50 protein-coding genes (1 of these 50 cut by a window edge) are annotated in these 57,007 nt (G+C 65.5%); 18 read left to right on the forward strand and 32 right to left on the reverse strand.

The window, feature by feature from the left end; genetic code table 11:
• Positions 1–225 precede the first annotated feature (225 nt).
• Both coq7 and FVD38_RS20900 read right to left on the reverse strand, forming a co-directional pair.
• On the reverse strand, positions 226–870 hold the full coding sequence (coq7, locus tag FVD38_RS20895) for a 2-polyprenyl-3-methyl-6-methoxy-1,4-benzoquinone monooxygenase (RefSeq protein WP_147936623.1): 645 nt from the start codon (positions 868–870) through the stop codon (positions 226–228).
• 34 nt (positions 871–904) lie between these two features.
• Entirely contained in the window at positions 905–1,369 is a 465-nt protein-coding gene (locus tag FVD38_RS20900) for a hypothetical protein (protein ID WP_147936573.1), read from the reverse strand.
• Positions 1,370–1,602: 233 nt separating this feature from the next.
• On the opposite strand from FVD38_RS20900, the gene FVD38_RS20905 reads away from it, so the two are divergent.
• From FVD38_RS20905 to FVD38_RS20915, 3 genes are read left to right on the forward strand one after another with little or no spacing between them, the layout of a single operon-like run.
• Positions 1,603–2,496 carry an ABC transporter ATP-binding protein gene (locus FVD38_RS20905; protein WP_147936574.1) on the forward strand — a complete coding sequence of 298 codons (894 nt, stop codon included), beginning with the start codon at positions 1,603–1,605 and terminating at the stop codon, positions 2,494–2,496.
• 2 nt (positions 2,497–2,498) lie between these two features.
• Positions 2,499–6,086: a hypothetical protein gene (locus FVD38_RS20910; protein ID WP_147936575.1), complete on the forward strand. Its 3,588-nt coding sequence runs from the start codon at positions 2,499–2,501 to the stop codon at positions 6,084–6,086.
• 42 nt (positions 6,087–6,128) lie between these two features.
• On the forward strand, positions 6,129–6,335 hold the full coding sequence (locus FVD38_RS20915) for an addiction module protein (protein WP_147936576.1): 207 nt from the start codon (positions 6,129–6,131) through the stop codon (positions 6,333–6,335).
• A 94-nt stretch (positions 6,336–6,429) separates the two neighbouring features.
• Here the strand turns inward: FVD38_RS20915 and FVD38_RS20920 are convergent, their stop codons facing one another.
• From FVD38_RS20920 to FVD38_RS20935, 4 genes are all read right to left on the reverse strand, one after another.
• Complete coding sequence (locus FVD38_RS20920; protein ID WP_147936577.1) at positions 6,430–9,081, reverse strand: DNA topoisomerase III; 2,652 nt, start codon at positions 9,079–9,081, stop codon at positions 6,430–6,432.
• A gap of 278 nt (positions 9,082–9,359) precedes the next feature.
• Positions 9,360–9,818, reverse strand: a complete 459-nt coding sequence (locus tag FVD38_RS20925) for a Smg family protein (protein ID WP_123070803.1) — start codon at positions 9,816–9,818, stop codon at positions 9,360–9,362.
• 213 nt (positions 9,819–10,031) lie between these two features.
• Positions 10,032–11,177 (reverse strand): DNA-processing protein DprA, encoded by a 1,146-nt coding sequence (dprA, locus tag FVD38_RS20930; protein WP_147936578.1) that lies wholly within the window; start codon positions 11,175–11,177, stop codon positions 10,032–10,034.
• Between the two features lie 8 nt (positions 11,178–11,185).
• Entirely contained in the window at positions 11,186–12,307 is a 1,122-nt protein-coding gene (locus FVD38_RS20935) for a LysM peptidoglycan-binding domain-containing protein (protein ID WP_147936579.1), read from the reverse strand.
• A gap of 307 nt (positions 12,308–12,614) precedes the next feature.
• Between FVD38_RS20935 and def the strand changes: the two genes are divergently transcribed.
• Both def and fmt read left to right on the forward strand, forming a co-directional pair.
• Positions 12,615–13,154, forward strand: a complete 540-nt coding sequence (gene def / locus FVD38_RS20940; protein WP_147936580.1) for a peptide deformylase — start codon at positions 12,615–12,617, stop codon at positions 13,152–13,154.
• Positions 13,155–13,159: 5 nt separating this feature from the next.
• Positions 13,160–14,107, forward strand: a complete 948-nt coding sequence (fmt, locus tag FVD38_RS20945) for a methionyl-tRNA formyltransferase (RefSeq protein WP_147936581.1) — start codon at positions 13,160–13,162, stop codon at positions 14,105–14,107.
• A 128-nt stretch (positions 14,108–14,235) separates the two neighbouring features.
• Here fmt and FVD38_RS20950 read toward each other — a convergent pair whose 3' ends face one another.
• Positions 14,236–14,466, reverse strand: a complete 231-nt coding sequence (locus FVD38_RS20950) for a BrnA antitoxin family protein (protein ID WP_229415017.1) — start codon at positions 14,464–14,466, stop codon at positions 14,236–14,238.
• Between the two features lie 239 nt (positions 14,467–14,705).
• Here FVD38_RS20950 and metH point away from each other — a divergent pair, with 239 nt between their 5' ends.
• A complete protein-coding gene (gene metH, locus FVD38_RS20955; protein ID WP_187271664.1) occupies positions 14,706–18,473 on the forward strand; it encodes a methionine synthase in 3,768 nt (1,255 codons plus the stop codon).
• Positions 18,474–18,577: 104 nt separating this feature from the next.
• Here the strand turns inward: metH and FVD38_RS20960 are convergent, their stop codons facing one another.
• The 8 genes from FVD38_RS20960 to rsmB form a co-directional block, all read right to left on the reverse strand.
• Positions 18,578–19,855 carry an EAL and HDOD domain-containing protein gene (locus FVD38_RS20960; RefSeq protein WP_147936582.1) on the reverse strand — a complete coding sequence of 426 codons (1,278 nt, stop codon included), beginning with the start codon at positions 19,853–19,855 and terminating at the stop codon, positions 18,578–18,580.
• Between the two features lie 132 nt (positions 19,856–19,987).
• Positions 19,988–20,752 carry a class II glutamine amidotransferase gene (locus FVD38_RS20965; RefSeq protein WP_123070791.1) on the reverse strand — a complete coding sequence of 255 codons (765 nt, stop codon included), beginning with the start codon at positions 20,750–20,752 and terminating at the stop codon, positions 19,988–19,990.
• A gap of 107 nt (positions 20,753–20,859) precedes the next feature.
• Entirely contained in the window at positions 20,860–21,117 is a 258-nt protein-coding gene (locus FVD38_RS20970; protein WP_005667861.1) for a BTH_I0359 family protein, read from the reverse strand.
• A gap of 117 nt (positions 21,118–21,234) precedes the next feature.
• The gene (locus FVD38_RS20975) at positions 21,235–21,651 is read right to left on the reverse strand and encodes a P-loop NTPase family protein (RefSeq protein WP_147936583.1); all 417 of its coding nucleotides are present in this window, start codon (positions 21,649–21,651) and stop codon (positions 21,235–21,237) included.
• Complete coding sequence (locus tag FVD38_RS20980; RefSeq protein ID WP_147936584.1) at positions 21,648–22,403, reverse strand: response regulator; 756 nt, start codon at positions 22,401–22,403, stop codon at positions 21,648–21,650. Before FVD38_RS20980 ends, FVD38_RS20975 begins: the two co-directional genes overlap by 4 nt.
• A gap of 60 nt (positions 22,404–22,463) precedes the next feature.
• Positions 22,464–24,773, reverse strand: a complete 2,310-nt coding sequence (locus FVD38_RS20985) for a sensor histidine kinase (RefSeq protein WP_147936585.1) — start codon at positions 24,771–24,773, stop codon at positions 22,464–22,466.
• Entirely contained in the window at positions 24,763–25,338 is a 576-nt protein-coding gene (locus FVD38_RS20990) for a DUF4390 domain-containing protein (RefSeq protein WP_123070795.1), read from the reverse strand. Before FVD38_RS20990 ends, FVD38_RS20985 begins: the two co-directional genes overlap by 11 nt.
• A 43-nt stretch (positions 25,339–25,381) precedes the next feature.
• On the reverse strand, positions 25,382–26,989 hold the full coding sequence (gene rsmB, locus FVD38_RS20995; protein ID WP_229493864.1) for a 16S rRNA (cytosine(967)-C(5))-methyltransferase RsmB: 1,608 nt from the start codon (positions 26,987–26,989) through the stop codon (positions 25,382–25,384).
• Positions 26,990–27,194: 205 nt separating this feature from the next.
• Between rsmB and argS the strand changes: the two genes are divergently transcribed.
• The 7 genes from argS (at position 27,195) to FVD38_RS21030 (ending at position 33,650) form a co-directional block, all read left to right on the forward strand.
• A complete protein-coding gene (gene argS / locus FVD38_RS21000) occupies positions 27,195–28,907 on the forward strand; it encodes an arginine--tRNA ligase (RefSeq protein ID WP_147936586.1) in 1,713 nt (570 codons plus the stop codon).
• A gap of 44 nt (positions 28,908–28,951) precedes the next feature.
• A complete protein-coding gene (locus FVD38_RS21005; RefSeq protein ID WP_147936587.1) occupies positions 28,952–29,620 on the forward strand; it encodes an SPOR domain-containing protein in 669 nt (222 codons plus the stop codon).
• A gap of 7 nt (positions 29,621–29,627) precedes the next feature.
• Positions 29,628–30,410 carry an SDR family oxidoreductase gene (locus tag FVD38_RS21010; RefSeq protein ID WP_147936588.1) on the forward strand — a complete coding sequence of 261 codons (783 nt, stop codon included), beginning with the start codon at positions 29,628–29,630 and terminating at the stop codon, positions 30,408–30,410.
• Entirely contained in the window at positions 30,407–31,171 is a 765-nt protein-coding gene (locus FVD38_RS21015; RefSeq protein WP_147936589.1) for a biotin--[acetyl-CoA-carboxylase] ligase, read from the forward strand. The genes FVD38_RS21010 and FVD38_RS21015 overlap by 4 nt, the downstream gene beginning before the upstream one ends.
• Complete coding sequence (locus FVD38_RS21020) at positions 31,168–31,911, forward strand: type III pantothenate kinase (RefSeq protein WP_147936590.1); 744 nt, start codon at positions 31,168–31,170, stop codon at positions 31,909–31,911. Before FVD38_RS21015 ends, FVD38_RS21020 begins: the two co-directional genes overlap by 4 nt.
• Complete coding sequence (locus FVD38_RS21025; RefSeq protein ID WP_147936591.1) at positions 31,905–32,639, forward strand: SPOR domain-containing protein; 735 nt, start codon at positions 31,905–31,907, stop codon at positions 32,637–32,639. Before FVD38_RS21020 ends, FVD38_RS21025 begins: the two co-directional genes overlap by 7 nt.
• A gap of 219 nt (positions 32,640–32,858) precedes the next feature.
• Entirely contained in the window at positions 32,859–33,650 is a 792-nt protein-coding gene (locus FVD38_RS21030) for a PEP-CTERM sorting domain-containing protein (protein WP_147936592.1), read from the forward strand.
• Between the two features lie 87 nt (positions 33,651–33,737).
• On the opposite strand, the gene FVD38_RS21035 is transcribed toward FVD38_RS21030, so the two are convergent.
• The 6 genes from FVD38_RS21035 to FVD38_RS21060 all read right to left on the reverse strand — a co-directional run bounded on the left by FVD38_RS21035 (position 33,738) and on the right by FVD38_RS21060 (position 40,631).
• Positions 33,738–34,766, reverse strand: coding sequence for a septal ring lytic transglycosylase RlpA family protein (locus tag FVD38_RS21035; protein ID WP_147936593.1), 1,029 nt, complete (start codon positions 34,764–34,766; stop codon positions 33,738–33,740).
• Positions 34,767–34,785: 19 nt separating this feature from the next.
• A complete protein-coding gene (rodA, locus tag FVD38_RS21040) occupies positions 34,786–35,904 on the reverse strand; it encodes a rod shape-determining protein RodA (RefSeq protein WP_147936594.1) in 1,119 nt (372 codons plus the stop codon).
• Between the two features lie 3 nt (positions 35,905–35,907).
• Complete coding sequence (gene mrdA, locus FVD38_RS21045) at positions 35,908–37,854, reverse strand: penicillin-binding protein 2 (RefSeq protein WP_147936595.1); 1,947 nt, start codon at positions 37,852–37,854, stop codon at positions 35,908–35,910.
• A 16-nt stretch (positions 37,855–37,870) separates the two neighbouring features.
• Positions 37,871–38,389, reverse strand: coding sequence for a rod shape-determining protein MreD (mreD, locus tag FVD38_RS21050; protein WP_123070366.1), 519 nt, complete (start codon positions 38,387–38,389; stop codon positions 37,871–37,873).
• Between the two features lie 6 nt (positions 38,390–38,395).
• Entirely contained in the window at positions 38,396–39,487 is a 1,092-nt protein-coding gene (mreC, locus tag FVD38_RS21055; protein WP_147936596.1) for a rod shape-determining protein MreC, read from the reverse strand.
• Between the two features lie 100 nt (positions 39,488–39,587).
• Positions 39,588–40,631, reverse strand: coding sequence for a rod shape-determining protein (locus FVD38_RS21060; protein ID WP_005667820.1), 1,044 nt, complete (start codon positions 40,629–40,631; stop codon positions 39,588–39,590).
• Positions 40,632–40,946: 315 nt separating this feature from the next.
• Between FVD38_RS21060 and gatC the strand changes: the two genes are divergently transcribed.
• The 3 genes from gatC to gatB are packed head-to-tail and all read left to right on the forward strand — an operon-like array spanning position 40,947 to position 44,254.
• Positions 40,947–41,246, forward strand: coding sequence for an Asp-tRNA(Asn)/Glu-tRNA(Gln) amidotransferase subunit GatC (gene gatC, locus FVD38_RS21065; RefSeq protein WP_147936597.1), 300 nt, complete (start codon positions 40,947–40,949; stop codon positions 41,244–41,246).
• A 39-nt stretch (positions 41,247–41,285) separates the two neighbouring features.
• Positions 41,286–42,761, forward strand: coding sequence for an Asp-tRNA(Asn)/Glu-tRNA(Gln) amidotransferase subunit GatA (gene gatA, locus FVD38_RS21070; RefSeq protein WP_147936598.1), 1,476 nt, complete (start codon positions 41,286–41,288; stop codon positions 42,759–42,761).
• A 32-nt stretch (positions 42,762–42,793) separates the two neighbouring features.
• Positions 42,794–44,254 carry an Asp-tRNA(Asn)/Glu-tRNA(Gln) amidotransferase subunit GatB gene (gatB, locus tag FVD38_RS21075; protein WP_147936599.1) on the forward strand — a complete coding sequence of 487 codons (1,461 nt, stop codon included), beginning with the start codon at positions 42,794–42,796 and terminating at the stop codon, positions 44,252–44,254.
• Between the two features lie 387 nt (positions 44,255–44,641).
• Here gatB and pyrE read toward each other — a convergent pair whose 3' ends face one another.
• Both pyrE and FVD38_RS21085 read right to left on the reverse strand, forming a co-directional pair.
• Positions 44,642–45,316: an orotate phosphoribosyltransferase gene (pyrE, locus tag FVD38_RS21080; protein WP_123070754.1), complete on the reverse strand. Its 675-nt coding sequence runs from the start codon at positions 45,314–45,316 to the stop codon at positions 44,642–44,644.
• A gap of 33 nt (positions 45,317–45,349) precedes the next feature.
• Positions 45,350–47,302, reverse strand: coding sequence for a hybrid sensor histidine kinase/response regulator (locus FVD38_RS21085; protein WP_147936600.1), 1,953 nt, complete (start codon positions 47,300–47,302; stop codon positions 45,350–45,352).
• 216 nt (positions 47,303–47,518) lie between these two features.
• Here FVD38_RS21085 and FVD38_RS21090 point away from each other — a divergent pair, with 216 nt between their 5' ends.
• Positions 47,519–48,289 (forward strand): exodeoxyribonuclease III, encoded by a 771-nt coding sequence (locus FVD38_RS21090; protein ID WP_123070756.1) that lies wholly within the window; start codon positions 47,519–47,521, stop codon positions 48,287–48,289.
• On the opposite strand, the gene FVD38_RS21095 is transcribed toward FVD38_RS21090, so the two are convergent.
• From FVD38_RS21095 to gshB, 8 genes are all read right to left on the reverse strand, one after another.
• The gene (locus FVD38_RS21095) at positions 48,290–49,228 is read right to left on the reverse strand and encodes an RluA family pseudouridine synthase (protein WP_147936601.1); all 939 of its coding nucleotides are present in this window, start codon (positions 49,226–49,228) and stop codon (positions 48,290–48,292) included.
• A 7-nt stretch (positions 49,229–49,235) separates the two neighbouring features.
• Entirely contained in the window at positions 49,236–50,120 is an 885-nt protein-coding gene (locus FVD38_RS21100; RefSeq protein WP_147936602.1) for a M48 family metallopeptidase, read from the reverse strand.
• Between the two features lie 138 nt (positions 50,121–50,258).
• Positions 50,259–50,876: a methionine biosynthesis protein MetW gene (metW, locus tag FVD38_RS21105; RefSeq protein ID WP_147936603.1), complete on the reverse strand. Its 618-nt coding sequence runs from the start codon at positions 50,874–50,876 to the stop codon at positions 50,259–50,261.
• Complete coding sequence (metX, locus tag FVD38_RS21110; protein WP_147936604.1) at positions 50,873–52,009, reverse strand: homoserine O-succinyltransferase MetX; 1,137 nt, start codon at positions 52,007–52,009, stop codon at positions 50,873–50,875. Before metX ends, metW begins: the two co-directional genes overlap by 4 nt.
• A gap of 73 nt (positions 52,010–52,082) precedes the next feature.
• On the reverse strand, positions 52,083–53,852 hold the full coding sequence (ptsP, locus tag FVD38_RS21115; RefSeq protein ID WP_147936605.1) for a phosphoenolpyruvate--protein phosphotransferase: 1,770 nt from the start codon (positions 53,850–53,852) through the stop codon (positions 52,083–52,085).
• Between the two features lie 38 nt (positions 53,853–53,890).
• Entirely contained in the window at positions 53,891–54,160 is a 270-nt protein-coding gene (locus FVD38_RS21120; RefSeq protein ID WP_005667800.1) for an HPr family phosphocarrier protein, read from the reverse strand.
• A gap of 75 nt (positions 54,161–54,235) precedes the next feature.
• A complete protein-coding gene (locus FVD38_RS21125) occupies positions 54,236–54,637 on the reverse strand; it encodes a PTS sugar transporter subunit IIA (RefSeq protein ID WP_147936606.1) in 402 nt (133 codons plus the stop codon).
• A 4-nt stretch (positions 54,638–54,641) separates the two neighbouring features.
• On the reverse strand, positions 54,642–55,586 hold the full coding sequence (gene gshB / locus FVD38_RS21130) for a glutathione synthase (RefSeq protein WP_123070762.1): 945 nt from the start codon (positions 55,584–55,586) through the stop codon (positions 54,642–54,644).
• 170 nt (positions 55,587–55,756) lie between these two features.
• On the opposite strand from gshB, the gene FVD38_RS21135 reads away from it, so the two are divergent.
• A complete protein-coding gene (locus tag FVD38_RS21135; protein WP_147936607.1) occupies positions 55,757–56,470 on the forward strand; it encodes a class I SAM-dependent methyltransferase in 714 nt (237 codons plus the stop codon).
• A gap of 48 nt (positions 56,471–56,518) precedes the next feature.
• On the opposite strand, the gene gshA is transcribed toward FVD38_RS21135, so the two are convergent.
• Positions 56,519–57,007 carry the final stretch of a glutamate--cysteine ligase gene (gshA, locus tag FVD38_RS21140; protein WP_147936608.1) on the reverse strand. 813 nt of this gene lie beyond the right edge of the window, so only the last 489 of its 1,302 coding nucleotides appear in the window; its start codon lies beyond the right edge, outside the window — the gene reads right to left on this strand; the stop codon is at positions 56,519–56,521.

The following is a 57,007-nucleotide window of genomic DNA, read 5'->3' on the forward strand; positions in this document are numbered from 1 at the left end:
AGGCCCCATCACGATGCGGCACGGACTCGAACGCTTCGGAAGCATAACGCAAGGCTGGAAGCTTGCACAGATGTGGGCTTAGCCTAGCGCGAAGGCGGGAACCCAAGGCTTGAGCGCTGCCACTGACGTTTGAGGTGGACGGTCGGTTGAATACTTGGATTCCCGCCAAGGCGCCCGGCGAGGGCGGGAATGACGTTACAAGTTGCGTGACGTATGGCCGGCGGATCAGATCCGGTAAGCAGTCGTCGTCATGACTTTCGCCATCGCCCGCATCGCCACCTTGACCGGCAAGGGCAGCGAGGCCGCGCCCGCGGCCTGCGCCGCATCGGCGTGCGCGATCTCGTCGATGCGCATCTGGTCGACGATGGCGCGCGACTTGGTGTCCTGCGCCGGCAGCAGTTCCAGATGGCTGTTCAGGTGCGCCTCGACCTGGCGCTCGGTCTCGACCACGAAGCCCAGGCTGATTGGGTCGCCGATCCGGGCCGCCACGCTGCCCATCACGTAGGCGCCCGCATACCACAGGGGATTCAATACGCTCGGTTGCGATCCGAGCTCGCTCAGGCGCTGCGCGCACCAGGCCAGGTGGTCTTCTTCCTCGCGCGCGGCATGCTCGAACTGGACGCGCACCTCTTGCGTATGGGCGAAGTTGGCCTGCGAATCGTAGAGCGCCTGCGCGCAGACCTCGCCCACGTGGTTCACCCGCATCAGGCCCGCGCTGTGGCGGCGCTCGGCGTCGCTCAACTCGCCGTCGATGGCGTGCGCGCCCGGGTTCGGGCGCGACATCGCCGCCACGCCGCCGACGACGCGCAAGGCCTTGTCGACGCCGACGATCAGGTGGTCCAGGGGGCTGATGAAACGGTTCGCAATCATGGTGTGCTCGATGTTCTGGTCGCTGAAGCCCTCATTATAAATCTTCGGCATGCGGTCCAGAGCCCGCCTCTGCCTTTGGCGCCTCCTGCTCCTTCTTTTTACGCGCGATCCACCCGGCCAGCGGGCCCTCGGGCTCCAGTCCCGAGATATTCTTGGCCACGCCCAGGTTCAGCTCCATCAGGAACGGCACCGACACCAGCGGCACGCCCGGGCAATGGCGCTTGAAGGCGTCCAGGAAGCGCGCCGACTCCACCGTCGACATCACCTTCGCGCCGCTCATGAACTGCAGCACGCTGGTGATGGTGTGACCCTTGCCCAGCGTGTGATAGATGAAGCGGTTGAACTCGCGGTCGACCGTCTTGAAGTCGATCGCCTCCTTGGTCATCAGGCCGGCCAGGTAGACCAGGCCCAGCGCGACGCGGAACCAGTCGGTGGATTCGGCCCGGCTGCGCCCTTCGCGCATCAGGATCAAGAGCTTTTCTTGGGTGATGGAGTCCATGCTTCCATTATCCATGCTTTGCCCCAGCTTGCGCCGCACACCGTCCTCCATTGCAAGAAATTTATCAAAAGAAAACCATCGTGCGTCCTGTCACCGGATAATGCGGTCTGGGTCCCTGTTTGGACCGTGTGTCGCACCGGGTCCGCCACGGTCGTGCCGATTGAATACAATGCCAGTGTGAAAAAGTGTTTGGTCCTGCGTAAAGACGCGCGGGGCAGTAGCCAGGAGTCGTCATGCAACTGAAAATCCGCAATTTGTCCAAGACCTACGCCAACGGCGTGGTCGCGCTGGACCGTGTCACGCTCAACATCCCGGCCGGGATGTTCGGGCTGCTCGGCCCGAACGGCGCGGGCAAATCGACGCTGATGCGGATCCTGGCGACCCTGCAGGAATGCGATTCCGGTTCGGTATTTTTGGACGATATCGACGTGCTCGACGAAAAGGATGCGGTGCGCCGCATGCTGGGCTACCTGCCGCAGGATTTCGGCGTCTACCCGAAAGTGACCGCTTACGAACTGCTGGACCATTTCGCGCAACTCAAAGGCCTGTCGCACAAGGCGCGCCGGCGCGAGGTGGTCGACGGCCTGCTGCAGCAAACGAATCTGTGGGAAGTGCGCGACCAGCGCCTGGGCACCTTCTCGGGCGGCATGCGCCAGCGCTTCGGCATCGCCCAGGCCCTGCTGGGCGACCCGCGCCTGATCATCGTCGACGAACCCACCGCCGGCCTCGATCCACAGGAACGGGTGCGCTTCCACAACCTGCTGTCGGACATCGGTGAAGAACGAACCGTGCTGCTGTCGACCCACATCGTGTCCGATGTGGCCGACCTGTGCGCCAATATGGCGATCATCAACAAAGGCCAGGTGCTGCTGTGCGGCGAGCCGCAAGAGCTGATCTATGGGATCGAAGACTTCATCTGGGCCCGTTTCGTCACCAAGGCCGAGCTGCCCGCTTTCCAGTCGCGCTACAGCGTGATCTCGACCCGCCTGCTCAGCGGCCGCACCCTGATCCATGTGTATTCCGAGGACGATCCGGGCGATGGCTTCGAGCCGGCGCGCGCCAGCCTGGAAGACGTGTATTTCGCCACCATCGCCGGCCGCCACAACCCGGCCGCGGGGAACTGCTGACCGTGCGCGCCCTGTTCGTCATCGCCCGCTTCGAAGCAGGCCAGCGCCTGCGGCGGCTCTCGACCTGGGTTTATTTTGCCGTCTTCGTGGCGCTCGGGATGCTGTGGATGGCCGCTTCGGGCGGCGCGTTCCGCGACCTGATCGTCTCCTTCGGCACCCGCGTCCTGGTCGACGCGCCGCGCCAGATCGCGATCGCGACGGCGCTGCTGGGCAGCCTGGGCACGGTGGTCGCGGCGGCGGTGATGGGGCGCGCGGTGCAGCAGGACTTCGAGCACGAGATGCACCACTTCTTCTTCAGCGCGCCGCTCAGCAAGGCCGACTACGTGTTCGGCCGCTTCCTCGGCGCGTTCGCGACCCTGGCGGTGATCTTTTCCGGCATCCTGGTCGGGCTGTGGCTCGGCACCTTCATTCCCGGCATCGCGCCCGACCGCCTGGGCGGATCGACGGCGTCGGCCTGGATCAAACCCTACCTGTTCACGCTGCTGCCCAACCTGTTCATCTTTGGCGCGATCTTCTTCGTGCTCGCCGCCCTCACCCGGCGCATGTTGCCGGTCTACGTGGCCGCCGTGGTCATGACCATCGGCTATACCGTCGCGCCGTCGCTGGCGCGCGACCTCGACTTCAAGACCCTGGCCGCGCTGATCGACCCGTTCGGCACCACCTCCCTGTTCCTGCTGACCGAGTACTGGCCGCTGGCCGAGCGCAACCTCAATCCGATCGACCTGCAGGACGTGTACCTGGTCAACCGCCTGCTGTGGTGCGGCTTCGCGCTGCTGGCGCTGTTGCTCGGCTACTGGCGCTTCCACTTCATCGGCGAGGCCGACGGGCAGGCGCACGCGCGCGGGCGCGGCCAGGCCCAGCCCGACCTGCCGGTCGAACTGTCGCAGGCGGCGCGCGACACCACCGCGCAACCCGATTTCGCGACGCGCAGCATGGCGCTGCTGCTGTTCAAGTCGGCGCGCGGCGAACTGCGCGAGATGACCCGCAACGTCTACTTCGCGGCGCTGGCCATCGCCGGCGTGCTGGCCCTGGTCGCCGGCGGGATCGACCTCGACGCCCTCTACGGCATCGCCACCTATCCGGCGACCTATATGGTGCTGGAGCTGATCCGCGCGGTGTTCGGCCTGTTCGTGCTGGCCACCACGATCTTCTACGCCGGTGAACTGGTCTGGCGCGAACGCGAGACGCGCGTGGCCCAGATGTTCGACGCGCTGCCGGTGCCGAGCTGGCTGCCGCTGGCCGGCAAGACCCTGGCCCTGGTCGGCCTGCAGGCGCTGCTGCTGTTGCTGGCCATGGCCACCGGCATGCTGCTCCAGCTGTTCAAGGGCTACTTCCAGCTTGAGCCGGGGCTTTACCTGCACGCCCTGTTCACCATCCTGCTGCCGAACTACGCGCTGGTCGCGGTGCTGGCGATCGCGGTGCAGGTCATCGTCAACCACAAATACCTGGCCAACTTCCTGATGATCGCGTGGCTCGCGGCGGCACTCCTGCTGAGCGGCACCGGCCAGAACCATCCGCTGCTGCTGTACGGGGTCTGGCCCGAGCTGACCTATTCACCGATGAACGGCTTCGGCCACCAGTTGCTGCGCGAGCGCCTGTATCTGCTGTACTGGAGCGGCGCGGCGCTGATGCTGCTGGCGCTGGCGCGCGCGCTGTGGCCGCGCGGCGTCGACGACGCCTGGCGCGAGCGCCTGCGCCTGGCGCGCCGCAACCTGACGCCAAAGGTGTTGACCTGCTTCGGCCTTGGGTTGGCCGTGTTCGCGGGCGCCGGCGGTTTCCTGGCTTGGGAACTCTCGAGCGGCGGCTACCTGACCACCTGGCGCAACGAGCTGCTGCGCGCCGAATACGAGAAGCGCTACCACGGCTTCGCCCGGCTGCCGCAGCCGCGCATCGTCGACGTCAGGCTCGACGCCGATATCGATCCCGCGCAACGCGCCCTGCACGTCAAGGGCAGCTACCGGCTCGAGAACCGCAGCGGCGCGCCGATCCGCGACCTGGTGCTGTACCAGCAGCGTGGCGCGCAGCTGAAAGCAAGCTTCGGCCAGCCGGCCACCAGCGTGACGAGCGAACCCGATCTGGGTTTCTACCACTATCGCCTGGCCACCGCGCTGGCCCCGGGCGCGCGCCTGGACTTCGATTTCGAACTCGACTACGCGCCGCGCGGCCTGCTGGGCCTGGGCAGCGACACGCCGGTGGCCGCCAACGGCACCTACTTCACCAACGAGGCCATGCCGCGTATCGGCTATCAATCCTCGGTCGAACTGGGTGACGCGCGCGACCGGCGCCGCCACGGACTGGCCGCGCGCGCGCCCATGCCGGCGCGCGACGACCCGGCCGGCCGCACCAGGCACCGCACCGGCGTCGACGCCGACTGGATCGGCTTCGACGCCACCGTCAGCACGAGCGCGGATCAGATCGCGATCGCGCCCGGCACTCTGGTGCGCGAATGGAACGAAGGCGGACGGCGCCACTTCCGCTACAAGATGGACCGTCCGATGCTCAACGCCTATGCCTTCCAGTCGGCGCGCTACGAAGTGCGCCACGACCGCTGGCAGGACGTGACGATCGACGTCTATTACCAGCCGGGGCACGACGTCAACGTCGAGCGCCTGACCCGCGGCGCCCAGGCCGGCCTGGACTACGGCGCGCGCCATTTCGGCCGCTATCCGCTGCGCGAGCTGCGCATCGCCGAATACCCGCGCACCGTCCGCAATACCCAGGCTTTCCCGGGCCTGATCCCGCTCTCGGAAAGCGCCGCCTTCATCGCGCGCGTCGATCCCGGCTCGCCCAAGGACCTCGATTACCCGTTCTACGTCAGCGCCCGCGAGACCGCGCGCCAGTGGTGGGGCCAGCAACTGGTCGGCGCCGATACGCGTGGCGCCACCGTGCTGACCGAGAGCCTGGCCGAGTACACGGCGCTGATGGTCATGCGGCGTGCCTACGGCGCGGACAAGATGCGGCGCTTCCTGCGCCATGACCAGGAAGCCTACCTGGTGGGCCGCGCCCAGGAGCAGGAAAAGGAACTGCCGCTGGCGCACAACGAAAACCAGCGCTACATCCACCAGCGCAAGGGCGGCCTGGCGCTGTACCTGTTGCAGGACATGCTGGGCGAGGACGTGGTCAACGGCGTGCTGCGCGGCCTGCTGCGGCAATACGCCTATCGCGGCGCGCCCTATCCGACCGCCTCCAGCCTGGTCGAGGGCTTGCGCGCGGTGACGCCGAAGGACAAGGCCTACCTGATCGACGACCTGTTCGAATCGATCGTGTTCTACGAGAACCGCGCCGCCAGCGCCGTCGCCCGCCGCCGCCCGGACGGCAAGGTCGAGGTCACGATCGATGCCCACGCCGGCAAGCTCTCGATGACGGACGGGGGCGAGGAACGGCCGATGCCGCTGAACGACTATATCGAGTTCGGCGTGGACGATCGCAATGGCAACCCTCTGGTACGCGAACGGCGGCTGGTGACCCAGGCCACGCAGCAGCTGACCCTGGTGGTCGATGGCGTACCCGGCCGCGCCGGCATTGATCCTGACAACAAATTGATCGATCGCAAACCGAATGACAATATGCTGCCAGTCGACAATCAATAGTTCTCGCGCTATGATCGATGCAAAATTATAGGAGAGAGCATCATGTCCAACGCCGTCGCCGAAATCGCCGAACGACTCAAGCTGCTGAGCCCGGCCGAGAAACAGGAAGTCATGCAGCTATTGCTACAGGATATCGACGGCCCCGACCAGGACGCCGATGAAGCATGGCGTAACGAAGTGGTGCGGCGCGTGAAAGCGATCCGCAACGGCGAGGCGGCGATCCTCGCGTTGAAGGAGTGGCAAGAATAAACATCGCGCATAGCTGATGCTGGAATAAAAAAACCGCGGCAAGCCGCGGTTTTTTACGTCCGGACGGGGCGGGCTAAGCCCGCCACCGATCCGCTTACTTTTTCGCGGCGGCCGCGGTCGCCTTCTTGGCTGGCGCTTTCTTGGCCGCTGCCTTCTTTGCCGCCGGCTTGGCGGCCGGCTTGCGCGCCGCCTTCACCGGCGCTGCCGCGCCATCGGCGCCCGTGGCAGCATCAGCCGCGTCAGCAGCGGCTGCCTTGCCCTTGGCGGCCGCGCCAGGCTTGGCCTTGCGCTCCTCGAACTCGAAGCTGATCTTGTTGTCCTTGCCGCGCACCAGGAAGGCCTTGAATGCACGCCGGGTACGCTGGGACACGAAGCCCGGCAACAGGTCGGTCTTGCCGTCGTTGAGCAGCTTGGCCATCTGTTCCGGCAAGATTTCCTGCTGCAGGATGATGCGTCCGCTGCGGAAATCGCAAGTCTTCGGCTTGGCCACGCTATGCTCGCAAACATAGGCCAGCGGCATTTCATACACCCCGCCGTTGCACTTCGGGCAAGGGCCGACCGGAGTCTGGCCGCTGAAGTCCACGCCCTCGCCTTCTTCGCCTTCGTCGTCCTGGCCAAAGTCGAACTCAAGCTTGAAGTTCTTGATCTCTTCGTCGCGCACGATACGCAGGATGGCGGCGAACGGGCGGCCCATCTTGGAGCGGAAGCCCTGCAGCGGACCGATGGTGCGGTTCTTCAGCAGTTCTTCGACTTCCTCGATCTCGAACTGGCGGCTGCCCGGCGTCTTGCTCATCGAGAATTCGCACTTGGTGCAGGCGAAGCGGCGGTAGTTTTCCTTGACCACGCCGCTGCAATTCGGGCATGGATTGACCAGGGTCGCGTACTCGCCGGGAATCGTGTCGTTGTCGTATTCCTTGGCGCGCTTGACGATGATCTGGGTCATCTGGGCGATTTCACGCATGAACTCTTCGCGTGAGATCTTGCCCTTCTCCATTTGCGACAGCTTGAATTCCCATTCGCCGGTCAGCTCGGGCGCCGTGAGTTCGTTCACGCCCAGGCCGCGCAGCAAGGTCATCAGCTGGAACGCTTTCGCGGTCGGCATCAGCTCGCGGCCTTCGCGCAGCAGGTATTTCTCGGTCAGCAAGCCCTCGATGATGGCCGCGCGCGTGGCCGGCGTGCCCAGGCCCTTGCCGGCCATCGCATCGCGCAGCTCGTCGGAATCGACCAGCTTGCCCGCGCCTTCCATCGCCGACAGCAAGGTCGCTTCGTTGTAGCGCGCCGGCGGCTTGGTGACCAGGCCGTTGGCCGTGATCTTGTCGGTCAGTACCTTCTCATCCTTGGCCACCGGCACCAGGTTGGCGCCGTCCTTGTCGTCGCCCAGGTCTTTACCATACACGGCCATCCAGCCGGGGTTGGTCATGACCTTGCCCTCGGTCTTGAACTGGTGGCCCGAGACTTCGGTGTAGCGGGTCGTGACCAGGAACTCGGCGGCCGGGTAGAACACGGCCAGGAAGCGGCGCGTGACCAGGTCGTACAGCTTCTGTTCAGGTTCCGAAAGGTTCTTGGGCACGACGCCGGTCGGGATGATGGCGAAGTGATCCGAGATCTTGGTGTTGTCGAAGATGCGCTTGTTCGGCTTGACCCAGCCGTTCTTGCTGATCTGCTTGGCGAACTGGTTGTAGTTATTGGTCTCGGCCAGCGAACCCAGCGTCTCCTTGACGGTCGCGATGTAATCTTCCGGCAGGTGGCGCGAATCGGTACGCGGGTAAGTCAGCACCTTGTGCTTTTCGTACAGCGCCTGTGCCAGGCCCAGCGTGTTCTTGGCCGAGAAGCCGAAGCGGCCGTTGGCCTCGCGCTGCAGCGACGTCAGGTCGAACAGGCCCGGCGCCATCGAGGTCGTCGGCTTGCTTTCTTCGGTGACGTTGCCCTGCTTGCCGCGGCAGGCGGCCGCGATCGAATCGGCGGCGGCGCGGCTCCACAGGCGCTCGGCGCGCTTCTCGGGATCGTTCTCGTCCTTCTTGAACTTCTGGTCGAGCCAGCGGCCTTCGTAGACGCCCGCGGCGCACACGAACTCGGCGCGCACTTCCCAGTAGTCGCGCGGCACGAACTTCTTGATCTTCTCTTCGCGCTCGACCACGATCGACAGGGTCGGGGTCTGCACCCGGCCCACGGTCGTCAGGTAGAAGCCGCCCTCTTTCGAGTTGAAGGCGGTCATGGCGCGGGTGCCGTTGATGCCGATCAACCAATCGGCTTCGGAGCGGCAGCGCGCGGCGTCGGCCAGCGGCAGCATTTCTTCGTCGGTGCGCAGGTTGTTGAAGCCTTCGCGGATCGCGTTGGCCGTCATCGACTGCAGCCACAGGCGCTTGACCGGTTGCTTGGCTTTCGCGTTCTGGGCGATCAGGCGGAAGATGAGTTCTCCTTCGCGGCCCGCGTCACATGCGTTGATGAGGGTGGTGACGTCCTTGCGCTTGATCAGCTTATTGAGCACCTTGAGACGCGACTCGGTCTTGGCGATCGGGTTCAGCGCAAAATAAGGCGGGATCATCGGCAGGTGGGTGAAGCTCCACTTGCCGCGCTTGACGTCGTGTTCTTCGGGCACCGCGATCTCGAGCAGGTGGCCGACGGCTGACGAGAGGACGTATTCGTCCGATTCGAAGTACTCATCGTGCTTGGTGAAGCCGCCCAGCGTCTTCGCGATATCGTTCGCGACCGACGGTTTCTCGGCGATGATGAGGGATTTGGTCATAGTGATTCTCGTCGTGCTATCTATATAGTGTGGGCTTGCGCATCATACATGCTCGCAGCCGGGCCGGTGAAATTCCGGCCATAGTGTCTGATTGGTAACTGTCAAGATGAAGCGGCCAATGATAAGCGCGTTATCGCGCTCCCTGCAAGTACACCTTGCGCTACAGGACGGTGCGATGCGCACCGCATGGTGCCTCTTCGCTGCCCAGAAATGGGGCGCAAGAAAAGCAAAACGGGGCCTCAGCCCCGTTCGATGGATGTTGCGATGTAGTACGCCGTTCAGTGCAGCAGACGCGGTTCCTGCTCGTCGTCGTCGCTGAACAGGTCGTCGAACATCAGCGCGTCCGGCTCCTTGCCCTGGCTCCAGAGCACCATCAACACGATGATCTTGAGCTTGCTCAAGGCGATGGGAGACTCATCGCAGGCCAGTGCGCGCTCGATGACGATCTCGCGCTGGATAGGGCCGAGCACCTTCGCGCTTTCGAGGAAGGCGATGAAGCCGATCGCGGCGCTGCCCAGCTCGATATATTCCTCGTCCACGTAGTAACGCATGCCGGTGGAGGCATCGATCGTTTCGGGCAACGGCGCATCGGTCAGCCCCGTCAGCCAGTCCAGCGCTTCCGAGATTTCGATGTCGTCGAAGCCGACGGCGGACAGTTTGCGAGCCAGGGCTGCCGGCTCGGGGCAGGCGTCGGGACGGTAGTACGTCTCGTAGAGATAGACCAGGATGTCGAACATAGTGACGCTACTGTAGCAGCTAAACTTCGTGCGGCACAAGTAGAGCGCGCCTGCCGGGCTGCCTCGCGGAAAAAACGTTGTATCGAAGCCTTGTCCGATCAGCCAGCTTACCAAAAACGATTAAAAACAAGAACATACAATTCGCAAACTTCGTGATGCGAAGCATAGGTAATCTATTAAATGTGCATCCGAACGGCCTGATTTGACGTAGGCCTAATGCCAGATGCGCTGCACCCTTCCACCCGGCAATTGCGCCACTAAACCCGCGAGTTCGAGGCCCAGCAATCGTCCGCCGAGCTCGCCCGCATCGGCCCCAAGACGCTCCAGCAAATCGTCGAGGGCCACCGGTTCGTGGCCCAGCGCGGCCAGCAGATCGGCGTCTTCTTCCGCCGTTAAGTCGGGCCCGGCATCCCGCTTCTGGCTGCATTCTTGTCCGATGGCCGCCAGCGGCGAGACCTTCATCGCCAGCAACACCTCGTCCACCGTCTCGACCAGTTGCGCGCCATCGCGGATCAGGCGGTGGCAACCCTTGGCCAGCGCGGAGTGGATCGAGCCGGGCAAGGCGAACACTTCCCGGCCCTGCTCCGCCGCCATCTGGGCCGTGATCAGCGAGCCGGACTGGGCCGCGGCCTCGATCACCAGCACGCCGGCCGCCAGGCCGCTGATCACGCGGTTGCGGCGAGGGAAATTGGCGGCCAGCGGCGGTGTGCCCAGCGCGTACTCGCTGAGCAGGCAACCGTGTTCGGCAATGCGGTGGGCAAGCAGCCGGTTGCGCGCCGGGTAGACGCGGTCGAGGCCTGTGCCGACCACGGCAATGGTTGCGCCTGGCCCGCGCAGCGCGCCTTCATGGGCGGCGGTGTCGATGCCCAGCGCCAGCCCCGAGACCACGCACAGGCCGGCTCCCGACAGGGCTGCAGAAAACGATTCGGCGTCGAGCTTGCCCTGCACGCTGGCATTGCGGCTGCCGACCACGGCGACCAGGGGCCGCGCCAACATCTCGATGCGGCCGGCGGCGTACAGCAGCAGCGGCGGATCGGGGATCTCGGCCAACGAAGCCGGGTAAAGGGGATCGTGGAAAGTGAGCAGGTGGTGGCCAGCTTGCGCCAGCCAGGCCAGGGTGGCCTCGGCCAGGGCCGTCAGGGCGGGCGTGACCGGCGCGCACAAGGCGCGTGCCTGGCTGGCCGACACGTGGGCCGCCAGCGCGCCCGGTGCGGCCCTGAAGATGGCGGCGGGAGACCCGAAGGCGGACAACAGCGCGTGCGCGCTGCGGCAACCCACCCCGTCCGCCTGCTCCAGGCGCAGCCAGTCGGCGATCAGGGCGGCGCCCTCGGCAATGGGGTGGGTTTCCGTGTCTTGCACGGTGCTATTTACTCCGGTGATTTGGCGACGTCGCCCACCTGCACCGGCGCCGTCACCTGCATGACCAAGCCGTACGAGACGTTCTTGAACACGCGGAAGATGAACAGGCTGCCGTATTGCTCGTCGGGCAGTTTCAACCCCTGCCGGCCCAGGCCCAGGAACCCCCGACTCGCTGGATCGGCCACAGTCTTACCAAGATGATAGAGCTGCAGCACGGCGCCGACATCGAGTCCGTCAACCGTGCCCCGATTGACAGTGACGACCTGGCTCTGTCCGGCGTAGGTCACGCCCGAGTAGATCGACATGATGCGGCCATCGAGCGCTTGCAGCGGCGCATGCGGCACGTAGTTGCGCACCGGCGTCGGCGGCGCCGGCACCAGGAGGTCGCCCACGCCCATCTCCTGCACGGTATCGACCACCTGGAAGGTGTGCACGTCGACGCCGGGTGCGGCCGGCTTGAGCAGCTTGACGGTGCCCAGGAAGGCGGCTTCATGCGCCAGCACCTGGCCGGTCTGCGGGTCCCGCAGCGCGGTGCCCGGACGGAACACCTGGAACACGCTCTCGCCCCCGATCTGCCCGTGCACGTAGACGCGGTCGCCTTCGCCCAGGTAGACGCGGCCTTCCTGCGAAGCGGCGATGCGCGGCGCGCCCGCCAGCTCGTCGGCCTCGACCACCAGCGGCTGGGTCAGATAGGGTTCGATGGCGCCTGCGGGAATCGCCGGCACGGCGTCGCGCGCCAGGCCTTCGCTGCGCACCTGCGGCGACAGGCGGGTCAGTGGCGGCGCATCGCGGCCGTCGCCACTGTCCAGCCCGCTGCCGGGCTGCTGCAGGCTCAGGCGGCCACGGGCGCGGTCGAACCAGATGGTCTGGCCCGGATAGATCCAGTGCGGGTTGCGAATTTCGTCACGGTTCATGCCCCAGACCTGGGGCCAGCACCATGGGTTGCGCAAGAAGGCGCCAGAAATATCCCATAAGGTATCGCCCTTGACCACGACGTGCTTGTCCGGTGCGTCCGGGCGGAAGCTGCAGGCAGCAGTGGTGGGCGTTGCAGTCTGGGCCGAGGCAGCAGCTGCGCATGCGAGCAACGCCGCCGCAGCAGCATGGGCCACGACTGTGCTAAAATTTTTCATTGAAGACGTCCGTTTAATGCGGCGTAAGATTAAATGATGCCGCCAGATTGCAGCTGCATCCAATGCAGGTCATGATGCTGAACAGGCCGCGCCGTCATCCGGCCCGACCGCAGCCAGAGATAGCACGACGTACTGCTCCCCGCTCACGGAAGGGTTGCTGTATAGAATCAAATTCTGCACACAAATCCCTGAACTAGCAAGCAAACCGAGGTCTGCGCGCCAGGGCGTGTGGCGGGATTGCGTCCTGTCTTGCCTGCCAGCCAAGTACCCGTTCAACCTAGACAACTCCACCGACATCCGATCCGATATGGCACTTCTCGACATCCTCCGCTACCCCGACCCGCGCCTGCACAAGGTCGCCAAGCCGGTCACCGAATTCGGTACCGATCGCCTGCGCAAGCTGGTGGCCGACATGGCGGAAACCATGTACGACGCACCCGGCGTCGGCCTGGCCGCTACCCAGGTGGACGTGCATGAATGCGTGGTCACCATCGACGTGACCGAAGCGCAAGAACAGCTGATGGTCTTCATCAACCCCGAGATCACCTGGGCCAGCGAAGAGCGGCAGGTCTATGACGAAGGCTGCCTGTCGGTGCCCGGCGTCTACGACGGCGTCGAGCGCCCGTCACGGGTCAAGGTGCGCGCATTCGACGTCGACGGCAAGCCGTTCGAGGTCGACGCCGATGGCCTGCTGGCCGTGTGCATCCAGCACGAGATGGACCACCTGATGGGCAAGGTGTTCGTCGAATACCTGTCGCCGCTCAAGCGCAACCGCATCAAGGCCAAGCTGCAGAAGGAAGAACGCGGCCTGCAGCGCGACGCCGCCCAGCGCGCCGCCCGTCGTTGAGCGCGATGAAAGTCGTCTTCGCCGGCACGCCCGAGTTCGCCGCCGTCGCCCTGCGTGCCCTGCACGAGGCCGGCTTCCAGATCCCGCTGGTCCTGACCCAGCCCGACCGCCCGGCCGGGCGCGGCATGCAGCTGCAAGCCTCCGCGGTCAAGCAGTACGCGCTGGCCCATGGCATGCCGGTGGCGCAGCCGTTGTCGCTGCGCATGGATGCCAAGGACCCGGAGCGCGCCGCGCAGGCCCGCGCCGCGCATGAACAATTGCAGTCGATCGACTACGACGTGATGGTGGTCGCGGCCTATGGCCTGATCCTGCCGCGCAGCACGCTCGACATCCGTCCCTGCATCAATATCCACGGTTCGCTGCTGCCGCGCTGGCGCGGCGCCGCGCCGATCCACCGCGCGATCGAATCGGGCGACCTGGAAACCGGCGTGACCATCATGGAGATGGAAGAAGGTCTCGATACCGGACCGATGCTGACCATGGAGCGCTTGCCGATCGAGGCTTCCGACACCACCGGCAGCCTGCACGACAAGCTGGCCGCGCTGGGCGGACGCATGATCGTCGACGCGCTGCGCAAGCTGCAGGCCGGCGAGCTGACCGCCGTGGCGCAGCCGGAAGAAGGCGTGACCTACGCGGCCAAGATCGGCAAGGAAGAAGCGAAGCTCGATTTTTCACTGCCGGCCGACGTGTTGGCGCGCAAGGTGCGGGCCTTCAATCCCTTCCCCGGCGCAAACGGCGTGGTCGATGGCGTGGCGGTGAAGTTCTGGTCTGCCGAAGCCGTTGACGGCAGCGGCGCACCTGGCGCGGTCTTGCAGGCCGACGCGGGCGGCATCGTGGTCGCTTGCGGCGAAGGCGCGCTGCGTCTGAACGAATTGCAGAAGCCTGGCGGCAAGCGCCTGAAGGCGGCGGAATTCCTGAAAGGGTTTTCGCTGGCGGGGTTGACGTTCAACTGAAGCGCCCGCGGCGCTCCTGAAGTCGATTTCATGAAGCGTCGTCCCTTTCTAAGGCGCCCGGCGAGGGCGGGGACGACGTTGTAGAGCTGACGAAAAAATGGCGTCACGAAGACGCCATTCCATCAAATTTACTCGGCCTGCGACGTACGCTGGGCGTCCATGTGTTCACGCAGGACCTGGTTGATACGGGTCTGGTAGCCGGGACCTGCGCCCTTGAACCATTCAAGCATATCCACATCCAGGCGGATCGTGACGATCTGTTTCACACCGTTGCTGGCGACTTGTGGCTTCGACGACATTGCTGGTTCCGGGTTGCGGTCCATAGCTTGATCCCAATCCGGTTGGTATTCTTTGTTCATGCGGTTATCCCATCTATACGTGCGCCACTCGTGGAGGCGGACCTTGATTGTCGTCTCGCCATGTATCGTAAAGATTGCAGCCACCCCATCAAATGTAACGCCATGTAACGCATGACGGTTTGAATACATAACGATACATACACGCCCCTGCCGCCGGGCCAAACAAGCGGCATGACGTATAATCGTAGACCGCCCAATGTCAATCGGCCTGTCAAGCCGCATCCTGGAAAACCACCATCATGAACGCCGTTACGTCCGCCATCTCCCCGATCGAAACCCAGCTGCGCGATATCCTCAAGCGCCGCATCATGATCCTGGATGGCGCGATGGGCACCATCATCCAGCAGTACAAGCTCGATGAAGCGGCCTATCGCGGCGAGCGTTTCGCGACCTTCGCGGCGCCCGAGGGCGCCGGCCAGCGCGAGCTGTTCGTGAAGGGGAATAACGAGCTGCTGACGCTCACCCAGCCGCAGGTGATCCAGGAGATCCACGAACGCTATCTCGCCGCCGGCGCCGACCTGCTCGAGACCAATACCTTCGGCGCAACCAGCGTGGCGCAGGACGATTACCACATGGCGCACCTGGCCTACGAGATGAACGTCGAAGCGGCGAAGCTCGCGCGCGCCGCCTGCGCCAAATACTCCACGCCAGATAAACCGCGCTTCGTCGCCGGCGCCCTGGGACCGACCCCGAAGACCGCCTCGATCTCGCCCGACGTGAACGACCCGGCGGCGCGCAACATCACCTTCGACCAGCTGGTCGCCTCCTACCATGAACAGGTGCGCGGCCTGGTCGACGGCGGCGCCGACCTGCTGCTGGTCGAGACCATCTTCGACACCCTGAACTGCAAGGCGGCGCTGTTCGCGATCGACCAGTATTTCGACGAGCATCCCGAGACGCCGCGCCTGCCCCTGATGATCTCGGGCACCGTCACCGACGCCTCGGGCCGCATCCTGTCGGGCCAGACCGTGCCCGCCTTCTGGAACTCGGTGCGGCATGCGAAGCCGCTGACGATCGGCCTCAATTGCGCGCTCGGCGCGGCGCTGATGCGCCCCTATGCGCAGGAGCTGTCGCAGATCGCCGATACCTTCGTGTGCATCTACCCGAATGCCGGCCTGCCCAACCCGATGAGCGATACCGGCTTCGACGAGCTGCCGGCCGACACCTCGGCCCTGTTGCGCGAATTCGCCGACGCCGGCTTCATCAACATCGCCGGCGGCTGCTGCGGCACCACGCCCGAGCACATCGCGGCGATCGCCAAAATCCTCGAAACGCAGACGCCGCGCCAAGTACCGGATGTGCCGGTCGCGATGCGCCTGTCGGGCCTGGAGCCCTTCACGGTCGACGAATCGTCGCTGTTCGTGAACGTCGGCGAGCGCACCAATGTGACGGGCTCGAAGGCGTTTGCGCGCATGATCCTGAACGAGCAGTTCGACGAGGCGCTGTCGGTGGCGCGCCAGCAGGTCGAGAACGGCGCCCAGGTCATCGACATCAATATGGACGAGGCGATGCTCGATTCGCAGGCGGCCATGACGCGCTTCCTGAACCTGATCGCCTCGGAACCCGACATCTCGCGCGTGCCGGTGATGATCGACTCTTCCAAGTGGTCGGTGATCGAGGCAGGCCTGAAGTGCGTGCAGGGCAAGGCCATCGTCAACTCGATCTCGATGAAGGAAGGCCTGGAGGAATTCATCCGCCAGGCGCGCCTGTGCCGCCGCTATGGCGCCGCCGTGATCGTGATGGCGTTCGACGAAAAAGGCCAGGCCGACACCTTCGCGCGCAAGATCGAGATCTGCGAACGCGCCTACAAGGTGCTGACCGAACAGGTGGGCTTCCCGCCCGAAGACATCATCTTCGACCCGAACATCTTCGCCATCGCCACCGGCATCGAAGAGCACGACAACTACGCCAACGACTTCATCGAAGCCTGCGCCTGGATCCGCGAAAACCTGCCGCACGCGAAGATCTCGGGCGGCGTGTCGAATGTCTCGTTCAGCTTCCGCGGCAACGACCCGGCGCGCGAGGCGATCCACACCGTGTTCCTGTACCACGCGATCAAGGCCGGCCTGACCATGGGCATCGTCAACGCCGGCATGGTCGGCGTCTATGACGACCTCGATCCCGAGCTGCGCGAGCGCGTGGAAGACGTGGTGCTCAATCGCCGCAAGGACGCCACCGAGCGCATGATCGAATTCGCCGGCACGCTCAAGGCCGGCGGCGCCAGGCAGGAACAGAACCTCGAGTGGAGGAACAGCCCGGTCGAGAAGCGCCTGGCGCATGCGCTGGTGCACGGCATCACGCAATGGATCGTCGAAGACACCGAAGAGATGCGCCAGCAGGTGCTGGCGGCCAAGGGCCGTCCGATCCACGTGATCGAAGGCCCGCTGATGGACGGCATGAATATCGTCGGCGACCTGTTCGGCCAGGGCAAGATGTTCCTGCCGCAGGTGGTCAAGTCGGCGCGCGTGATGAAGCAGGCCGTGGCGCACCTGGTGCCGTACATCGAAGAAGAAAAGGCGGCGGAAGAAGCGCGTACCGGCATCGTCGCCAAGCCGAAGGGCAAGATGGTGATCGCCACCGTCAAGGGCGACGTGCACGACATCGGCAAGAACATCGTCTCGGTGGTCCTGCAATGTAATAACTTCGAGATCGTGAACATGGGCGTGATGGTCCCTTGCGCCGACATCCTGGCCCGCGCCAAGGAAGAAAACGCCGACATGGTCGGCCTGTCGGGCCTGATCACGCCGTCGCTCGAAGAAATGGCCCACGTCGCGCGCGAGATGCAGCGCGACCCGTGGTTCCGCGAGCGCCAGGTGCCGCTGCTGATCGGCGGCGCCACCACCAGCCGCGCCCACACCGCAGTCAAGATCGCGCCGCACTACGACGGCCCGGTGGTCTACGTGCCGGACGCGTCGCGCTCGGTCTCGGTCGGCCAGGCGCTCGTCACCGACGACACGCGCGACGCCTACATCATCGAACTGGCCCAGGACTACGAACGCATCCGCATCCAGCACGCCGGCAAGAAGGCGCTGCCGATGGTGACGCTCGAACAGGCGCGCGCCAACAAGGCGCAGCTGGAGTTCGCGCCGGTCAAGCCGAAGTTCATCGGGCGCCGCGTGTTCAAGAACGTCGACCTGGGACTGATCGCGCGCTACATCGACTGGGGCCCGTTCTTCCAGACCTGGGACCTGGCCGGCCCCTTCCCTGCCATCCTCAGCGACGAGGTGGTGGGCGAGGCCGCCACCAAGGTCTACGCCGAAGGCCAGGCCATGCTCAAGAAGATCATCGAAGGCCGCTGGCTCACCGCCAACGGCGCGATCGCCCTGCTGCCGGCCAATACCGTGAACGACGACGACATCGAGGTGTACACCGACGAATCGCGCGAGCAGGTGGCCTTCACCTATTACGGCCTGCGCCAGCAAGGCGTCCGGCCGGTCGTCGACGGCGTGCAGCGCCCCAACCAGTGCCTGGCCGACTTCATCGCACCGAAGGACAGCGGCATCGCGGACTATATCGGCATGTTCGCCGTCACCGCGGGCCTCGGCATCGAGAAGCACGAGCAACGCTTCGAGGCGGCGCATGACGACTACTCGTCGATCATGCTCAAGTCGCTGGCCGACCGCCTGGCCGAAGCCTTCGCCGAGTACATGCACGAGCGCGTGCGCACCGACCTGTGGGGCTACGTCGCGAACGAAGACCTGTCGAACGAGGCGCTGATCGACGAGCAATACCAGGGCATCCGCCCGGCGCCGGGCTATCCGGCCTGCCCCGAGCACACGGTCAAGGCCGATATGTTCCGCACGCTGCAGGCCGGGGAAGTCGGCATGGAGCTGACCGAGTCGTACGCGATGTATCCGGGTGCGGCGGTGTCGGGCTTCTACTTCGCGCACCCGGCGTCGAAGTATTTCGTGGTCGGGAAGATCGGCAACGACCAGGTCGAGGACATGGCGCAGCGGCGCGGGATGGACAAGGCCGAGGTGGAACGTCACCTGGCCCCCAATCTCTGATCGACGTCGTTCCCGCGCAGGCGGGAACCCAAGTTGGTTTGAGCTGACGATAAGCGTGCAAGCTTAGGTTCCCGCCTGCGCGGGAACGACGGTTTCAAGCTAACTCAAATCGCGTAGCGCACCACCTTGTCGCTCCACTCGAACGCCGACACCTCGAGCTCGGCCAGGTCGTCGCCGTCCATCGACAGGCTCTTGAGGCCCGCCAGCATGTCGTCGCCCTCGTCGTCCATGCGCTCGATCGATTCGGCCAGCTTCAACAGCTCGCCGAAGAAGCCGCTGCGCTGCAACAGCGCGGCGCGCACTTCGTCGATCACGGGAATCTGCTCCACGATATCCATCATCGGGATGCAGAACAGCGTGTCCATCAGCGACATCATGCCGACCGTGAAGGCGACGTCGGCGACGTTCTTCTGGCCGGGACGCAGGCGCTGGGCCAGCAGCTCCATCAGGCGCGCGCGCGTGGTGGCCAGCAGCAGGAGCGGGCTCTGGCTGTGGCCGCGCACGTCCGGCTCGGCGTACAGCAGGATCTGCAGCCAGCGCTGCAGCTGGCGCCGACCCAGCAGGGTCAGCGCCTGGCTGATCGATTCGATGCGCCGGCCCGCCCCCACCGCCGGCGTGTTCACCAGGCGCAGCAGGTTCAGGCCGATCGTCACCTCGCGCTTGACCACGCGTTCGATCTCGGCATTGTCGGCATCGGAGGCCACCAGGTTCACCAGGTCGAGCACCGTCGTCTGCGACGGCGACAGCTTGCGGCTGGAAAGCACCGACGGCTTGGCGAAATAATAGCCCTGGAAGTAATCGAAGCCGATGTCCAGGCAGGTGCGGTATTCGCTGTGGTTCTCGACCTTCTCCGCCACCAGGCGCTTGCCCGTGGTGCGCAGGCGCGGCGCCAGCGACAGCAGGGTCACGGCCGGCAGCGCGCGCAGGTCCATCTTGACGAAGTCGATCACCGGCAGCAGGCGCGACAGCGCCGGGCCGTGGGCCGCTGCCTCGGCCGCGAAGCGGAAGCCATGTGCGCCCAGGGCGCGCATGCGTTCGATGACAGCGTCGTCCGGCTCGACCGAAGCGACGATCTCCAGCACCGTGCGCTCGCGCGGCAGGAGGGCGAACATATCGCTCATCAGGACGTCCTTGTCGACGTTGATGAAGGCATTGGCGTCGCCGATCGCGCGCGGCAGGCCGAGCTGGGATGCATGGTGGATGACGCTGGCGCTGGCCGACAGGCCCGAATCGAAATGGGCAGGTCCCTGGGCGCTGCCGCGGAACAGCAGTTCATAGCCGAACAGCGCCTGGTTGCGATCCAGCACCGGCTGGCGCGCGAGGTAGAAATGGCGCATGCGTAGCGGCTGGGAGGCCTCGTCGAGGCTGGCGGTATCGGTCATCTCGTTCTCGTTTTCGTTCTCGCGTCAATCGGACTACTTTACCGCATCCTCCCCGGCGTGTGTCTTCTTGGCACTAATTTATTGACAGAACGTTGCCCGACAACCATTCAAGTTGTCACCAAGCAAATGCGCTTACTGAGGCAGTCCGTCGACGAATACCTTCAGCTCGCCCGGCGCAAAATGCGTCCATTCCTCGTTCGTCGTCAGCGGCTCGGTGACGATGATCGCGACCCGGTCGTCGGGCGTGGTCACCTGCGAGAAGTCGACCGACAGGTCTTCGTCGGACAGGCAGGCCGTCACGAACGGATACTTGCGCACCACGTAGCACAGCTTGGTCGAGCAATGGGTGAACAGCGCGGTGCCGTCGGACAGCATCATATTGAAGGTGCCATGCGCGGCGATGCCGGGAATGATGCGTTCGAGCAGGCCGCGCAAGGCTTCGCGGCTTGGCGCCGTGTCGCCGAATTCGCGGCGCATGCTTTGCAGCAGGTAGCAGAAGGCCAGTTCGCTGTCGGTGGTGCCGACCGGACGGAAGGCGCCGTCGAGCACGGGCGCGAAATCCTTGAGGTCGCCGTTATGGGCAAACACCCAGTAGCGGCCCCACAATTCGCGCACGAAGGGATGGCAGTTTTCCAGCGCCACGTGGCCGACGGTGGCCTTGCGGATGTGGGCGATGACGTTGGTCGACTTGATCGGATAACGCTTGATCAGCTCGGCGATCGGCGAGGCGATGGCAGCCTGGTGATCGACGAAGTGGCGTACGCCGCTGCCTTCGAAGAAGGCGATTCCCCAGCCGTCGTGGTGGGTGTCGGTACGGCCGCCGCGGTGGGCGAAGCCGGTAAAAGAGAAGACAATGTCGGTGGGGACATTGCAGTTCATTCCGAGGAGCTGGCACATGGGCGCAGCTTACCATGCCGGATAAAAAAAGCGCCATCGCCCGCTGGTGGCAATGGCGCTCGGGGACTTCAGCGCAGCAGACCGGTATGAAGGCTCAATACACGCGATCAATGAAGAACGACCGGCTGGCTCATCAGGGTGTCATACGAGCCCAGGAAGTCGTCGATTTCTTCCATGGTGGGTTCGCTGGCAATCAGGTTGTTGACGTCGCGCCGGAACGATTGCGCGAGGCGGCCGCCGATGAAGGCCTCGCGACGGCCGGCCTTGTCGACGATCTCGAAGCCGCCAAATCGCAGCGCTTCGAGTTCACGGTCGACGCCGAACTCGACGACGCTGTACTGTTCGCTGTTATAGATCATGTTCATGATGACTCCTTCGATCAGAAATTAGTGCAACCCTGCCGCGTGGCGGCGTACGGCAGGCTGTTCACTTCGCTTCAGAGGTGGGGCTGTCCGAACCGATTTCAAGACCGTCAAATGCCTTCAGGCGTGGACGGTGGGGTTCAGGGCCAACAGCTGATCGTATGGCGGCGCTGCAAGCCACGATCGCAACTGATCAAGGTGTTCGCTGCTCGCCAGGCCGAGGAACAGGCGTCCCGGGCGTTGGCGTAGCAGTCGATTCAATGTTACACGCAAAACGAGATTGCCGTCGCAGCACAGGCAACCCGGGGCGATGCGCACCACCTGCAGGCCGGGACCCGTTTCCAGCGGCGCGGCGGCCACGCCCATGCCTTCGAGGATGACGGCGCTGAACGCCTGGGACGTGTCTGTACCGACGCCGGCAGCGCCAGCATCAGCGGAAGTAACGGAGGAAGGAATGGCCAGCAACGCCGCGATCGCCTGTTCGCGTGCGGCGGCGCTGGCGCCGATGACGAGGACGGTGGCCGCGCGGGCCATCATCCCCCTTTCTTGGCGAGCTTGCCCGGTTCGACGCCCAGCTGCTTGAGCTTGCGGTACAGGTGGGTGCGCTCGAGGCCGGTCTTCTCGGCCACGCGTGTCATGCTGCCGCCTTCGCGCCCCAGGTGGTGCTCGAAATACATGCGCTCGAAGGCGTCGCGCGCCTCGCGCAGCGGCAGGTCGAACGACAGCGTATAGCCGGTGCCCTCGCCCTGCGACACCGCATGCACCATGCGTGAACCGTTGCCCATGCCGACGCCGGGGCCCGGCTGCACGCCCGGCGGCGCGAACATCGGCGCGCTGGGGGCGGCGATGGCGGCGTCGCTTGCCACCGGCGGCGCGCTCGGCGCGATCGGGCGCGGCGGCGCCATCGGTGCGCGCGCCACCTCTTGCGCGCGGGTCAGGCCCTGCTGTACCGCCTTGAGCAGCTTTTGCAGGGCAATCGGCTTTTCGAGGAAATTCAGGGCGCCGATACGGGTCGCCTCGACCGCCGTATCGATGGTCGCATGGCCCGACATCATGATGACCGGCATCGTGAGCAGGCCGTCGCGCTGCCATTCCTTGAGCAGGGTCACGCCATCGGTGTCCGGCATCCAGATATCGAGCAACACCAGGTCTGGCGTCGCGGCCGCACGCGCCTCGCGCGCCTGCTGCGCGTTCTCGGCCAGGGTGATGGCATGGCCTTCGTCACCGAGAATCTCCGACAGGAGTTCCCGTATGCCCATTTCATCGTCAACTACGAGTATGTTCGCCATCGTTTCTACCTTCCTGATCTTCTACCCGTCACGTGTGCAATTTTATAAGTTTTTTTGCACTTAAGCCAAGTTTGCTGATGGGGCTGGGTCTTGGGATAACTTTAACAGCAAAATCGACACTGCCGCGCCAGTTCCATCTGTACGGTTGCCGACGTCGATCCGGCCGCCGTGTTCGTCCACGATCTTCTTGACCATGGGCAGGCCCAGGCCGGTGCCGCGGGCCTTGGTGGTGATATACGGTTCGAAGGCGCGCGCCAGGATTCGCGGGGCGAAACCGGGGCCGTTGTCGACGATCGCCAGGCGCACCGCGACGCCCTGCAGGCCGTCGGCGCCGGTGTAGTGGATCGCCTCGGTGCTCACGTCCACGCGCGGCGGCGGGGCATCGGGGCCGCGCTCGACCAGCGCATCCTGGGCGTTCTGCACCAGGTTGTGGATCACCTGGCGCAGCTGGGTGGCGTCGCCCATCACGCGCGGCAGGTCGGGCGCCAGGCTGGCGTGGATGATGTCGTGACCATCCTCGGCCAGGTACAGGTTCAGGATCTCGCCGATCAGGCTGTTCAGGTCGAGCTGGTCGAGCGTTGCCGGCGGCGTGCGCGCGTAGTCGCGGAAATCGTCGACCATGCGCTTCATGGCGTCGACCTGGTTGACGATGGTGGTGGTGCCGCGCTTGAGCAGCTCGGCCTCTTTCGGCGGCAGGCTGCCCTCGAGCTTCATCTGCATGCGCTCGGCCGCCAGCTGGATCGGCGTGAGCGGGTTCTTGATCTCGTGCGCCAGGCGCCGCGCGACTTCGCCCCAGGCCACCGAGCGCTGGGCCGTGATCACGTCCGAGATATCGTCGAACACGACGATGAAGCCGCTGTCGGCGCCCACCGGCAGGCGCGAGCCGCGCGCCAGCAGCACCAGGTCGTGGTCGTGTTCGTCGCCGCTGCCGCGGCGCGGGATCTCGATCTGCTGCTGCCAGTGGGCGCGCTTGCGCCGCTCGGCCGCCGAGTGCGCGCTCTGGGCCGAGAAGGCGCGCGTGATGCAGTTCGAGAAGTGTTCCAGGCCCGGAATCCGGGCCAGCGGCCCGGCCATCGCGCCCGGTTCCACCTGCAGGATGCGGTAGGCGGCGTCGTTCGAGTTCACCACCAGGCCTTCGGCGTCGAGCACGATCACGCCGGCCGACATATTGGCCAGCACCGATTCCAGGTGGGCCTTGGCGCTTTGCAGCGCGGCGCGGTTGCGCTCGACCGCGCTCCTGGCCTCGAACAGCTGGCCGGTCATGGCATTGAACGATTGCGTCAGCGTGCCCAGTTCGTCCTTGGTCTGGACGATCGGCCTGGGCGACAGGTCGCCCTCGGCCACCGCCTGCGTGCCCTCGGCCAGCACCAAGAGCGGCTGCGCCAGGTTGCCGGCGATGAGGAAGGCGCTGCCGACGGCGCCGAAGATCGCCAGCAGCAGGGTCAATGTCAGCATCCCGATGTACATCTTGCGCAGGCCCGTGCGCGCCTCCAGGCGCAGGCGGTATTCGCTGTAGGCCGAACGCAGCACCTCGGCGTTCGAGGCCAGGTTGACCGGCACCGACTGCAGCAGCTGCAGGTAGCGCTGCGGCGCGCCGGGCGGCTCGGGCACGGCCAGCACCACGCGCAGGCGCAGGCCCGTGACGGCGTCGAGCGCGCTCGAGACGCCGTCGAGCCCCTCTTCGCTCAGGTCGCGATCGACCCCGCCTTCGGCCAGCGCATACCCGCCCGGCATCGCGGCGCTGCGCAGCATGCGTTCGTTGGGCGCGTCGGCCGCGAGGTTGGCGCCGCGGTCTTCCAGCGCGGCGGCCAGCACCGCGCCCTTCTCGTCGACCAGCATCGCGCTTTGCAGGCCGCTGGTGTCGGCCAGCAGGCGCGCCAGCACCGGCTGCGCGCTCATGTCGCCCTGGCCCGCCAGGGTCGCGGCGGCGGTCTGCGCGGTCGCGCCCAGTTCGGCCAGCGATTCGTCGAGCGCGGCGCGGCCCAGGTTCAGGCCCGACTCGATCGCCGATTCGATCTTGACGTCGAACCAGGAGTCGATCGAATGGGAGACAAAATTCACCGACACCATGAAGATGACGACGCCGGGCAGGATGCCGATGCCGGCGAACAGCAGCACCAGTCTCGCCATCAGGCGCGAGCCGAACTTGCCGGCCTTGTGGCGCGAGTACAGGCGGCCAAGGGCGACCGCGACGAAGGCCAGCAGCACGAAGGCCACTGCGCCGATCAGTCCGATCAGCCAGCCATAGTAACGGCCGAGGAATTCGGAATTGGCCGAGGCCGATGCGAGCAGGAACAGCAGGATGCACACCACGGCGCAGCCCACGACGAGGGCGTAGCGCAAGACCTGGTTGACCGGTCTACTCTGCACGATAGGTAAAGGTCTTCCGGCTGGACGTCAGGCGCCAGTCGGAATCGTTGAAGGCGTTGACCTGCAGGGGTTTTTGCAGGTATTCGCGGTCCATGTACATGCGCAGCGAGACCTCATACTCCTCACCTGGCTTGAGCTTGCCCTTGGGTGCGATCAGCCAGCGGGTCGGCCGGCGCACCATGAACATCGCATCCTCGAAGGTCTGGAAGCGTTCCTGGAAGGAGCCGACCACCGTCACGTAATACTGGCGCGTCAGCACGTCATAGGAAATGCGGATGGTGCGCTTGGCGGATACCGCCCGCTCGTCGCGCCACCACCAGCGTGGCCGCACCAGCTCGATCTCGGTGGTGAAATGCAGTTGCACGCCGTGCTGGAGCGCATCCCTCAGGCCGCTGTTGAGCTCGAAATCGTAGACCGTGTTGAGCCGGTAGCCGTCGTCGCTCGCTTCGATCGCCGCGCGGCTGATCTCGATCCCGTCGGCCGCCTGCGCCGGTACCCACGCACCAACGCACGCAAGCGCCAGCAGCAGCTGGCAGGCGAGGAGGCGTAAAAGTCGTAACGTCACGGGTGAGCCGGGGCCTTAAAAAATGCGCGTAGTGTAAAAGAACTTACGCCGCTTTCTTCTGGAACAGGGCGTAGAACAAACCGTCATGATCCTGTCCGGCGCCGCCGAGCGGCAGGAGTTGGCCCGGCGCGTCGAGGCGGACCGCGTCATGGCGAGCCGCGAAAGCGGCTGCCTGCGCCTCCGATTCCTGGGGCCAGAGCGAACATGTCACGAACAGCAATTTACCATCGGGCAGCAACATCTGCCAAAGATTGTCGAGTATTTTGGAAGAAAGTGTTGCAAGTTGGGATGTATCCGACTTGCGGCGCAGCCAGCGGATATCCGGGTGGCGGCGCACGATGCCCGAGGCGGTGCACGGCACGTCGGCCAGGATACGATCGTATTGACGGCCATCCCACCAATCGCGGCTGCCGGCGTCGGCGGCCAGCAGGGTCGCGTCCAGGCCCAGGCGGCCCAGGTTGTCGCCCACGCGCGCCAGGCGCGCCGCGTCGGTATCGACCGACGTCAGCTGCACGTCGGCCGTCTCGAGAATGTGGCCGCTCTTGCCGCCGGGGGCGGCGCAGGCATCCAGCACCCGCATGCCGTCCCTGAGGTCGAGCAGCGGCGCGGCCAGCTGGGCGCCGGCGTCCTGCACCGACACCACGCCATCGGCGAAGCCCGGGATCTGGGCCACGTTGACGGCGTGGGCCAGGCGCACCGCGGTCAAGCCCACCTGTTCGGCCTGCAGGCCGGCGTCGTTCAGGGTGTCCAGATAGGCGGCGACGTCAGTCTTGCGGCGATTCACGCGCAGGGTCAGCGGCGGATGGACGTTGCCGGCCGCGAGCACCGCTTCCCACTCGTGCGGATAGGCCGCGCGCATGGTGTCGATCCACCACTGCGGATAATTGAAGCGCGCCAGCGGCTCGCGCAGGGCTTGCTCGACCAGCGCCTCGCGCTCGCGCAGGAAGCGCCGCAGCACGGCATTGACCATGGCCTTGGCATGGGCGAAATCGGGATGGGCCGCGGCCGCGCTGACGGCCTGGTCGACCACGGTGAAGGCCTCATAGGGGGCGGCCTGGCCCTCGGGCGTATCGAGCAGGGAGAGGGCCGCGCACAGCAGGCCGCCCAGCATTGGCGGCTCGGGCGCCTTGCTCGTCATCAGGCCCAGCAGGGTCTCGCTGCGGCCCAGCTGGCGCATGGTGCGATAGGCGATGTCCTGGATCGCGCCGCGCGCCTGCGGCGTGGCGTCGTAGGCGCCGAATACGGCAGACAGGGCCTGCGGCAGCGCACTGCCGCCGCGCACGCGCGCCACGGCGCTGGCGGCGCCCAGCAGCGCCAGGGCCAGCGAGTCGGATTTGAGGTCGGGACGGAAGTCGCGCTGCGGCGCGACTTTCACTTCGTGGCTCTCGCGCAGCCGGGGTTCCTCGCGCGCCGGACGCGACTGGCCCGGGAAGTCGCCTCCCTGCACCCGCGGCGGCTTGCCGACCGGACGACTTTCGGGGTTGCCCGGACGCGGCTGGCCGGACGCGGCCGGCCCTGGTTTGCCGCTGCCACGACCCGCGGCGCCCTGGCCGCCCTGCCCCGGATTGCGGCCGACCGCGCCCGCGGTGCGCCGGTCGGCGGCGGGCCTGGCCTTGGGTTTCAGGGTGAGCGTTGGACGCTTGTCAGTCATGGCGAATAAAATGTTGCGAAAATGGGCTCCCATTGTAACGGTTATGCCTTTGGCGACGCTTAATATGGTTGTTGAACCGCCAATCGCGAACGCCGTGGCCAGCCAAAGCGTGGCATCAAACTAGTATAATGTGCACTGTTTGCCTGCTCATCTTCCCGATAAGAGGCGCCGCCCATACGTAGTACCTAATTTTTCGACCATTCCCATGCTCGCCCAACAAAAACAACAAATCGTTGCCCTGTTCCAGGCAGCCCTCGCCCCGATCGTCGCCGGCACCGACCTGGCCCCCAACGTGGTGCTGGAGCGTCCGCGCGATCCTTCGCACGGCGACATCGCCTGCAATATCGCCATGCAGCTGGCCAAGCAGCTCAAGACCAATCCGCGCGAACTGGCCACCCGCCTGGTCGCCGCGCTGCAGGCCGAGCCGGGCGCGCAGGGCCTGATCGAATCGGCCGACATCGCCGGCCCCGGCTTCATCAACCTGCGCGTGGCCGCCGCCGCCAAGCAGGCGGTGGTGCGCGACGTGCTCGAGCAGGGTGAGGCCTTCGGCCGCGCCGGCGCCGCCAGCGGCCACCATGCGATCATCGAATTCGTCTCGGCCAACCCGACCGGCCCGCTGCACGTCGGCCACGGCCGCCAGGCCGCGCTGGGCGATGCGCTGTCGTCGCTGTTCGAATCGCAGGGCATCGAAGTGACCCGCGAGTTCTACTACAACGACGCCGGCGTCCAGATCGCCACCCTGGCCACCTCGGTGCAGGCGCGCGCACGCGGCTTCAAGCCGGGCGACGCCGAATGGCCCGAGTCGGCCTATAACGGCGACTACATCGCCGACATCGCGGCCGACTTCCTGGCCAAAAAAACCGTGTCGGCCAGCGACGGCGCACCGGCCACCGCCAGCGGCGACGTGGAAGACATCGAATCGATCCGCCGCTTCGCGGTCACCTACCTGCGCAACGAGCAGGACCAGGACCTGCAGGCCTTCGGCGTCAAGTTCGACAACTACTACCTCGAATCGTCGCTGTACGCCGACGGCAAGGTCGAGACGGCGGTGCAGGCCCTGGTCGATGCCGGCAAGACCTACGAAGACGGCGGCGCCCTGTGGCTCAAGACCACCGACTACGGCGACGACAAGGACCGCGTGATGCGCAAGTCCGACGGCACCTATACCTATTTCGTGCCCGACGTCGCCTACCACATCCAGAAATTCCGCCGCGGCTTCGACCAGGCGATCAATATCCAGGGCAGCGACCACCACGGCACCATCGCGCGCGTGCGCGCCGGCCTGCAGGCGGTGAACATCGGCATCCCGCAGGGCTACCCCGACTACGTGCTGCACAAGATGGTCACCGTGATGAAGAACGGCGAAGAGGTCAAGATCTCCAAGCGCGCCGGCTCCTACGTCACCGTGCGCGACCTGATCGAATGGTCGGGCAATGGCGACGTCACGCGCGGCCGCGACGCGGTGCGTTTCTTCCTGATTTCGCGCAAGGCCGACACCGAGTTCGTGTTCGACGTCGACGTCGCCCTCGCGACCAATGACGAGAATCCGGTCTACTACGTGCAGTACGCCCACGCGCGCATCTGCTCGGCGCTGGCCAACTGGGGCGGCGACGTCGCCAGCCTGGCCAAGGTCGATCTGTCGCCGCTGACCGAATCGCACGAGTCGCAACTGCTGGCCAAGCTGGCCGCCTACCCCGAGATGCTGCAGCGCGCGCAGGCCGAACTCGGCCCGCACCAGGTCGCGTTCTACCTGCGCGAACTGGCCGGCGAGCTGCACAGCTACTACTTCGCGCACAAGTGGCTGCTCGACGACAGCGAAGCCCTCAAGCTGGCCCGCCTGGCGCTGGCCGCCGCCACCCGCCAGGTGCTGCGCAACGGCCTGGCCCTGATCGGCGTCTCGGCGCCGGACAAGATGTAAGGCGCAGGTAGTACAAGCCCAACGTTTCATCACCAGAAAGCGTCATGACCGACATCCGTACCGTATCGAAGCTTAGCCAACGCTACCAACGCGGCAGCACCCTGACCGGCATCATCATCGGCCTGATCGTCGGCCTGGGTATCGCGGTGGCGGTCGCGCTCGTGATCACCAAGGGCGCCTCGCCGTTCACCGACCGCTCCAACAAGATGGGCCGCCCGGCCGACCTCGAGCCGAGCCAGGCGTCCGATCCCAACAAGCCGATGTACGGCAACCGGGCGCCGGTCCCGGTGCCGCAGGCGCCGGCCCAGCCGAGCGCACCGGCGACCGTGCCGAAGGCGCCGCAACAACAGCCCGATTCCGACCCGCTGGGCGCCGCCATCGCCGGCATGCAGGAGCCGCGCCCGAGCGCGCCGCCACCGCCGCCGGCCCCGGTAAACACCGCCGCTCCCGCCCCTGGCGCCGCGGCCGTGACCGACGGCTATATCTATTACCTGCAGGCCGGCGCCTTCCGCGAAATGTCGGATGCCGAGAACACCCGCGCCAAGCTGGCCCTGCTCGGCTTCGAGGCTGCGATCAGCGACCGCACCACCGACAGCGGCGTGCTGCACCGGGTGCGGGTCGGTCCTTATTCGCAAGTCGAAGCCGTCAACAAGGCGCGCGCCAAGCTGCTCGACAGCGGCATCGACGTCGCCATCGTGCGCAACCAGCGCTGATCCCACGATGACGCGGACGGAGCGCGTCTTCATCACCGGCGCCTCGAGCGGCATCGGCGCCGCCCTGGCGCGCGAATACGCCGCGCGCGGCGCCACGCTCGGCCTGCTGGCGCGGCGGCGCGACCACCTGGTCGCGCTTGCCGCCTCGCTGCCCCACCCCGAACGGCATCACATCTACGCGGTCGACGTGCTCGATCGCGATGGCCTGGCCGCCGCCGCGCATGACTTCCTCGCCACCAATGGCGGCGCCGACGTCGTCATCGCCAGCGCCGGCATCTCGCACGGCACGCTCACCGACCGCGCGGCCGACCTGGCCGTGTTCGACGCGGTGTTCGCCACCAATGTAAATGCCACGGTCGCCACCTTCGCTCCTTTCATCCCCGCCATGCGGCGGCAGGCGACGCCGTGCCGCCTGGTGGGCATCGGCAGCGTAGCGGGCGTGCGCGGCATGCGCGGCGCCGGCGCCTACTGCGCCAGCAAGGCCGCCGTGCATAGCTATTGCGAAGCGCTGCGGCTCGAGCTGCGCGCCACCAACATCCGGGTGGTGACGATCGCCCCCGGTTATATCGATACGCCCATGACCAGCAAGAACCGTTTTCCCATGCCATTCCTGATGCCCGCCGACCGCTTCGCGGCGCACGCCGCCGCCGTGATCGCGCACGGCGACAGCTACCGTGTATTGCCCTGGCAGATGGGCGTCGTGGCCAAGCTGCTGCGCCTGCTGCCAAACTTTGTGTTCGACCGCCTGTTCGCGCGCGCGCCGACCAAACAGCGCCAGGGGGAAGCATGAACGCCGAAGGCATCCGCGCGCTGTCGAAGGCCGGCGTGGCGGTCGAAGTCGTGGCGCAGACCGGCTCCACCAATGCCGACCTGCTGGCGCGCGCCGCGCTGCTGCCCGCGCCGCTGCTGCTGGTGGCCGAACACCAGACCGCCGGCCGCGGCCGCGCCGGCCGCAGCTGGCTGTCTTCGCCTGAAGGTTCGCTGACTTTTTCGCTGGCCTGGAAATTCGACGGCGGCCCGCAGGCGCTGGTCGGCCTGCCGCTGGCAATCGGCGTGGCGCTGGCCGAGACGCTCGGCGCGCTGGGTCAGCAAGTTCAATTGAAATGGCCGAACGACCTGCTCAAGGATGGCGACAAGCTGGCCGGCATCCTGGTCGAAACCCAGTCCGCGCCGGGCGGCGGCACCTGGACCGTGATCGGCATCGGCCTGAACCTCCTGATGCCGGACGAGATGGAGGCGCAGCTAGGCCGCAGCGCCGCCGGCGTGCCCTGGCTGGCGCGCATGGAGCGCGACGTCCTGATGGCGGCCCTGCTCGACGGCCTGGCCGCCTGCTTGAGCGAATTTTCCGCACGCGGCTTCGCGGCCTTCGCCGCGCGCTGGAACCTGCGCCACGCCTGGCAGGGCGAGACCGTGGTCTTGCTCGACCAGGGCACGGTGCGGCACGAGGGCCGCGCCGCCGGCGTCGACGACAGCGGCCGCCTGCTGCTCGACACGGCGGAGGGCCGGATCACGGTGATGGCCGGCGACGTCTCGCTGCGGGTGAAGACATGATGCTGCTGGTCGACGCGGGCAATACCCGCGTCAAGTGGGCGCTGGCCGACGATGCGAGCGCCCTCGGCATGTGGCGCTTTCACGGCGCCGTGCTGCACGCCGGGCTCGATGAAGCGGCAGCCGAATGGGCGCTGGCCGGCGTGACTCGCGCGCTGGTGTCGAACGTGGCCGGTCCGCAGCTGGCCACGCGCATCGCGGCCCTGCTGCCGGCGGGGATCGAGGTCGAATGGTTCGCCTCCACTTTTGAGCGCGCCGGCCTGCGCAACGGCTACCGCGAGCCGGGCCGGCTGGGCTGCGACCGCTTCGCCGCCGCCATCGGCGCGCGCGCCCTGGCGCCCGGCCGGGACCTGGTCGTCGCCACCTGCGGCACCGCGACCACGGTCGACGCGGTCACGGCGGACGGCTTGTTCGTGGGCGGCATGATCCTGCCCGGCCTGGCGCTGATGGCGTCCAGCCTGGCCAGCAATACGGCACAACTGCCGCAGGTGGCGCCGGGCGCCCTGCCGGCGCTGTTCGGCGACAACACGAATGACGCGATTCTCTCCGGCGTGCTGTCGGCCCAGGCCGGCGCCATCGAGCGCGCCGTGGCCGGACACGGCGCCTCGGCCTGCATCGTCTCGGGCGGCGCGGCGCCATATATCGCGCCGGCGCTCAAGGTCGCGCACCAGGTGGTCGATAATATCGTGCTGGTCGGCCTGCAGGCGGCGGCCGCATCGACGAAAGGGGAAACGCCTTGCTGAAATTCGTATTCTGGGCGCTGCTGGCCGCGAACGCGGCGCTGCTGGCCTATGGCCAGGGCATCCTCGGCCAGCCAGGGGCCGGCGAACGCGAACCGGCGCGGCTGAAGAACCAGCTGGCGCCCGAACGTATCTCGCAGCTGACGGCGGTCGAGGCCAAGCGCGCGTTGGACGAGGCGGAAGCCGAGGAAGCCAGCGATACCGAAGCGCCTGCCGAGCCGTCCGCCGCCGCACCATCGCCGGCGCCGGTCGCCGTTGCGCCAGACCTGATCGCCTGCGTGCAGGCCGGCCCCTTCAGCGTCGCCGATGCCCGCCGCTTCGAGGCGCGGGTTGCCTCTCTCGACCTGGCCGCGCGCCAGACGCGGGTCGAGGTGCCGTTCCAGGAAGTGACCAGCCGCCTAGTCTACCTGCCGCCGAACGGTGGCCGCGAAGGCGCCCAGCGCAGCTCCGCTGAGCTCAAGGAACGTGGTGTCGAGAATTTTTACACCATGCAGGGCGATTCGCCGCTGCGCTGGGCGATTTCACTCGGTGTGTTCAAGACCGATAGCGCGGCCCAGAAACTGGTGGGCCAGCTGCAGCGCCAGGGCGTGCGCGGTGTGCGGGTGCTGCCGCGTGGCCCGCAGGTCATGCGCGCCGCCTACCAATACAGGGCGATCGACGCCGGGACACGCATTCGCCTGACCACGGTTGTCGGTAACTTTCCCAATGCGGGCCTGGGCACCTGCAGCTGACGTCCCGGCCACTCGTCGAGCCATGAAAGCGCGCCATCCGGTGCGCTTTTTTTATATGTGGCGCGTGCGGATGAGCATCTGGAGTGTCGAATATCTTTACACTTAGTTTTTCTCAAGAAAAAATTATTAACGAAAACAAATACTTATATCTTTGGCACACTACTTGCTATATATCAAATCAAGTTGTTTCAATATAATTTCACTTTCCAAGGGGATAACATGAACCGAATCGCTACTGCCTTGCTGCTTGCTGCCGCCACGCTGTCGACCACTGCTTTCGCTGCACCTATCGCGCTGGACGGCTCGCTGTCGAATGGAATGCTGGACCAGGGCCACTACAAGGCTGTCTTCACCAACAACACCGCGCCGCCAGAGAAATACACTTTCAATAGCCTGTCGTATTCGTTCTCGTTCAAGGACGATGGCGAGGTGATGAAGCTGGTGTCGACCAGCGACCGCAAGGAAGGCGCGTATGGCAGTGTCAAGCATGGCGAATCCCACCGTGATGTGACGGTCGCCACCACCAATACCTACACCGGTGAACAGGAAAGCGTTGCCCTGTGGTTCGGCAATTTCCTGCTCGGCAGCGGCAGCACGCAGCTCGTCCACTCGAGCGAAACCAGCGCACCGAGCTTCCAAGAAATTTATGACGGCAAAAAGTGCACGGTCTGGTTCATCGCCTGCTTCGCTTCGCACGACCAATACTCGAACACCACGACTACGACCACCACTGTGAAAAATGCCTACACTGGTGAATTCACCATCAGCGGCACCGTGACGAACCAGTCCATCATCGATGCCCTGCTGAACGATGGCCAAATGACGTTCAAGCTGAAAGTCCTGGGCGACCTGATGCTCACCAACTCCCAGTTCCTGCTCGACTACACCAAAGTGGAAGATCAGGTCGAACAGCCGGGCGAAGTGCCTGAGCCGTCGAGCGTCCTGCTGGCAGGCGCCGGCCTGGCCGCGATCGGCTTCCTGCGCCGCCGTCGCAGCGCTGCACAGGCATAAGCGGTTCCTTTCCGCTCGCAAAAATGGCCGGTTCGCCGGCCATTTTTCATGGGCGTGGCGGCACCAGCCCGAACAAGTGCGAGAAGATCAGCGTTGGACCACGATCGGCTTGAAGCCCAGGCTGGAGGGCAACGCGCGCATCGCTTCCATCGCTTCGGCGCGGCTGGCATAGGGACCGCCATACAGGCGGTTCAGCGAACCTACTTTCACCACCTCGAGCTTGCCCAACTCGACGCCGGCATTGGTGATCTTCTGGCCCATCGCCTCGGCGGTGCCGGCCCGGCCATAGGCGCCGAACTGGATGAAATAGCGGCCGGCGCTGGCCGGCGCCGGCTCCGGCTCGTCAGCAGCCGGCTCGGCCTGCCTCACCAGCGCCGCGCTATCGGAATGGATCCGGTCTTCCAGCATCAGTGCCTCGATCTCGGGCGGCGCCGATTGCGCGATCGATGCGACTTCGCGCCGCACGGCGGCGATCTGCGCCGGCGGGACGATCGGATCGCCCGGGAACAGGCGCTCGATCTCGACTTCGTGGCTCCCCTTGCCCAGCAGGCCGAGCTTGAGCGCCGCCGTGTACGAAACGTCGATGATGCGGCTGGCGTGGAAGGGGCCGCGGTCGTTGATGCGCACCACGACCGAATTGCCGGTATCGAGGCTGGTCACCCGCACATAGGACGGAATCGGCAGGGTCGGATGCGCGGCCGTCATCTTGTACATATCGTACAGTTCGCCGGACGCCGTGCGCTGGCCGTGGAATTTGACGCCATACCAGGTGCTGACGCCGCGCGCGCTATACGGCACGTCATTCCCCAGCGGCGTATAGGTCTTGCCCAGCACCGTGTAGGGACGGCTGGTCCACTTGTTGAAAGGCTCGGCCTTGACCACGGCGTCCGGCACGTCAAGCAGGCCGTCGGGGATGTTGTCGCCGGGGCCGTCATCCTTGTAATAGCCGCCGCGGCCCGACTTGGCGGCCGGTAGCTGGGGCGCCTTGCCATGCTTGGCGGTCGGTTTATGTGGCCAGGGGAAAGGATTGAGCCGTTTGTGTTCTCCGGTGCTGCTGCAGGCCGATACCAGGATGGCAACCGGTATGACCGCCAGGAAGCTTGTACGAACGCCCATTGGCTGTCCTTTATGAAATCTAAGTCTGCACCAGTTTACGATGTCTTTGAATACTCATCAATATGCCGGCGCCAAGGCCGAGTGTGATAAATGCCGTGCCGCCGTAACTCATGAAGGGTAGCGGCACCCCCACGACAGGCAATATCCCTGAGACCATGCCCATATTGACGAAGGCATAAGTAAAGAAAATCATCGCAATCGAGCCGGCCAGCAGGCGGCCGAAGGTGTTCGGCGCATTGGCCGCGATCATCAGGCCGCGTCCGATCAGGAGCAGGTAGACGAACAGCAGGAACAGGTTGCCAATCAGGCCGAATTCCTCGGAATACACGGAGAACACGAAGTCGGTAGTGCGTTCCGGCACGAATTCCAGGTAGCCCTGGGTGCCCTGCATATAGCCCTTGCCGTTCAGGCCACCGGAGCCGATCGCGATGATCGACTGGATGATGTGGAAGCCCTTGCCCAGCGGGTCGGAGGTCGGGTCGATCAGGGTCATCACCCGCTGGCGCTGGTAGTCGTGCATCATCGACCAGCCGATCGGCAGGAAGGCCAGCACGCTCACCGTCACCGCGGCGATCGCCTTCCACGACAGGCCGGCCAGGAAGATCACGTACAGGCCCGACGACGCGACCAGCAGCGAGGTGCCCAGGTCGGGCTGCTCCATGATGAGGGCGACCGGGATCATCAGGATCACGGCGGCCACGATGTAATGCCGCCAGCCGGCCACCTGGGCCCGGGTCTGGAAGTACCAGGCCAGCATCAGCGGCAGGCCGATCTTCATGATCTCGGATGGCTGGATGTCGATGACGCCGATGTGCAGCCAGCGCTGCGCGCCCTTCTTGATCAGGCCGAACATCGCGACCGCGACCAGCAGGGACACGCCGATCGCGTAGACCGGCACCGCCAGCCGCATCAGGTTTTGCGGCGCGATGTTCGCGGCCACCCACATCACCGCGAACGACAACAGGAAGTTGCGGATCTGGTGCTCGACCCGGTCCGGGAAATCGGCGCCGGCCGACATCATGGTGACCATGCTGATCGTCACCAGCATGGCCAGGATCAGGGTCAGCGGCAGGTCGAACACCGTGAAATACGGGCGCAGGCGGCGGCGCAGCGAGCGCCGTTCTGGAATATGGGCCATGGCTTACTCGGTTCGGGTGGCGATGACGGGGGCCGCAGCCGGCGCCGCCTTCTTGACGGTGACGGGACGAGCGCCTTCCTTCGGTTCCGGCGGTGGCGCCGGACGCTTGCCGAGGATGGCGTAATCGAGCACCTTGCGCGCGATTGGCGCCGCCACGACGCCGCCGAAGCCGGCATTCTCGACCACCATCGCCAGCGCGATACGCGGTTGCTCGACCGGCGCGAAGGCGGTGAACAGCGCGTTGTCGCGATGGCGTTCGTCGATCGCATTGGCATCGTACTTCTTGCCGCGCAGGCCGATCACCTGCGCAGTGCCGGTCTTGCCGGCCGAGGAATACGTGGCGGTGGAGAAGGCGCGTTGCCCGGTGCCTTCGCGCATCACGCCGGCCATCGCATCCTTGATGAAGTCGAGGTGCTCCTGCTTCATCGCCAGGCGCCGGGTTTCCTTGGGCACCGTCAGGGTGCGCTCGCGGGTGATGCCGTCCTCGATCATCTTGACCAGGTGCGGCTTCATCACCACGCCGTCATTGGCCAGGATCGCGGTCGCATGCGCCAGCTGCAGCATGGTGTAGTGGTTGAAGCCCTGCCCGATCGAGATCGAGATGGTGTCGCCGCCCACCCATTTCTGGGCCGCGCGGTTGCGCTTGAAGCGCTCGGCCTTCCATTCCTTCGACGGCAGCACGCCGACTTTTTCATGATCGAGATCGATCCCGGTCGGCTGGCCGAAACCGAATTCGCGCATGAATTTGGAGATGTTGTCGATCCCCATCTCGTTGCCCAGCTGGTAGTAATAGGTGTCGCAGGAGTGGGCGATCGAGTGGTACATATTGACGATGCCGTGGCCGCCCGGCTTGTCGTCGTTAAAGCGGTGCCCGCCCAGCATGAAGAAGCCGGGGTCGCGGATCGCGTCCTGCGGACGGCGGTAGCCCATCTCGAGCGCCGCCAGCGACATGAAGGGCTTGAAGGTCGAACCAGGCGGATAGGTGCCCGACAGCGGACGGTTCATCAGTGGCCGGTCGAGCGAGGTGTTCAACTCGTTCCAGCTCTGGTAATCGATGCCGTCGACGAACAGGTTCGGATCGAAGCCGGGCCGCGAGACGTAGGCCAGCACGTCGCCGGTTGACGGTTCGATCGCCACCAGCGCGCCGCGGTGGTCGCCGAAGGCTTCCTCGGCGACCTTCTGCAGCTCGATGTCGATCGACAGGATCAGGTTGCTGCCCGGGACCGGCGCCGTGCGCTTGAGCGTGCGGATCGCGCGGCCGCCGGCCGAGCGCTCCACCTGCTCGTAGCCCGTGACGCCGTGCAGCTGGCGCTCGTAGCGCTTCTCGACGCCTTCCTTGCCGATATGGTCGGTGCCGTTGTAGTTGGCGGCGTCGTCACCCTCCTCGATCGCGGCGGCTTCCTTGGCGTTGATGCGGCCGATGTAGCCGATCACGTGCGAGGCCACCTCGCCCATCGGGTACTGGCGGAACAGGCGCGCCTGCACCTCGACGCCGGGAAAACGGAAACGCTGGGCGGTGAAGCGCGCCACCTCGTCATCGGTCAGGCGGGTGCGCAGCGGCACGCTGGCGAAGCTGCGCGACTCTTCGCGCAGGCGCTTGAAGCGGCGCCGGTCGCGCGCATCGATCGCCACCAGCTTGGCCAGCTCGTCGATCACCGATTCCATGTCGGCCTGCAGCTTGGACGGCGTGATCTCGAGCGTATAGGCGGAATAGTTGCGCGCCAGGACCACGCCGTTGCGGTCCACGATCAGGCCCCGGTTGGGCACGATCGGCACCAGCGCGATGCGGTTGTCCTCGGCCTGCGCCGCGTACTGGTCGTGGTGCAGCACCTGCAGCCAGACCACGCGCGCGACCAGCAGGCCGAAGCAGATGAAGACGAGCGCCACCAGCGCCGTGAGGCGCATCCGGAACTGGTGGATCTCGCGGTCGCTGTCCTTGAACTCGGTCATTCTCGAAAAAACCTCGTCAGATCGGGCGGGTATGGTCGCGGTCGACGGCGCGCCGCTGCGGCGCCAGCAGCAGCCAGGTGATCACCGGCCACATGGCCACCGCCACCACGCTCTCGACGAACGGCAGCAGGCCGGGGAAGCGGCCGGAAACGATCATGTGCACGACCAGCTGGATGGCCTGGGCCAGCAGCAGCAGCGGGAACACGTGCATGGCCTGGGTCAGCAGCGGGAACCACAGCACGCGGCGGTGGATCATGATGGCCAGGTAGGACAGCACGGTGTAGGCGAGCGCGTTCTCACCCAGCAGGCTGGCGTCGTGCACGTCCATCAACAGGCCCATGCAGAAGGCGACGCCGATGCCGACCTTGCGCGGCTGGTGGATGCCCCAGAACACCAGCACCAGCGCGACGAAGTCGGGCGCCCCGACCCAGCGGCCCCAGGGCATCAGGTTGAGCATGAAGGCGCACACCAGGCTGAAGGCGATGAACAGCGGGCTGACGGGCAGCAGGATGTAATGCGGACGGCGACCGGGCATGGCGGCTTACTCCGTTCGGGCGGCCGGCGCAGGCGCGGTCGCAGTCGTTGCAGGTGGCGTGGCGGCCGCCGGACGTGGCGTGGCCGGTGGAGTCGCCGCAGGCTGGCTGGCCGGCGTCGGCGCGCCATTGGTGGGGGCCGGGGCGGCGGGCCCGCCGGCCGCCGGCAGCGGCGAGGCCGGCAGCGGCAGCGGCGGCACCGGCGCCATCTTCGGCATATTGCGTCGGCTGGCGGCAGGCGGCGCCTCCGGACCCGGGCGCGGCGGCAAGGCATTGTGCGACATGATCACCAGCACCTGGCGATTGCGGTCGATGCCGGCCAGCGGCTGGCCGACCACGCGGCCGAACGAGCCGGCGGCCTTCTCGACCTGGGTCACGCGCGCCACCGCCAGGCCGGCCGGGTATATCCCGTCCAGGCCCGAGGTCACCAGCACGTCGCCCACCTGGATGTCGGCGTCCTGGGCCACGAAGCGCAGGTCGAGCAGGCCCGTATTGCCGCGGCCATAGACGATGCTGCGCAAGCCGCTGCGCAGCACCTGCACCGGAATGGCCTGGTCCTTGTCCGTCAGCAGCGTGACTTCGGAGGTGAACGGGAACACGCGGGTGACCTGGCCGACCACGCCGGCGTGGTCGATCACCGGCAGGCCGAGCGACACGTCGTCGCGCGAACCGCGGTTGATCACGATGCGGCGGGTGGACGGGTCGCGTGCGTCATACAGGATCTCGGCCATCTGCGACTGCACCGGCAACTGCTGCTTGCCTTCCATCAGGCGTCGCAGATGCGCGTTCTCGGCCATCTGGAACTGGGCCTGCTGCAGCAACTGGGCGCGCGCCAGCTCCTGGTGCTTGAGGGCCTGGACTTCCTTCTGCAAGGTCGACAGCGACGAGAAATAATCGCCCATATTGGCCAGCGCCTCGCGTGGCATCAGGGCCGCCATCTGCATCGGATAGAGCACGGTGGCCGCGACCTGGCGCACGCCGGACAGCAATCCCATGCGGGCGTCGACGAACAGCAATACGATGGCGATCAGTGCGCAGACCATCGCCTTGACTCGTGCTGGGGCGCCTTGTTTGAACAGCGGCGGAGGACTGTATTCCATGACGTCCGTTGGTGATAACGCGGGCGATCAATACCAAGGCGGGCAGATGCGCGCAGCTTGTGACCGCACGCCCTGCCCGCCCCCGTCGATCATGTGCGTCTTATTCGTACGAGAAGATCGAACCAAGCTTGTCCATGCGCTCGAGGGCCATGCCCGAGCCGCGCACCACGCAGGTGAGCGGATCTTCGGCGGCCAGCACCGGCAGGCCGGTTTCTTCCATCAGGAGGCGATCCAGGTCGCGCAGCAGCGCGCCGCCGCCGGTCAGCATCATGCCTTTTTCGGCGATGTCGGCGCCCAGTTCCGGCGGCGCCTGTTCCAGCGCGTTCTTCACGGCCGACACGATCTGGTTCAGCGGATCGGTGAGGGCTTCCAGGATCTCGTTGCTCGAAATGGTGAACGAGCGCGGGATGCCTTCGGACAGGTTGCGGCCCTTGACTTCCATTTCCTTGACTTCGGAACCCGGGAACGCCGAGCCGATCGCCTTCTTGATCGCTTCGGCGGTCTGTTCGCCGATCAGCATGCCGTAGTTGCGGCGGATGTAGTTGACGATGGCTTCGTCGAACTTGTCGCCGCCCACGCGCACCGAGCCTTTATAGACCATGCCGCCCAGCGAGATGATGCCCACTTCGGTGGTGCCGCCGCCGATGTCGACCACCATCGAGCCGGTCGCTTCCGAGACCGGCAGGCCGGCGCCGATCGCGGCCGCCATCGGCTCTTCGATCAGGTAGACCTGCGAGGCGCCGGCGCCGAGCGCCGATTCGCGGATCGCGCGGCGCTCGACCTGGGTCGAGCCGCACGGCACGCAGATGATGATGCGCGGCGACGGACGGAAGAATTTCGAGTCGTGCACCATGCGGATGAACTGCTTGAGCATCTGTTCGGTGACGGTGAAGTCGGCGATCACGCCATCCTTCATCGGGCGGATCGCTTCGATATTGCCGGGTACCTTGCCGAGCATCTGCTTGGCTTCCTTGCCGACTGCCTGGATGGTCTTCTTGCCGTTCGGGCCACCTTCCTGGCGGATCGCGACCACCGACGGCTCGTCCAGGACGATGCCCAGGCCGCGGACGTAGATCAGCGTGTTGGCGGTGCCGAGGTCGATCGCCAGGTCATTCGAGAAGTAGCTGCGTAAAAAACCAAACATGGGTGTCCTGATGCGCATCAATGTGCGCCTAAACATTGATCGGGGATTCTGTGCCGCACCTGCCAAGCAATGGGCACCGCGGACTTCGCATGCGCGGGTGCCGGGCTTTCGGCACGACAACGCATTAGCCCGCCATTCTACCTTATAATTTGTCGTTTACATGCTGAATACAGGTGGTTTTCCCCACCGAATTGCAAGCGATTTGGACGGTGTTTGCAGGGTTTTATCGCCTTTAAGAAGCCGTTCGCTGACAACTTGCTAACATTCATTATTCGCCGAATCACTTTTTGCGCGCTGATGGCGTGCCATATAGCCATGTCCCTGACCCTTTCCGACGTAAAACGCATCGCCAATCTGGCCCAGCTCGACATGGACGAAGCCCATGCCGAGACCGCGCTGGCCGAGCTGAACGGCATCTTCGCGCTGGCCGAGCAGATGCAGGCGGTCGATACCACCGGCGTGGCGCCGCTGGCCCAGCCGCTGTCGGCCATCCTGGCCCTGCCGCTGCGCCTGCGCGACGATGCGGTGACCGAAGAGAACCGCCGCGAGGACTACCAGGCGCCGGCGCCGAAGGCGCAGGATGGCCTGTACCTGGTGCCGAAGGTCATCGAGTAAACCGCCGCTTTCACGAATCGCTTAAAGATCGAACCGCACATGCATAACAAGACCATCAAGGAGCTGTCCGCGCTCCTGCACTCGAAACAGGTGTCCGCGACCGAGCTGGCGCGCCACTACCTCGGCCGCATCGACGCGAGCGGGCACAACGCCTTCCTGCACGTGGACCACGAACTGACCTTGGCCCAGGCCGCGGCGGCCGACGACCGCCTGGCGCAGGGTACGGCCGGCCCGCTGACCGGCGTGCCGATCGCGCACAAGGACATTTTCGTCACCCGCGGCTGGCGCACCACGGCCGGCTCGAAGATGCTCGACGGTTACGTCAGCCCCTTCGATGCGACCGTCGTCGACCGCTTCAAGGCGGCCGGCATGGTCACCCTGGGCAAGGTCAACCTGGACGAATTCGCGATGGGTTCGGCCAACGAGAACTCGGCCTATGGCGCGGTGAAGAACCCGTGGGATGCCAGCGCCGTGCCGGGCGGTTCGTCGGGCGGCTCGGCCGCGGCGATCGCCGCGCGCCTGGCGCCGGCCGCCACCGCGACCGACACCGGCGGCTCGATCCGCCAGCCGGCCGCCTTCTGCGGCGTCACCGGCATCAAGCCGACCTATGGCCGCGTGTCGCGTTTCGGCATGATCGCCTTCGCCTCGTCGCTGGACCAGGGCGGCCCGATCGCCCAGACCGCCGAGGATTGCGCGCTGCTGCTCAACGAAATGATCGGCTTCGACGAACGCGATTCGACCAGCCTCACGGTCGAGCAGGGCAATCTGCGCGAAGACTATACGCGCGACTTGAACAAACCTTTGGACGGCCTGCGCATCGGCGTGCCGTCTGAATACTTCGGCGAAGGCCTGGCTAGCGACGTCGAAGGCGCGGTGCGCGCGGCGCTCGAGCAGTTCGTGAAACTGGGCGCTGTCCTGGTCGACATCTCGCTGCCGAAGACGGCGCTGTCGATTCCGACCTATTACATCATCGCGCCGGCCGAAGCCTCGTCGAACCTGTCGCGCTTCGACGGCGTGCGCTACGGCCACCGCGCTGCGGAGTACAAGGATTTGCAGGACATGTACCGCAAAACCCGCGCCGAAGGCTTCGGCAGCGAGGTCAAACGCCGCATCCTGGTCGGCACCTATGTGCTGTGCCACGGCTACTACGACGCCTATTACGTGCAGGCGCAAAAGATCCGGCGCCTGATCGCCGACGACTTCCAGGCCGCCTTCGCCGACAAATGCGACGTGATCATGGGACCGGTGGCGCCGACGGTGGCATGGGACCTGGGCTCCAAGGCCAATGACCCGGTGGCGAACTACCTGGCCGACATCTTCACGCTGTCGACCAGCCTGGCCGGCCTGCCCGGCATGTCGATCCCCTGCGGTTTCGGCACCGGCGACAAGAACGGCAAGCGCCCGGTGGGCCTGCAAATCATCGGCAACTACTTCGCCGAGGCGAAGCTGCTGAACATCGCGCACCAGTACCAGCAGGCGACCGACTGGCACCAGCGTACGCCCGAAGGCGTGTGATCCGCGACGCTACTGAACAAAGAGAGAACACTATGCAATGGGAAGTCGTCATCGGTCTTGAGAATCACGTCCAGCTCACGACCCAATCGAAAATCTTCAGCGGCAGCTCGATCCGTTTCGGCGCCGAGCCGAACACGCAGGCCAGCCCCGTCGACCTGGCGCTGCCGGGCGTGCTGCCGGTGCTGAACCGCGGCGCGGTCGAGCGCGCGATCCGTTTCGGCCTGGCGGTCGGCGCGAAGATCGCGCCGCAGTCGGTCTTCGCGCGCAAGAATTATTTTTATCCCGACCTGCCTAAGGGTTACCAGATCAGCCAGTTCGAGGATCCGGTGGTCCAGGGCGGCACCGTCAGCTTCGCTTATGAAAAAGACGGCAAGCTCGAGACCAAGACCGTCAACCTGACCCGCGCCCACCTCGAGGAAGACGCCGGTAAATCGCTGCATGAAGACTATGCCGGCATGAGCGGCATCGACCTGAATCGCGCCGGCACGCCGCTGCTGGAGATCGTGTCCGAGCCCGAGATGCGCAGCGCGAACGAGGCCGTGGCGTATGCGAAAGCGCTGCACTCGCTGGTGATGTGGCTGGGCGTCTGCGACGGCAATATGCAGGAGGGGTCGTTCCGCTGCGACGTCAACGTCTCGGTGCGTCCGGTCGGCCAGAAGGAATTCGGCACCCGCTGCGAGATCAAGAACCTGAACTCGTTCCGCTTCATGGAAGAGGCGATCCACTATGAAGTGCGGCGCCAGATCGAGCTGATCGAGGACGGCGGCAAGGTGATCCAGGCGACGCGCCTGTGGGACCCGGACCGTAAAGAGACGCGCTCGATGCGCACCAAGGAAGACGCGCAGGATTACCGCTACTTCCCAGACCCCGACCTGCCGCCGCTGGTGATCGGCCAGGACTGGATCGACCGCGTAAAGGCCGAGATGCCCGAACTGCCAGGCGCCCTGCGCGCGCGCTTTACGGGCGAGTACGGCCTGCCGGAGTACGACAGCCTGGTCCTGACCTCGTCGAAGGCGATGGCTGGCTACTACGAAGCCGTGGTGGCGAAGGCCGGCAAGGAAAACGCCAAGGCGGCTGCCAACTGGATGATGGGCGACGTCTCGTCGACCCTGAACCGCGAAGGCGTGGACATCGGCGACGCACCGGTGAACGCGGCGCAACTGGCGCTGCTGCTCAAGCGCATCGCCGACGGCACGATCTCGAACAAGGCCGGCAAGGAAGTCTTCGCCGCGATGTGGGAAGCCAAATCGGACGACGAGAACTTGGCCGACACCGTGATCGACCAGAAAGGCCTGAAGCAGATCTCCGACACGGGCGCGCTGGAAGCGATCGTCGACGAAGTCCTGGCCGCCAACGCCAAATCGGTCGAACAATACCGCGCCGGCAAAGAAGCCGCCATCAACGCCCTGATCGGCCAAGCGATGAAGGCCTCGAAAGGCAAGGCCAATCCCGCCCAAGTCACCGAACTGCTAAAACAAAAACTCGCCGGCTAACTCCCTAGCCCATCGACAATGAGGGTCAGAGTAGAATTATTGAGCAATTTCCCAAAATTGCCGGTAATTCGACTCTGACCCTCATTGTTTTCAAGCGCAAGCAATTGCCCAAGTCTCGCACTCTGTCCCCACTTATTGAGCTCAAGCGAAAAATTGCTCAATAATTCGACTCTGACCCTCATTACTCAGACGGTTCGAATTCCCCTGGAACCAACGATTTTTAGGCGCAATCCCCAAGCGCTCAGACGACTCCCGCCTTTTGTATAACCAGGAAATTAAATCGAGCCCGCAGAGCAACAAAATAAATAGGGTCAGAGTCGAATTGTTTGACAACTTTGAGGAATTGCCCAATAAATCTACTCTGACCCTAATTGTTGGGTAATTGTTTTAGATGCCGTAGCGGGTGCGGTAGGCGGCGACGGCGTCTTTGTGCTGGGACAGGCTCGCGTCCTGGGTGTGGGTGTTGAGGTAGGTGAACAGGTCTTCGAGGTTGGCGATCGAGATCACGGGGATGTTGAATTCGCGCGAGACTTCTTGTACCGCGGACAGTTCGGATAATTCGTCGTCCTTGCCGGAGCGCTCCATGCGGTCCAGGGCGATCAGGACGGCGGCCGGTTCGGCGCCGGCGGCGCGGATCATCGTTACCGATTCGCGCACCGAGGTGCCGGCCGAGATCACGTCGTCGATGATCACGACCTTGCCCTGCAGTTTGGCGCCGACGATGGTGCCGCCCTCGCCGTGGTCCTTCGCTTCCTTGCGGTTGTAGGCGAACGAGGTGTCGCGGCCCTTCGCCGCCAGGGCCACGGCCGTGGCGCTGGCCAGGGTGATGCCCTTGTAGGCCGGGCCGAAGAGCATGTCGAATTCGACGCCGGAGTCGAGCAGGGTCTGGGCGTAGAACTGGGACAGCTTGCCCAGCGTGGCGCCGTCATGGAACAGGCCGGCGTTGAAGAAGTACGGCGACAGACGGCCGGCCTTGGTCGTGAATTGGCCGAACCTCAATACTTCGGCCTCGACCGAAAAACCGATGAATTGCTGGCGCAGGTCGCTCCGCAGTTCGCTCATATACTTCTCCCCTGAATGTCGAAAGCGGCTATTTTAATCCGTCGCGGCGTCGGCCGCGACCACCCGCGCCAGCTCGTCCGGATTGACCGGCTTGACCAGGTGACGCTCGAAGCCGGCCGCTTCGCTGCGCGCATGGTCGGCCGCAAGCCCGTAACCGCTCAGCGCCACCAGGCGGCAGCCCTGTCCGCCAGGCAGGGAGCGGATGCGCGCGGCGAGCTGGTAGCCGTCCAGCACCGGCAGGCCGATATCGAGCAAGGCCACGTCTGGCCGGAAGCGCTCGACCGCCGCCAGCGCGCCGACCGGTTCGTGGTACACCTCGACCGTGTGGCCATGCGCGCGCAGCAGGCGGCCCAGCGTGTCGGCGCCGTCGGCATTGTCGTCCACCAGCAGCACGCGCTGCGGCGCAACGTCCGGCAGCGCCGCCGGTGCCGATGGCGCCGGCACGATGGCCGCGCTGCATAGCGGCAGACGCACCACGAACTCGCTGCCCAAGCCGCGCCCCTCGCTGTGCGCATGGACGCTGCCGCCATGCAGCTCGACGATGTTCTTCACCAGCGCCAGCCCGATCCCAAGCCCGCCTTCGGCGCGATCGATGCTGCGTTTGCCCTGGAAGAACAGCTCGAACACCTGCTCGCGCACCTCGGGCGCGAGGCCGATGCCGGTGTCGCGCACGCTGATCTCGACCGCATCGGGACCGTCGCGCAGTACGCGCAGCCACAGCCGGCCACCCGGCTCGGTATAGCGCGCCGCATTGGTCAGCAGGTTCGACACCACCTGCGCCAGCCGCACCGGATCGCCTTCCCACACCAGGCCGGGCTCGATCTCGACCTGCAATTGATGGCGGCGCTGCTCGATCAGCAGGCTCGCCATCTCGACCGCCTTGTCGATCACCCGCGCCAGCTCGACCCGCTCGATCTTGAGCTCGATCTTGCCGCGCGTGACGCGCGAGACGTCGAGCAGGTCGTCCACCAGCCGCACCAGGTGGTCCACCTGGCGCTGGATGATCTCGCCCTCGCGACCGTGCGCGCCATCGCCACGCATGCGCATCAGCTGCAGCGCGGTGACGATCGGCGACAGCGGATTGCGCAGCTCGTGGCCCAGCATCGCCAGGAACTCGTCCTTGGCCTGGCTGGCCGCGCCCAGGTCCACCAGCAACTGCTCGCGCTCGCGGTGGGCGCGCTCGATCGCCTGGCGGCTGCGCACGTGTTCCGTCACCTCGACCGCGACCACGATCACGCCGTCCGGCCGGGCGTCGGCGCCCGCCAGCGGCTCCAGGCTGAACTTGAAATAGCGTTCTTCCAACCGTCCATGGGGATCGAGGCGGCTCAGCGCCAGTTCTTCCGCGTGATACGGCTCGCCGGTGGCGAACACGCGCGCGATCCGCTCCGTCACGCCGCTGCCGGCCAGGCGCGGAAACGCTTCACCGAAGGTGTGGCCGACCGGATTGTCGCAGTCGAACAGCTCCAGATAGCGGCGATTGACCAGGTGAAAACGCAGCTCGGGCCCCATGAGCAGGGCCGCCGCCACCGGCGCGTTCAGCAGCATCGCGTCGCGCTGGGCCAGCGCCACGTCGCGCTCGTGCCGCTCGGTCGCGTCGCGCGTGAAGCAGCGGGTGTAGCGCAGCCGGCCGTCCTCGAAATGCCCGTTCGAGTGGATCAACACGTGCTTGATCGAGCCGTCCTTGCAGCGCAGCCGCGCCGGCTGGTCGTACAGCGCCCCACCCGACAGCAGGGTGGTCAGGATGTAGTCGATCGTGGCCGGATCGGCGTGGAAGTCGGCGATGTGGTGGCCGACGTACTCGTCCCATGCATAGCCGAGCAGCTGCAGTTCGGCGCGGTTGGCCCACAGGATGGTGCCGTCCGGGCCCACCCGGTGCAGACCTTCGACGGCATTTTCCACGAAGTCGGCCAGCTCGGCGTTCGATGCGGCGGGCAGGCAGGCGCCGGAATCGACGATGCCCGCGAGTAGCGGTTTGTCAGTGTTCATGGACTTGGGAAGGTGGCAATCCGGCGTCAGGAATGACGCGGTGTGTGATGCAGGAGAATGCCTAGTGTAACAGATCGTTGCCCCTCATCACGGCCGCTACTGCATATACGCAACAGTCCTCAGGCATGACGACCGGCTCGAAAACGCGCTACACTGTCCAGCTAGTTGCCGGATGTCTATTGAAGTCCGCTGATCCATGACAGTCTTATCATCACCATGCCACGAATTATTTCCGCGAACCTGAACGGCATCCGTTCCGCCCACAAGAAGGGCTTCTTCGAGTGGCTCGCCACGCAAGATGCCGACTATATCTGCGTCCAGGAGCTCAAGGCCCAGGAAGCCGACATGACCGAGGATTTCCTGCGCCCGCACGGCTACCACGGCCACTTCCACTACGCCGAGAAGAAGGGCTATTCGGGCACCGGCGTCTACAGTCGCACCGCCCCGGACAAGCACCGCATCGGCTTCGGCTGCGTCGAGTTCGATGCCGAAGGCCGCTATACGCGCTGCGACTTCGGCGACCTGACCGTGATCTCGCTGTATGCGCCGTCGGGCTCCTCGTCGCCCGAGCGCCAGCTGGCCAAGTTCCGCTTCATGGAAGTCTTCCTGCCGCACCTGCAGGAGCTGCAGGCCGAGGGCCGCGAAATCGTGATCTGCGGCGACTGGAACATCGCCCACCAGGAGATCGACCTCAAGAACTGGAAGGGCAACCTGAAGAACTCGGGCTTCCTGCCCGAGGAGCGCGCCTGGATGACGCGCATCTTCGACGAACTGGGCCTGGTCGACGTGCACCGCGGCCTGGATCCGCGCCCCGAGCAATACACCTGGTGGAGCAATCGCGGCCAGGCCTATGCCAAGAACGTGGGCTGGCGCATCGACTACCACGTCGCCACCCCGGGCATCGCCAAGTGCGCCAAGACCGTCTCGGTCTACAAGGACGTCAAGTTCTCCGACCACGCGCCGCTGATCATCGATTACGAGCGCTAGTCAAGGCCAGTCCAGGCTGAACTGGCTGTCGAAGCTGCGCGGCTGGCCGCTCAAGGGATCGTCGAAGGCGATCGAGCGTGCCAGCAGCTGCAGCGGCGATCGAAAATCGTCGCCCTTGCACGGCAGCGCCACCGGATAGAAGGTGTCGTTCACGATCGGCGCGCCGAGCTGCGACAGGTGCAGCCGCAGCTGGTGCTTGCGGCCCGTGTGCGGATGCAGGCGATAGCGCGCAAGGTCTCCGCGCTGCTCGATCACCTCGATCAGCGTCTCCGAATTCGGCTCGCCCTCCACCTCTTCGCTGACGAAGAACTGCTCCGCATCCTGCATACGGCTGCGGTAGGTAAAGGGAAACTCGCGTCCCGGCATCGTCGGCGCCAGCGCCTCGTAGGTCTTGCTCACCACCCGCTTCTGGAACATCGACTGATACGCCCCGCGCGAATCGGGATTGTGCGAGAAGATCACCACGCCGGCCGTCTCGCGGTCGAGCCGGTGGATCGGCACCAGGTGCGGCAGATCGTGGGCGCGCTTCAGGCGCACCAGCAGCGTCTCTTTCAGAAAGCGCCCGGTCGGGATGGTCGGCAAAAAGTGGGGTTTGTCGGCCACCAGGATGTGCTCATCCTGGAACAGCACTTTTTCATTGAACGGAATCGGCGTCTCGGCCTGTTCCAGCTCGCGGTAATACCAGATGCGCATGCCCTGGCGCACCTGGCTGTCAGGGCCCAAGGCAGCGCCTTTGGCATCGACGATCTCGCCGCGCGCCAGCCGCGCGGCCCAGGCCTCGCGGCTCACATCCGGAAACCGCTCGCACAGGAAGCGCAGCATGCCCCCGGCGAGGGTCTCGGTCAGCCACAGGTAGCTGGGCGAGACGCCGTCGCGGACCGGCAGCGGCACATGGGCATTGGCTTCGGCCTGCCGGCCCTTGACGACGACACGGCCCATCAAACCATCACTTCAGCGCGGTGCTCTGGTAAGCCGGCAGCCTGGCGACGCTGGTATTTTTCGCGCGCGCATACAGCGGCAGCAGCACATTCATGTGCGCTTCCATGTCCTTGATGCGGGTCTCGCCGCCCGGGTGGGTCGAGAAGATCTCGAGCGGCGCGCTCTGGTTCAGCGCCGCCATCTTGCGCCACAGCGCGATGCCGGCGCGCGGGTCGTAACCGGCGCGCGACGAGATGTCCAGGCCCACCAGGTCGGCCTCGCGCTCTTCGTCGCGCGAGAATTTCAGCACCAGGAACTGGCCGGCATAGTTGGCGGCGGTGCCCGTCAGGTTGGGGTCGACGCCGAAGATCCCCGACAGCAGCGCGCCGCCGACGCGGGCGCCGAGCGCGGTGACATTGGTCTTGGCCAGGCGCTCGCGCCCGTGTTCGCGCAGCGCGTGCGCGATCTCGTGGCCCATCACGGCCGCCACTTCGTCGTCGTTCAGGTTCAGCTGCTCGATGATGCCGGTATAGAAGCCGATGCGGCCGCCCGGCATGCAGAAAGCATTCACCTGGTCGGACTTGAACAGGTTGACCTGCCATTCCCACTTGCTCGCGGCCGGATTCCAGCGCGTGGTCTGCGGGATGATGCGCTGGGCGATCGTGCGCAGGCGCTTGAGCTGCGGGTCGCCTTCCGGCGCCAGCACACCCTTCTGCTTGGCCTCGCCCACCATTTCGGTGTATTGCTGGCGTGCGGCCTCGTTGACCTGTTCTTCGGGAGCCAGCACGCGCATGCGCGACAGCGGCTTGACCGCAATGCCGTCCTGGACTACCTGCTTGCCATCCTGGGCAAGACCCAGGCCGGTGGCGCTCATCAGGGTAAGGCAAAGGGCAAGGCGTTTCAGTTTTATCATCTCGTCACCGACAGGCTGTTGTTAGCAGCGCCATCCTCTCAGAAATTATTCAAAATGGGCAACACGCCCGCGCAGGATTGCCGAGGATCATGGCCCATTTGCCGCCCCCGCTCAAGCCGCGAACGCACATAAGCGTCATTACAGTGCTGGCGTCGCCTTCTTGCGCAGGCGGAATACCGCGAGGCTGCCGCGCAGGTTTGGCAAGAATTTAATGACCTCGCCATCGGCCAGCGCCACGCATTCCAGCACTTCGAGGCCGCACGACACCGCCAGTTCCTGGAAGTCGTAGATCGTGGCATACCGCACATTGGGCGTGTCATACCATTTATAAGGCAGCGAACGCGACATCGGCATGCGGCCCTTGAGCAGCGCCAGCCGGTGCGGCCAGTGGGCGAAGTTGGGGAAGGAGACGATCGCCTCGCTGCCCACCCGCACGATGTCGCGCAACAGCGCCTCGACGTGCTGCATCATCTGCAGCGAATTCAGGCACAGCACGGTGTCGAAGGTATTGTCGCCGAAGAGCGCGAGGCCTTTTTCCATGTCGTGCTGGATCACATTGATGCCACGCGCGGTGCTTTCCAAGACCTTGTCGTCGGCGATCTCGATGCCGTAGCCGCTGCAGCGCTTGCCCGATTCCAGGTAGCGCAGCATGGCGCCGTCGCCGCAGCCGACGTCCAGCACGTGGGCGCCCTCGCCCACCCAGTGGGCGATGAAGGCCAGGTCGGGCCGCAAGGTATTCAGGTCGTCGAAGTTCATGCGACCTCCAGCGCAATGCGGTTGTAATAGGCGCGCACCACGTTCATATAGCGCGCGTCTTCGAGCAGGAAGGCGTCGTGGCCGTGCGGCGCGTCGATCTCGGCATAGCTCACGCGGCGCCGATTCGAAATCAATGCTTCGACGATCTCGCGGCTGCGCTCGGGCGAGAAGCGCCAGTCGGTGCTGAACGAGGCGACCAGGAACTGGGCTTTGGTGCCGGCCAGTGCCTTCGTCAGGTCGCCGCCATGCTCGCGCGCCGGATCGAAGTAGTCGAGCGCCTTGGTAATCAACAAATAGGTGTTGGCGTCGAAGTATTCCGAAAACTTGTCGCCCTGGTAGCGCAGATAGGATTCGATCTCGAAGTCGATGCCGAAGTCGAAGTTGTAGTCATTGGTCTCGGCCGCGTTGCGCAGCTTGCGCCCGAATTTTTCCGCCATGTCGTCGTTCGACAAATACGTGATGTGGCCGATCATGCGCGCCACCTTGAGGCCGTTCTTCGGCACCACATCGTGTTCGTAGAAGTCGCCGCCGTGGTAGTCCGGGTCGGTCAGGATCGCCTGGCGCGCGACGTCGTTGAAGGCGATGTTCTGGGCCGACAGCTTGGGCGTCGAGGCGATCACGATGCAGTGGCGCAGGCGGTCCGGGTACATGATGGCCCACGACAGCGCCTGCATGCCGCCCAGCGAACCGCCCATCACGGCGGCGAACTGTTCGATGCCGAGGCGGTCGGCCAGGCGCGCCTGGGCCGCCACCCAGTCCTCGACCGTCACCAGCGGGAAGGCGGCGCCATACGGCTTGCCGGTGGCGGGGTTCACATGCATCGGGCCGGTCGAGCCGAAGCAGGAGCCGAGGTTGTTGATGCCGATGACGAAGAAACGGTCGGTGTCGACCGGTTTGCCCGGCCCCACCATATTGTCCCACCAGCCCGCGCTCTTGGGCGTGGCGTAGTGGCCGGCCACGTGGTGCGAGGCGTTGAGCGCGTGGCAGATCAGCACCGCGTTCGACTTGTCGGCGTTGAGCGTGCCATAGGTTTCATACATCAGCGTGTAGTCGCCGAGCTGGGCGCCGCTCTGCAACAGCAAGGGCTCGGCGAAATGCATCGCCTGCGGTGTGACTAGTCCAAGAGATCCCATGGAGGTATTCAAAAGTGTTGGGTGGTGCGGTGGTGTTACTTGCGACGGCCGGGGACGGGCCGTCGCCAAACTATCAGAGGGCTTGCAGCTGCTCGACCGCGCTGGCGATCTCGCCCGGCTCCATCGCGCGCAGGATGCGCCGGGTACGGGTGGTGACCACGCCCAGGTCGGTATTCAATATTTCTTGTTTCACCGCCAGCAGCTGCGCCGGATGCATCGAGAATTCGCGCAAGCCCATGCCCAGCAACAGGCGGGTGAGCTTGACGTCGCCGGCCATCTCGCCGCACACCGCCACGTCCAGGCCGGCCTTGTGGCCGGTGGCGATGGTCGAGGCGATCAGCTGCAATACGGCCGGGTGCAGCGGATTATACAGGTGCGCCACCTCGTAATCGACCCGGTCGATCGCCAGCAGATACTGGATGAGGTCATTGGTGCCGATCGACAGGAAATCCATGCGCCGCACGAACAGCGGCAGCGCCAGCGCGGCGGCCGGGATCTCGATCATGGCGCCGACCTCGATGCCCTCGTCGTACTTGATGTCCTCGGCGCGCAGCTGGGCCTTGGCCTGCTCGATCATGTTCAGCGTCTGGTCGATCTCGAAGGCATGCGCCAGCATCGGGATCAGTATTCTCACCTTGCCGAAGGCGGATGCGCGCAGGATGGCCCGCAACTGGGTCAGGAACAACTGCGGCTCGGCCAGGCAGTAGCGGATCGCGCGCAGGCCCAGCGCCGGGTTGAGCGCGGTCTGGTCGGTCTGGTCGAGCGGCTTGTCGGCGCCGACGTCGAGCGTGCGGATCGTCACCGGGCGGCCCTTCATCGCCAGCACCGCCTTGCGGTACTGCTCGAACTGCTCGTCTTCGCCGGGAATCCTGAGGCCCTCGGCGCCGCGGCCCATGAACAGGAATTCGGAGCGGAACAGGCCGACTCCATGGGCGCCTGCCTCCAGCGCGGCTGGACAATCGTCGGGCAGCTCGATATTGGCCAGCAGCGTGATGGCGGTGCCGTCCTGGGTGACGGCCGGCGTCTTCTTGAGCTTGAGCAGGCGCTTTCTCGCCTTGGCCAGCGCCGCCTGGCGCTCGCGGTACTGCTCCAGCACCAGCTGGCTCGGATTGCAGATCACCACGCCGGCGTCGCCGTCGACGATCACCCAGTCATCCTGTTCGACCAGGCGCGAGGCCTGGTCCATGCCTACCACGGCCGGGATGTCGAGGCTGCGCGCGACGATCGCGGTGTGCGAGTTCTGGCCGCCGACGTCGGTGACGAAGCCGATGAAGGTGCGCGGTCCACCATCGCGGTCGCGGAAGGCCAGCATGTCGGCCGGCGAGATATCGTGGGCCACCACGATCATCTGCGGCGGCGGCTGGTCTTCGTCAAGCACGATTGGCGGCACGTTCAGCGCGGTGCCGGTCAGGACTTTCAATACCCGCTCGGCCACCTGCTGGATGTCGTACTTGCGCTCGCGCAGGTATTCGTCTTCGATCTCGTCGAACTGGGCCGACAGGTCGTCGATCTGGGTCACCAGCGCCCATTCGGCGTTGTAGTGGCGCGCGCGGATGATGTCGAGCGGCGCTTCCGACACCATCGGATCGGACAGGATCAGGGCGTGGACGTCGATGAAGGCGCCCAGCTCGGTGGGGGCGTCCTTGGGCAGGTCGGTCCACAGTTCCTGCAGGTTGCGATGCACGGCGGCGATCGCGTCCTGCAGGCGGCGCACTTCGTTTTCTACCTGGTCGTCGGCGACCAGGTAGTGCTTGACGTCGAGCGCGGCGGGGGTGAGCAGATGGGCGCGGCCGATCGCGATCCCGCGCGAGACCGGTATGCCATGGAGAAGGAAGGAGGCCATGCTGACGTCTCCTGAACGAGATGCCGCTTCACGCGGCATTACTCGCCTTCGCCGAACTTGTCGTTGACCAGGGCGGACAGGGCTGCGACCGCGGCTTCCTCGTCCTTGCCGTCGGCTTCCAGGGTCACCTTGGCGCCCTTGCCGGCCGCCAGCATCATGACGCCCATGATCGACTTGGCGTTGATGCGGCGACCGTTGCGGGTCAGCCAGACGTCGCTCTGGTACTTGGCGGCCAGCTGCGTGAACTTGGCGGATGCGCGGGCATGCAGGCCCAGCTTGTTGATGATCTCGAGTTCTTGTTGAATCATATTCGCTTTATCGTTGTACTTGTCGAATCGCGCCCCTCGGCGCCTGCACCGCTACCGCTACCGCAACGGCAGTCCCTACCCTACCCTGATCCGGTTATCCACCCGCACCGCGCCGTTCTGGGCGCCCGCCAGCGCCATCTCGACCACCACGTCGAGCGTGTCGCGCCGGTACGTGATCGCCCGCAGCAGCATCGGCAGGCTGATGCCGGCGATGACTTCCACGTGGCCAGCGTCGGCCAGCGAGTTGCAGCAGTTGGACGGCGTGCCGCCCTTGACGTCGGTGATCACCAGCACACCATCGCCTTCATCGAGGCGCGCGATCGCCTGTCGCGCGAGGCCATTGACCTCGCCGATATCCTGGTCGGCGGCCACGTCGATCGCCTCGAAGCGCTCGGTCGGACCGCGGAACACGTGCGCCACTGCCGCGATGAATGCCTGGCCCAGCGGCGCGTGGGTCAGGAGCAGGATGCCTACCATGATGTTATTTGTTTACCTTTTGTTCGACCGCGTCGATGAACATCGCGGCCACGTCGAAGCCGGTCTGGTCCTGGATTTCCTGGAAACAGGTCGGGCTGGTCACATTGACTTCGGTGAGGAAGTCGCCGATCACATCTAATCCTACCAGCAACAGGCCGCGCTCGGCCAGCACCGGGCCCAGGGCCTCGGCGATCTCGCGCTCGCGCGGGCTGATCGGCTGGGCCACGCCCAGGCCGCCGGCGGCCAGGTTGCCGCGCACTTCGCCTCCTTGCGGGATGCGCGCCAGCACGAAGGGCACCGGCTTGCCGCCGATGACCAGCACCCGCTTGTCGCCCTTCTCGATGGCCGGAATGAACTTTTGGGCCATGATGGTATTGCGGCCGTTGTCGGTGAGGGTCTCGATGATCGCCCCCAGGTTCAGGCCATCGCTTTTCACGCGGAAGATGCCGGCGCCGCCCATGCCGTCCAGTGGCTTGAAGATCACGTCGGTGTGCTTGGCGTGGAAGGCGCGCAGGCGCGCCGCGTCGGACGTGACCAGGGTCGGCGAGGTGTGTTCGCTGAACTGGCCGATGGCCATCTTCTCGTTGTGGTCGCGGATCGCGCGCGGGCTGTTGATCACGCACGCGCCCTGGCGCTCGGCCAGTTCCAGCAGATAGGTGCCGTAGACATATTCCATGTCGAACGGCGGATCCTTGCGCTCGAGGATGGCGTCGAATTCGCCCAGGTTCACGTCGACGGCAGGATCCGCGCGGTACCACGCGTCGGCGTCGCCGGTGAGGTGGATCTGCGCCACGCGCGCGCTGACGACGCCTTCCTCGAGCACCATATCGCGCTGCTCGAAGTGGTAGATGGCATGGCCGCGCCGCGCCGCCTCGCGCATCATGGCGAAGGTCGAATCCTTGTAGATCTTGAATCCGGACAGAGGGTCGGCGAGAAAGGCGATTTTCATGGGACGTCCATTCGAAGTAATGCCTGATTTTAGCCCGAATTGTAGAAACTCGCGGACCGGACCCTCATCCACTCACACCCGGAAACACACTGCAGCAATTTGTCAGGTATCACGCAACGCGACTGAGACAGCTCAATCGTGTCAATACAATCGCGCGAGAACATGAGGGCATGGATACCCAACCAAGCCAACAGGCCGAGCAGGAGCGCATCGAAGACGTCTACCGCAACTGGCATGGCGGGGCGGCGCTGGCGCGCTATGCCTGGCACCGGCCCGAGATCCTGCAGCAGGTGGCGGCGCGCGCGCGCGGCTTCGCCGACCTGCTGTCCTGCACGGTCGGCCCGGATTTATCAAGCGTGCAGGTGCTGGACGTCGGCTGCGGCACCGGCGGCTTCCTGCGCCAGATGATCGACTGGGGCGCCTCCCCGGCCAATCTCACCGGCACCGAACTGCAAAAAGACCGGCTCGACCATGCGCGCCGATATACGGCGCACGGCGTGCGCTGGCACCTGGGCACGCTGGACGCGCTGCCACCGGCGAGCTACGACCTGGTCACGGCATTGACGGTATTTTCCTCGGTGCTCGATCCGGCCCTGCGGCACGAGCTGGCCACCCAGATGTGGCGCGCGCTGCGCCCGGGGGGCTGGTGCCTGGTGTTTGATTTTCGCTACGACAACCCGCGCAACCGCAACGTGCGCAAGGTCACCCGGGGCGAGCTGCAGGAATGGTGGCCGGGAAGCGGGCAGCGCTACCGCAGCCTGGTGCTGGCGCCGCCAATCCACCGCCTGCTGGCCGTCGCGCCGTATATGGTGTCCGAATTGCTGACGGCGCTGGCGCCCGTGCTGCGCTCGCACTTCATGTACGTGGTGCGCAAGGAAGAATAAGGGATCAGGAGCGGGCAAGGCCGACAGTAGCCGCCCTCCCCGCCACGATCAATAGACTTCAGGATTCGGATCCGTACGTTCCATTTCCAGCGATGCAGCCAGCATGCCCAGCCGCGCCACCACGCCATACACATAGAAGCGGTTCGGCGCCGCCGTGCCCGGCTTGGCCTTCAGGTCCGGCACCGCATGCTGCTGGGCGAAGGCCAGCGGCACGTATTGCGAGCCCGGCGAATTCAGGTTCTGGTCGATGCCGCGCTCGGCGTGCACGCGGTAGAAGCCGCCCACCACGTAGCGGTCGATCATGTACACCACCGGCTCGGCCACGGCGTCGTCGATCGATTCAAACGTGGGCACGCCTTCCTGGATGATCAGGTCGGTCACCGCCACGCCATCCTTGATCACCGACATGCGGGCGCGCTGGGCCGGGGTCAGGTCGCGCACTTCGCTCGCATCCTTGATCGTCATCACGCCCATGCCGTAGGTGCCGGCGTCGGGCTTCAGGATCACGAAGGGCTTGCGCTCCTTCATGCCGTATTC

This window comes from Massilia arenae (assembly GCF_008014745.1).
Lineage (GTDB): Bacteria > Pseudomonadota > Gammaproteobacteria > Burkholderiales > Burkholderiaceae_D > Telluria > Telluria arenae.

What these genes read in the sequence shown, in the direction of transcription:
- coq7 (WP_147936623.1), bottom strand. Translation starts at nt 870, where the DNA reads ATGATTGCGAACCGTTTCATCAGCCCCCTGGACCACCTGATCGTCGGC.
- FVD38_RS20900 (WP_147936573.1), bottom strand. Translation starts at nt 1,369, where the DNA reads ATGGACTCCATCACCCAAGAAAAGCTCTTGATCCTGATGCGCGAAGGG.
- FVD38_RS20905 (WP_147936574.1), top strand. Translation starts at nt 1,603, where the DNA reads ATGCAACTGAAAATCCGCAATTTGTCCAAGACCTACGCCAACGGCGTG.
- FVD38_RS20915 (WP_147936576.1), top strand. Translation starts at nt 6,129, where the DNA reads ATGTCCAACGCCGTCGCCGAAATCGCCGAACGACTCAAGCTGCTGAGC.
- FVD38_RS20920 (WP_147936577.1), bottom strand. Translation starts at nt 9,081, where the DNA reads ATGACCAAATCCCTCATCATCGCCGAGAAACCGTCGGTCGCGAACGAT.
- FVD38_RS20925 (WP_123070803.1), bottom strand. Translation starts at nt 9,818, where the DNA reads ATGTTCGACATCCTGGTCTATCTCTACGAGACGTACTACCGTCCCGAC.
- FVD38_RS20935 (WP_147936579.1), bottom strand. Translation starts at nt 12,307, where the DNA reads ATGAAAAATTTTAGCACAGTCGTGGCCCATGCTGCTGCGGCGGCGTTG.
- def (WP_147936580.1), top strand. Translation starts at nt 12,615, where the DNA reads ATGGCACTTCTCGACATCCTCCGCTACCCCGACCCGCGCCTGCACAAG.
- fmt (WP_147936581.1), top strand. Translation starts at nt 13,160, where the DNA reads ATGAAAGTCGTCTTCGCCGGCACGCCCGAGTTCGCCGCCGTCGCCCTG.
- FVD38_RS20950 (WP_229415017.1), bottom strand. Translation starts at nt 14,466, where the DNA reads ATGAACAAAGAATACCAACCGGATTGGGATCAAGCTATGGACCGCAAC.
- metH (WP_187271664.1), top strand. Translation starts at nt 14,706, where the DNA reads ATGAACGCCGTTACGTCCGCCATCTCCCCGATCGAAACCCAGCTGCGC.
- FVD38_RS20960 (WP_147936582.1), bottom strand. Translation starts at nt 19,855, where the DNA reads ATGACCGATACCGCCAGCCTCGACGAGGCCTCCCAGCCGCTACGCATG.
- FVD38_RS20965 (WP_123070791.1), bottom strand. Translation starts at nt 20,752, where the DNA reads ATGTGCCAGCTCCTCGGAATGAACTGCAATGTCCCCACCGACATTGTC.
- FVD38_RS20970 (WP_005667861.1), bottom strand. Translation starts at nt 21,117, where the DNA reads ATGAACATGATCTATAACAGCGAACAGTACAGCGTCGTCGAGTTCGGC.
- FVD38_RS20975 (WP_147936583.1), bottom strand. Translation starts at nt 21,651, where the DNA reads ATGATGGCCCGCGCGGCCACCGTCCTCGTCATCGGCGCCAGCGCCGCC.
- FVD38_RS20980 (WP_147936584.1), bottom strand. Translation starts at nt 22,403, where the DNA reads ATGGCGAACATACTCGTAGTTGACGATGAAATGGGCATACGGGAACTC.
- rsmB (WP_229493864.1), bottom strand. Translation starts at nt 26,989, where the DNA reads ATGACTGACAAGCGTCCAACGCTCACCCTGAAACCCAAGGCCAGGCCC.
- argS (WP_147936586.1), top strand. Translation starts at nt 27,195, where the DNA reads ATGCTCGCCCAACAAAAACAACAAATCGTTGCCCTGTTCCAGGCAGCC.
- FVD38_RS21005 (WP_147936587.1), top strand. Translation starts at nt 28,952, where the DNA reads ATGACCGACATCCGTACCGTATCGAAGCTTAGCCAACGCTACCAACGC.
- FVD38_RS21010 (WP_147936588.1), top strand. Translation starts at nt 29,628, where the DNA reads ATGACGCGGACGGAGCGCGTCTTCATCACCGGCGCCTCGAGCGGCATC.
- FVD38_RS21015 (WP_147936589.1), top strand. Translation starts at nt 30,407, where the DNA reads ATGAACGCCGAAGGCATCCGCGCGCTGTCGAAGGCCGGCGTGGCGGTC.
- FVD38_RS21020 (WP_147936590.1), top strand. Translation starts at nt 31,168, where the DNA reads ATGATGCTGCTGGTCGACGCGGGCAATACCCGCGTCAAGTGGGCGCTG.
- FVD38_RS21030 (WP_147936592.1), top strand. Translation starts at nt 32,859, where the DNA reads ATGAACCGAATCGCTACTGCCTTGCTGCTTGCTGCCGCCACGCTGTCG.
- FVD38_RS21035 (WP_147936593.1), bottom strand. Translation starts at nt 34,766, where the DNA reads ATGGGCGTTCGTACAAGCTTCCTGGCGGTCATACCGGTTGCCATCCTG.
- rodA (WP_147936594.1), bottom strand. Translation starts at nt 35,904, where the DNA reads ATGGCCCATATTCCAGAACGGCGCTCGCTGCGCCGCCGCCTGCGCCCG.
- mrdA (WP_147936595.1), bottom strand. Translation starts at nt 37,854, where the DNA reads ATGACCGAGTTCAAGGACAGCGACCGCGAGATCCACCAGTTCCGGATG.
- mreD (WP_123070366.1), bottom strand. Translation starts at nt 38,389, where the DNA reads ATGCCCGGTCGCCGTCCGCATTACATCCTGCTGCCCGTCAGCCCGCTG.
- mreC (WP_147936596.1), bottom strand. Translation starts at nt 39,487, where the DNA reads ATGGAATACAGTCCTCCGCCGCTGTTCAAACAAGGCGCCCCAGCACGA.
- FVD38_RS21060 (WP_005667820.1), bottom strand. Translation starts at nt 40,631, where the DNA reads ATGTTTGGTTTTTTACGCAGCTACTTCTCGAATGACCTGGCGATCGAC.
- gatC (WP_147936597.1), top strand. Translation starts at nt 40,947, where the DNA reads ATGTCCCTGACCCTTTCCGACGTAAAACGCATCGCCAATCTGGCCCAG.
- gatA (WP_147936598.1), top strand. Translation starts at nt 41,286, where the DNA reads ATGCATAACAAGACCATCAAGGAGCTGTCCGCGCTCCTGCACTCGAAA.
- gatB (WP_147936599.1), top strand. Translation starts at nt 42,794, where the DNA reads ATGCAATGGGAAGTCGTCATCGGTCTTGAGAATCACGTCCAGCTCACG.
- pyrE (WP_123070754.1), bottom strand. Translation starts at nt 45,316, where the DNA reads ATGAGCGAACTGCGGAGCGACCTGCGCCAGCAATTCATCGGTTTTTCG.
- FVD38_RS21085 (WP_147936600.1), bottom strand. Translation starts at nt 47,302, where the DNA reads ATGAACACTGACAAACCGCTACTCGCGGGCATCGTCGATTCCGGCGCC.
- FVD38_RS21090 (WP_123070756.1), top strand. Translation starts at nt 47,519, where the DNA reads ATGCCACGAATTATTTCCGCGAACCTGAACGGCATCCGTTCCGCCCAC.
- FVD38_RS21095 (WP_147936601.1), bottom strand. Translation starts at nt 49,228, where the DNA reads ATGGGCCGTGTCGTCGTCAAGGGCCGGCAGGCCGAAGCCAATGCCCAT.
- FVD38_RS21100 (WP_147936602.1), bottom strand. Translation starts at nt 50,120, where the DNA reads ATGATAAAACTGAAACGCCTTGCCCTTTGCCTTACCCTGATGAGCGCC.
- metW (WP_147936603.1), bottom strand. Translation starts at nt 50,876, where the DNA reads ATGAACTTCGACGACCTGAATACCTTGCGGCCCGACCTGGCCTTCATC.
- metX (WP_147936604.1), bottom strand. Translation starts at nt 52,009, where the DNA reads ATGGGATCTCTTGGACTAGTCACACCGCAGGCGATGCATTTCGCCGAG.
- ptsP (WP_147936605.1), bottom strand. Translation starts at nt 53,852, where the DNA reads ATGGCCTCCTTCCTTCTCCATGGCATACCGGTCTCGCGCGGGATCGCG.
- FVD38_RS21120 (WP_005667800.1), bottom strand. Translation starts at nt 54,160, where the DNA reads ATGATTCAACAAGAACTCGAGATCATCAACAAGCTGGGCCTGCATGCC.
- FVD38_RS21125 (WP_147936606.1), bottom strand. Translation starts at nt 54,637, where the DNA reads ATGGTAGGCATCCTGCTCCTGACCCACGCGCCGCTGGGCCAGGCATTC.
- gshB (WP_123070762.1), bottom strand. Translation starts at nt 55,586, where the DNA reads ATGAAAATCGCCTTTCTCGCCGACCCTCTGTCCGGATTCAAGATCTAC.
- FVD38_RS21135 (WP_147936607.1), top strand. Translation starts at nt 55,757, where the DNA reads ATGGATACCCAACCAAGCCAACAGGCCGAGCAGGAGCGCATCGAAGAC.